Genomic DNA, 57,671 nt, shown 5'->3' on the forward strand with positions numbered 1-57,671 from the left:
TAATTATTAAACAGCAGTTTTATTCTTCTTATTTAAATACCAATATACCGGCAGTCCCGTAAAGACAATTCCAATTGATAAGAAACAACTTAGTGGATCGTTAATAATCGCACTACCGATTACAAAGAGTGAGCCCAAAATCGCAACGATTGGGACGATTGGGAATAACGGTACACTGTATGCACGCTCTTTATTTTTATTACGTTTTCTTAAAATGAAGACACCGATAAACGTCATTACGTAGAAAATATAAATAATGAATACGGAAATCTCAGATAGCTTATTTGGATCACTAATAATCATTAAAATAATTCCTAAAATGATTTCAACAGTAATCGCATTTGCTGGTGTTTTAAATCTCGGACTTTCCTTTGCAATAAACTTAGAAAATGGAAGTTGTCCACGCTCTGCCATAGACATTGGGATACGTGGAAACGTTAAAATCTTTCCATTTAAACAGCCGAAAATAGAAACGATAATACCAATACTAATAATTTTTCCGCCATATTCTCCAAGTAACATGCCTGCAGCTGTCGCTGTTGCATTTTCTCCAAGGTCTACAATTTTTGCTGCTGGTAATACATTTAATAACGCCAAGTTAATTAATACGTAAGCAGCCGTTACGATTAAAATCCCTACTGTCATTGCTTTCGGTAATAACTTTGTTGGATTCTTCATTTCTCCACCAATCGAAGCAAGTAAAATCCAGCCGTCATAAGCAAATAACGTTGCTAAAATTGCCATACCGATACTTTGATTTTCTGATATCGGCACAACTACGTTAAAAATATCGCTATTCCCCTTCCAAAAACCTAGCACAACAATTAACACAATCGGAATCATCTTCCCAATTGTCGTAACCGTTTGGACGATACCTCCATATTTTGTTCCCATACTATTTACAACGCCAAGGAACACAACCGTTCCAATTGCGATTGGTAAATTCCACACTTTATCTAAATAGAAAAAATTAATCATTAAAGAACTAAAGTATAAACCTAATGTTCCGATAATAGCAGGTCCATAAACAATTGTTTGCATCCAACCTGATAAATATCCCCAAAAACTTCCGTAAATCTCCTCTAAATACGTATACAACCCACCATTTTTCGGGATTTGCGCTCCAATTTCAGCTACTGTTAAACCACTTGCTAGCGTCAACAGACCACCAATTATCCAAGCAAGAATGGCCATATTAGAACTCCCCGAGTAATCTAATACGCTCCCTGGTTTCATAAACACACCAGATCCAATAATCGTTCCTACTACGATAGAAAGTGCTACTGTTAAACCAATTTTGTTCTTCTCATCATGATGCATGCTGCGTATCCTGGTTTAAAAATCTTATAAAAATCAATAAATTGTTGGCGAACCAAGTCAAATGCCAACTACCGAAAAGGAATCTCACCTTTTTCCTGTCCGTAAGGGTTGTGACCTTTTCATCCACCTATTGTGAAAGAATGACGGCAGGTTCCTGTTAGGAACGATCTGTCCTTGCATACTACCATTCATCCACGTCAGTAGTATGCAAGAGGTTATAAGAAATAAACCAGTACCCCCCTTCTCATTTAAATTTTAAATACGAATTGTTGATTGCTCATATAAATAGTTTTGTGAAGAATGCTCCACAATTTCCAATTGTGATATTCTTTCCACGTTTGAATTGTTTGTAACCATTTTTTATATACTTTTTGCGTATTCTTTTTACTTTCTTCCATGGAAGCAACAAGAATACGCAGTTTTGTTGTAATTTGGTTTTTTAATAATAATATAATCTCTTTTGGTACTTGTTCTTGCAATTCTAATCCACGTCTTGCGATCGCGAATGCGGCTGCTTCATGAACGCTAATACCGAAATTTTTACTGTATTTTAATTTTCCAATCACACTTGTATAAGCGGGGTTTACTGTTTTAACAGAAAATCCGTTACGAAGAGACATACGAATTAAACTGTTCAACATCTTTTTATACGTAAATTGATGGAAATTACGATTACTGTATGTATCAGTATCATGAGATTGTTGAAACTTTAAATCTTCTAAAACAATTCCACCTACATTGTTTTCCAATAACCATGTTTTAATTTGTTGTACGATTTGTCCAATTATCGTTGCGCGTTTGTTTGTTGAAAACGTATTAAGATTGTGTAGATAAAAAATTTTTGAACCTTTAAAATTACCTTGTTTTGTACATAAACTAACTGCAATGCGGTCCGGATTTACATCAATTCCTGCAATTACATCTGATTGTGGTGTTTCCTTGAAATCTAATACACGACCTATTTCTGTTTCATCAAACGTAATATTCACATAAAATTCATTTTGTTTACGAATGATTTCTACACTATATTTTTGATGCTCTATAATCGGTTTTCCTTTTGGATTTACACCGATTTGCTTTCCCATAACGACATTTGTAATTTGATGATAAAAATGATATGGAATGATAATCGGAACTTTGATTCGTGGGCTTTTTGTTTTTCCATTTGTTCGTCCTAATGGATTTGCAATTTCTAACCATCCTTGCCCACAGTCATCAACTGTAATGCGCATGTTCAAATTCCCTTTTTTGCTTTTATCTCCACGAGAATATAATTGTCGTGTCCGCAAATCTTTCCATTCTTGATTGGATATCTTGTTTTTCATTCTTTCATAGAAATTTTTCCGCCCACCAAAAATAATAGGAGGTAATGTTTTATTTTTAATATGTTTTGCATACGTTTCAATTCTTTGTTCTAATTTTTGTTTTCGTTTTCTTAAGCCAATTAAACAAGTTTCTAATGCAACTTGTTTAGGTCTTTTTTTGCCGCGTTCATAATCATCTATTTTTTGTAACGTCTTTTCTAACTTTTTTTGATTGTTTTCTAGGTAAACAGGAAGAAGTTCTTTTTGAGAGAAAAGGATCGTTTGCGCTTGTAAAATTGCATCTTCACAAAAACGTTTATTTAACAAATATTTAGGTTGTAGTTTTTTATCAATTCTTTCTCGTTTTCGCCCTCAATCAAACGATTAAAACTATATCGTTTTGCACTTTCGAACGTACGGATTAAAGTAATTAAATCTTCCGTTTGTTCTTTTGTAATAGAATTGATTTTACAAGTACGTGTTGTTTTCATCCTTCCCCCCTTTTCATCACCTGAAAATATTATAGGTTGAATTCTGTAAACTATAAAACCTGTAATTGTAAATTTTTATAGTTTTTTATAGATTCTTATTTACTGTTATTACCTCCTTCCAATCCTAGTGTGATGCAAAAATGAAATAAAAAAACACTCCTCCCTAAAAAAGGGACGAGTGTTGTATTCGTGGTTCCACCCTTGTTTCAATTAGCAAAGTGACACACTTCACCAATTTCTCAAGTCTAAATAACGGTTTTTGCCGGCAAGCAATTACTAGGTATCCGTTCACTGCTGCAGTTCAGAGGTGGTAATCCATTTTTTCGTATTAGGAAGCTCACAGCCAAAGGCTTCCCTCTCTGAGAATCGTAAAAAATTGATCATGTCCTCATCATCACTTCTTGATGTCGAATTTTGTAGTTATTGTTCATTATATTGAATTGTTAGAAAAAATCAATATATTTTTTTATATAACATACGAAATGTTTCTCTTCTTATATTATAACAGAATTTACGACACTTCTCTAATTTCCTAAAAATGGTATAATCCATATAGGAGGTGCAACAATAATGATTGCTGTTTTTTGTATCATTGCTACGTTTCTTTCTGTTCTATTCGCTATCATGTACAGGCACAAATATCCTGGTTATAGCATTTTAGCAGTAGCTATGATACCAGCTGCTTCCTTCTACGTATTAGGTACATACCAATATACAGAAGTATTTATCGGTTTTGCAATCTTCTACTGCGTCTTTGGATACATACTAACAATGAAAAAAATTTTATTGAATCATTAAAAGGGACCGATTTCTGCTAACAGAAATCGGTCCTCTCACGTATCTTTCGGTTGCCCACACGAAAGATACATAATTCGATTATTTATCTTCTTTTTTCATAAAAAACTTGTGATGCGGAAGATCCACATTTAATTCCTCTAATTGTTTCTTTTCATTGTCTAAAATCGCTTTTGCTTTTGTTTTTGTTGCCTCATCTAATCCTGCAAAGATGTCTTCATGCTTCTCTTTCTCTGGAAGTTTCACACCTAGTTTCGTTAATTCTTCTTTTGCTTGTTCATGCGTTAACTTTCCGGACTTTTCTTGTTCAAAAATTGACTTCACTTTTTCCTTCGTTGCTTCATCTAAGTCAGCAAGTATGTCTTTATGCTTACCCTTCTCTGGCATTTTCACGCCTAACTTCGTTAATTCCTCTTTTGCTTGTTCACGTGTTAATTTGCCAGATTTCTCTTGCTCTAAAATTGATTTTGCTTTTTCTTTTGTTGCTTCGTCTAAGTTAGCAAACATGTCTCCACGCTTACCCTTTTCTGGGAACTTCACACCTAACTTTGTTAATTCTTCTTTTGCTTGTTCACGTGTTAATTTTCCGGACTTTTCTTGCTCTAAAATTGATTTCGCTTTTTCTTTTGTTGCTTCATCTAATCCCGCAAACATGTCTCCATGCTTACCCTTTTCCGGGAACTTCACACCTAACTTTGTTAATTCTTCTTTTGCTTGTTCTCGTGTTAATTTTCCAGACTTTTCTTGCTCTAAAATCGACTTCGCTTTTTCTTTCGCCTGTTCATCTAATCCCGCAAATATTTCTTTACGTTTTTCTTTTTCTGGAAGCTTTACACCTAGTTCCTGTAACTGTTTCTTTGTATCGTCCATAATCGTTTTTACTTTTTGTTTTGTAGCGGCATCTAAATCTTTTTTCGCTGTTTTTGTCGCTTGCTCAGCTGTTGGAGTATTTGTTGCCGCGAATGCCGGAACACCGACTCCTCCAATGATTCCGAATGATAAAGCACCTGCAATCGCTAAATAACCAACTGTTTTCTTCTTCATAGGAAATTTCCTCCTTCATATTTCTAAAGCATGTACACTTTCGTATACAACGCCAATAGTAATATTGGTTTCTTAAAATTTCCTTAACGATTCAAATAAAAAACACCGCTCGTAATGAGCGGTGTTTCTCTATGCTTTTTGTAATTGTAACTCTTCACGTTCCATTATTTTTCTTAATACAATTGTTTGTGTCATTGTAAATAAGTTACCTGTTATCCAGTACAACACAAGTCCTGATGGCGCCGCAAACCCCATAAATAGAATCATTGCTGGCATCATAATTTGCTGCATCTTTAGCATCTGTACTTGTTCTCCAGGTGTAATATTCGATTGGAAAACTTTCATCTGAATAAATGTCGTTAACGCTGCAATAATCGGTAATATATGATATGGATCTGCATGTCCTAGGTTCACCCATAAAAACGAAGATGTGCGAATCTCTTCCGTTCTACTAATCGCATAATACAAAGCAGAGAAAATCGGCATTTGTATAAAAATTGGCCAGCAACCAGCAAGTGGATTCCAACCGCCTGATTTCATTAGTTCTGACATTTCTTTTTGATACTGCTTTTGTTTTTCAAGGTCTTTGCTTACATCACCGTATTTTTTCTTTAGCTTCTGCAATTCAGGTTGCATTTTCTTCATTTTCGCTTGGCTGCGATATTGCGAAACAGCTAATGGAATCATGGCTGAACGAATAACGAGCGTCATAATAATGATAGCAACCCCGAAGCTAGCTCCCGGTATATGATGAGCAACAAATTGAATCATATACGAGATTGGATATACGAAATAATGGTTCCATATTCCCGTACTATGTGAATCAATTGTGCCTGCATTACTGCAGCCAGATAAAACAAAAACAAGTACTACTGATAAACTAATGAGCGCAGCTCGGTATGATTTTAACATGTTCATTCCTCCAATGTTTCGTAATTATTTAGCGAAACATTGGTGTATACGGACCAACCTCATCATTCTCTTCACTTGATTCTTGTCTGCGTACGGAACGAATCATTCCATATTTATAAAAAATTGAAAATAGCGGTACATTTCCCGCACTATCTTCACATGTATCAACTAACGCAAAAGCTCTTTGTCTACCGCTTGATGCTTGTTGACGCACAAAGCGAGAAACATTAGCAAGGAAGAAAACTTCTAATAAGCAAAGTGCTGTCGTTACAAACGATATATATAGAATTGCATCCTGCAATAAAAATTCCATCGCTTCACATCCTTAATAAGGTCATTTTAGCACATCGGGCAAATATTCTCTATTTCCTTTTATTTTCAAAAAAAGTATTTTGCATATTTTCTCAAGAAAACAATAATTAAGAAACGTTGTATTCGCTTTCTTTAGCATATTCACACACATCAATGAATAGGCTTGATTTATTAGAAATTTATAAAATTTTTGCATTATAATAAAACTATTGCCAGTTTTTGAAAAAACCTTTATTCTCTTCTTGTAATCAAAAATGAATATGGAGATGAAACATACTATGGGTCAACTAGGAGACGCCGATTACGTTCCCGACACCGCCTTTTTATCCTTCCCAGCAGCTAAAACATTTCACTTAGAATTTATGATACAGTTGGTTGTTATTTTTATAGCTTCTATTTTGTATGCAATTTCTATGAATATGTTTTTTATCCCGCATAATATGATTAGCGGTGGATTCGCTGGTGTAGGGATGATTATCGGTTATTTAATGCACTACAATATCGGTGCACTTATCTTTTTACTAAACATTCCTCTTCTTATTTTAAGTCACTTTTACTTAGGCAAGAAGACAACCTTTTTAACAGCTTACTTTGTAGCTGTGTCATCGTTAGCGATGAACATTATCCCGGTACACCAAGTTTCAGACGATATTTTACTTTCTTCTGTATTCGGTGGTGTTATCTGCGGAGCAGCTTCAGGAATTATATTCCGATTTGCTTCTTCAACAGGTGGTTTTGATGTTGTTGGATTGATTGTAGCGAAATATCGAGATGTTTCAATTGGAGCAATCATATTTGTATTCAACTTAATCTTACTTGTAGCAGCAGGTTTTATTTTCGGATGGGATATTACACTTTATACGTTAATTAGTCGATTTGTAGTCAGCAAAGTTATCGACGCTGTGCATACGAAACATATTAAATTAACGATAATGACTATTACAGAAAAAGGCGAGGAAATAAAAAGCGCACTACTACATCACGGCATACGCGGGGTGACAATGGTAGACGCTGTCGGCGGCTATACAAACCATAAGAAAAAAATGATTTACACTGTCGTGACTCGCTATGAGTTAGGCGAAATGAAACGTATTATCCGTCAAGTGGATAACAAAGCATTTATGAACATTACTGAAACAGTTGAAATTGTCGGCCGTTTCAAACGCATATAAAACAGGTTAATAAATTAAAGGGCATAACATATTAGTCATATATAATATGTTATGCCCTTTGTTATTCAACTAACGTACCTTTTAGCATAATAAAATCACTAAGTTTATTACTACAAATCGGAGGATAGCATTCCATATACAATACTATCTGTCCATTCCTCTTTATTCCAAAAATCTTGTATGAAATGGGCTTCCTTTCTCATGCCTATTCGTTCACACAATTTTTGTGAAGCTGTATTACGTGCATCAAGATTAGCCTGTATACGATGTACATTACATTCATTAAATAATTTCAATACCAAACTACTTACTGCTTCTGTTGCCAAACCTCTCCCAGCTACTTCCTTTGCAAAACTATAACCAATCTCAACAGTGTCTTTCATATTTGTGTACCATACGGATAAATCACCAACTACTTTAGTTTTGTATATAACTGCCAAACTTAATATTGTTTCTTTAGTAAGTACATTATTTGCTAGCTTCTTATTAAATCTTTTCTGCATGTCTTCATGGGTCCACTTATTATGTAATAGGAACTTACATGTATCATCACTATTATAAATAGCAAATACATCCTGTAAATCAGTACTCTTAAAAGGTCTAATTATTAATCTTTCTGTTGTGAACTCCAAGTTAGCTCTCCTCCCTTACATTCATGCTATAAAACATTTTTTATAGTATTTAAGCCTCATTCTTAGATCTCACCTTGATTACATATTTCATCATAATAAATTAAAATCCTTCTTCCACTAAACTGCACCGTTAATGGTATTTCCTTACGCTTTTTATTTTTTACACTTATTACAAAATCAGATAATTCTATTATTATGTCCCTAAATGTGTTATAATGAAAGCAGACTCACAAAAAAAAGAGTATATAGACTTGGAAGTTTCTCTTATTTTACAAGCAAAAAGAAACGAGCAGTCGGGTATATTTCAGACACCATACACGTAACGGTTTAAACAACCGATCATCTTAGTTACTCTTCAATGATCTTTTTATAAAAAGATACGTACAATTAAAACTCACTTCAATATACTATACCTACCTTTTTGACTTCCAAATCATCTTATTACATAGGGAGATGAACATATGAATCAATATATACGATATACAATAGCTGTCCTGTTTGCTATTATCGGCGGAACAATCTGCTTCTGGACAAACACTCAGCTTGGAGAGAATATCATCTTTAATGGAATAGAAACGATTGTAAGCGCTTCAATTTTAGGCGGATACATTTACTTCCTCTTCAATCCAGAAGAAAATGCTCAAAAAACAATGTTATTAACAATGATCGGAATCGTTGGTGGATGTATTTCCTACTCAATGACAAACTATACATTACCACTTCAATTAAGCTCAGCTTTCTTCCACGGTCTATGGACTTGGTTCATTGCATTCTGCCTAGCAGACGTATTCAACCTATTACAAGACACTGAAGAAGATAGCGGTCGTCAAATTGAAAGTAACTCTTAAGCTGGAAGATACTCTTCCAGCTTTTTATATTGTTTTGCATATCCCCGCATCACGATAAAAAGAAGTTACCCTCACGGCAACTTCTTTCTCACATACCCCATCCAGTACCAACTGGATTATATCAGCGATTCTCCATATATATCGGCGATTTCTCCACTTATATCAGCGATTTTTTCATTATATCGACCGTTCGACACAGGATATTGACTTACCGGCAATTTTCGGCAACCTATTTATGCTCTATACCCTGCCACTACAATAAAAAGAAGCTACCCAACGGCAACTTCTTTTCCACATACCCCACTTCGTATTCACTAAAATATATCAACGATTTTTCAAATATATCGATCATTTCTCCACTTATATCAACGATTTTTTCATTATATCAACGGTTCAACACAAGATATCGATTTAACGACAACCTTCGACACTCGAAACGCACAATATACCCTATCCCCCAAGCAACTTACTGCCGAACTCTACGATTAAAAAGATAATTAATAGGATCGCGAGTATCTTTAATGCTACATATGCCACTTTAAAAACAACATAAATGAGCAAGACTATCAAAATAATTGATAAAATTTCCATATTTACTTCCTCCAAGCTTTGCTCTTCTTATCTCATTTTACTCGCCCCGGGCTATTTATGGAACGGCATAAGATGACATAGAAAAAAGAGGATACCTCACCCATCGTAAGATACCCTCACCTTCAACTGCTCAAACCATTCTCTTTCTAATTGTAAATATCCCATCTCACTCTTCTCGGCGCTCTTTAATTCTTTATCAGCTTTCTTCATATAAGTATGGGAAGCTTCTAGATCATTCTCTAAATATTTGATAATTCCTTGTGTACGATAATATCCGTTTAAGTCCATTTTTGTAATAGCCTTTGCATGTTCCTTTGCTTCTTGCAAAGAAAGACTATCCACCTGATAAAGGGCTTTATATAAAAGATACCAACTATGAAAACTACTAACGAAAAACTTATTTTCTTTCGTTACAGGTAGTTGAACAATTCTTTCTATATACGGTATCGCTCTTTCCATTCCCTCTTGATCTGCACGAGCAAAAAAGACAAGCATAAGTCTACTCATTATCTCTCTTATCCCTTTATTCTCTTTTATTTTCTCCTCACTCAATTCTACTAATCTTTCATCCCAATCTTTCGGTCTTTTATAACTAAATAACTCACTCGATATTTGAATCTCATATAAATGATTTCTAGCTCTTTCATCATCTTTAATTAAAATAAGAAATTGCATCCCATCACTCATAAGCGTTCCTTTTATCGGCACAATTGTAACCGCAAAGATTGCAAAATGGAAAAAGGAAAAATATAAAAGATATTGATAATAACTCACCATGTATATGTAACCGGAAGTAATACCAAACAGTAAACTCGTAATTGGTCCACCTAAAGTGAGCCACGCCCATTTTTTCGAAAGATTCGGTGTCTCTATAGAAGGTGGTACTAGTGTTGCAACGCCTCCAAAGTAAGCCCATAATTTATTTGCTCGAATGCGTAATTTTCCCTTTTCTTTTTGAATAGTAATGGGTCCTACTGTCATAAATTTAAATGTTAAACCACCTATTACACCAAATACTACATGTCCTAGCTCATGAATGGCTAACACTAATAATGAAATTCCAACTATTGCCCATAGGTTCAAAATTACTTCTAATTTCCCAGTTCGGATTACTCCGTATAAAATGGACAGAATTAACGCCACTGTCATTGAGCCAGCTGGCCTTCTTAAAATATCCACCTTTTTCTCCCCTTAATAAATCATTTTCCTCTGCATTTCGTACATGAACTTCCCAAGATGCAATATCCAAATAAATGAGATTAAGCCAATTAATACAAAATCGATATTACTAGCAGCTGTATATATAACAGCAGCCCACCATACATATGCCAATATTGTATTCGTAAATTCATATGCTTTATATCCAGCCTCATGCACAATGTGCTTTAATCCTTCATCTGCGTTTTTCGTCCACATTTTCATAGATTCCATATACGTTACACCTTGTTCAGGATATAGCTTATTATAACGATTTTTTGTTATGAGTCCGATAATTACTACTGTAGTTAAACAAGCAATAGAAGCTACTAAATTCCACACCGCAAATGAAACATTTGTATCCTGCAACAGTGCACGTCTACATGTAATAACTGCATATACAAACCATGCCTGCGTCACTATATCACCTACACGTAAATATATACTTATAATGCCTAATTTTCTGCCTTGTACGCTCTCTTCTTCATCGCGTGCCTCTGCTAACATACGTGTATTCTTCCAAGTATAGTACATCATTAAAATTCCAAAAATAGTACATATACCTATAAATGTATTGGATGATAATTTTCTCGGTTCATCCGAGAGTAAATTTAAAGCTATATAAGACGTTAAAAATCCTCCTATCATACTTAATGCTATTTTCCCCACAGAATCAAATTGTTTTTTTCTCTTACTCTTCATCGTCCTCTTCCCCCTCTACTAACGTAAATATTTCCTCCACCGGTACATTGAAAATTTGTGCGATTTTTAACGACAATACGATAGATGGTGCATAATCCCCACGCTCAATTAAACTAATCGTTTGCCGTGATGATCCAATCGCTTTCCCTAAATCCCCTTGTGATAAACGATGCTTTGCTCGCAATTCCCTCACTCGATTTTGAAGCTTCATGTCTTCCCTCTTTTTCATTTATTTAATTAAAATTGTAAATAATATCCTTATATTTGTCAATTATAATTGTCATTACGACTATAATAATTGACAAAATACTTATTTCTTATCCTGTATCAAATTCCTATAAAGAATGTAAAATGTGCATTAAACATAGTCTTAAAAATAAAATAAAAAAGGCAGTGCTTTTGCACTGCCTTCCTAAATTCTGACATAGAATGGATTTCATATTAGCTTGCGTTTTGTAGTAATACTCGTTTTAACTGCTTACGGAAACGAATACCTAACGTAACCGCTACAATCACAATAACTCCAAAAATGATTTTACCGATATGACCTTCTAGCACTCCAAAGATATCATGTAAGTTTCCACCTAACCAGTAACCACCGATTAAGAAGAATGATACCCAAAATAGAGCGCCTGAATAAATTGTAATGGCAAAACGACGGAATGGTAAATTAATAATTCCTGCAAAGTATCCTGTGAAATGACGTACACCAGGAATAAAGAAACCAATAAAAATTAGGAAGTACCCATACTTATCAAACCACATTCTCGTCAAGTCAATTTTTCTTTGTGTTAAAAATACGTATTTCCCATACTTTTGAATGAAAGGCATACCTAATTTATTTCCTAAAAAGTATTGAATCGTCATTCCTACACTTGTCCCAATAAAGGATAGAATAATTAAAATCGGTAAACTTAAATCACCCTTATGTGCTAAAAATCCCGCATATGCTAATGTTGGCTCTCCCGGAAACGGAAGTGCAATATATTCTAACAGCAAGCCGACAAGTACAACATAATACCCGTATTGCTGAAATAATTCATGAATCCATTCCATGTCATCTCTCCTTTCAATCACGTACAACTTCTTACTATTATTGTATAAAAAAATTGTCGAAATAACTATCACAATAGCTTACATTTTTATTACATTTTTGTAAGGGTCACACTAATGATTTTCGTTCTTTATTAAATAGTAAAAATTATTTTCCAAGTCGAAATAGCGAAAAGACGCATTAATAACATGCAGATTTTATCCATTTTTTAGCACTAAAAAAGCTCTCTTATTTTGTTCTCAATAAAAAACCATCACAAACTCATGCTAACTTCATATTAGCTTCATATACGTATTGTAAGATTATATCGGAATTTGTTGAAAAATTTAACCAATATATGACTAAGCATTAATTTGAATAAATATAAGTCGTTTTTCGAAATTGAAAAAAGGGTGAATACGAAATGGAAGCATATAAAATGCACGATTTTATTAATACAAATGTTGAATCTCATCAAAATGAAACCGTTTTTAATTTACAAATATGTGAAACAAGTGAATTTGACGTAAGTTTAACAAAATCTACAACACTATCTTTTATCGTTTCAAAAAAGAATATTAAAATTGTCACGAAAAAATGGATTAATTCAAATCAAGAAAGCATGATTGGCAAAAGCTACATCATTCCAACAAAAGCTTTTCACTATTTCTTACCAATCATTTCTGAAAATGAAGATGAGCTAAATATTCAAGTTCAAAGTTTTGGACTACGTGGTGAGCTTTTATTAAATGAAAGATTACTTATTGATAACAACAAACACAACAGCAAAATCACTACATTCTTTGAAACATTAGATGAAAATGTAAATAAAGCATTACGAGGATTACAACTTCATTGTATGTAAGACTATTACGATAGTAAAAGGAGAATAACAATGAAAAAATTATTATTAAGCGCACTATTATCATTAGGATTTTTAACTCTTCCATTCGCTAGTGCAGAGGCAGCTACAACGAAAGATCAATTAATCGTAGACACTCAGTTAAATAAAATGGATTATTATCAGGATGGAAAATTTATAAAAAGTTTTACTGTCGCTACTGGAAAAGCTGCAACACCTACACCTAAAGGCACTTTTCAAATCGTAAATAAAATTAAAAACCGCCCTTATTATACAGGAAAAATTAAAGGCGGCGATCCACGTAATCCACTTGGTGACCGTTGGCTCGGATTAAATATGGCAGGAACTTACGGAACAACTTATGCGATTCACGGAACTAACAATAATCAAGCAATCGGCAAATGGACAACACTTGGTTGTATTCGTATGTATAACAATGATATACACTGGTTATTTGAGCGCGTTCAGCAGCAAGCTACTGTCACTGTAAAATAGCCTAAAAACAAGATTTATGTGTAGCCAAGAATTTTATGTCTTGGCTTATTTTATTTATTCATTTACAGTAGCAAAACAACTGTATTTACATATATAATAGGAATAGATTTGATTAGCTGATATTTAAACATTGATAAACGTAGATATTAAAATTATACAGTTATAATGTTTTATAAATTTTATAATACATACTATAATAGAACTACTGTAATTCTGAACTATTCAGTAACACTAAACTATTCCCCTTGCTACCTTCATGATTATTTTATAGCGGGGGCTTATTATATGTATAAACAATCTGAGTCACTCGAAAAATGATGAATTCGAATATTGCAGTAAAAAGCGTTATTTAGGAGGTGTTACTATGACGCATATACTGGTGATTGAAGACAACCCAGATATACAAGAACTTATTCGTGAATTTCTAATGGCACAAAACTTTACAGTTGATGTAGTTGGTGCTGGAACAGAAGGTATTCTTCTTTTCCAAAAAAATTCATACGATCTTGTCCTCCTCGATGTAATGTTACCAGATATAGATGGCTATAGTATTTGTAAAATTATGCGAGGACAATCTGATGTACCAATCATTATGTTAACAGGCTTACATAATGAAGAAAGTGAAATTAAAGGATTTGAATTAGGTATTGATGACTATATTACGAAACCGTTCCATTACACTGTATTTATTAAGCGTGTAGAGGCTGTATTAAGAAGGGCAGCAACGAAGGAAGCAGAAGCTGCAACTATACTACAATTCCATGAATTGATGTTAAACTCTACAGCATATGCAGCTTATGTTCATGGTAATCAAATTGAATTGACAACAAAAGAATTTGAAATTATTTATACTTTACTGCAAAATCGAGGAAAAGTATTATCAAGAAGTGATTTGTTGAATAAGGTATGGGGCTATGAACATTATGGTGATGTAAGAGTTATAGATACACATATTAAAAACTTAAGAAAAAAATTAGGAATTCCTTATATTAAAACGGTGAAAGGCATTGGCTACAAAATCGAATCGTAGCAAAGACAACATCACCAAAAGTATTTTCATCAAAACCTTATTATTTTGTATTCTTTTATCACTTTGCCTTTATCAAATTATTTACTTTCTAGCTTCAAACTACGATAAAGAACGTTTTGCGAAAGAAAATGGAACGCCGACTACAGAACAGGCCGATTCAGATAAGCAAAACGACGGAAGTAAAACGAAGCAAAATAAAGCTGTGTCAGAGGGGAGCATTTCTAATTTTCAATCTTCTATTATAGATTATAAATCTCTTTCTACAGCTATCAATCACCTTTTGCAGCCTAGCCAAACTGTAAAGGCAAAAGAACATACACAAAATCTTTCGGGGAAAAATAGCACTTCTAATCCGCCTACAGAAGCAGAAAAGAAAGCTGCTAATAATGATGCCTTACATACACAAAATGCAGCAAGTAAAACAAATGATACAAAGGATAATCCAAAGTTAGCAGATGCGTTGCAGCAATTAGCTCCACATATTGGCGCGACAATGCTTGCATTATCACTACTCGGATCTTTAATTTATACAAAACTAATTGCCAAACCTTTTCAATATATGAGCGATGCTTTAAAAGATATTATGAATCTTGATTTCTCAGATAAAAAGCTACTTAACAAAAATACAGATCAAACAGATTTTAATTTGCAAGTAGCTGCTTCACAAGTACCAAATATTGTGAAGAATTTACATGCAAGCAATCAAGATTTAAGAAACGAGCTCAAGAAGGAACAACAATTAGAACAATCTCGTAAAGAATTTATGTCTATGGTGTCCCATGAATTAAAAACACCAATCGCAGCCGTTATGGGACAACTAGATGGCATGATTCACGGAATTGGAGCTTATAAAGATAGAGATAAGTATTTGAAACGTTCCTACGAGATGATGCAAGACATTAACATATTAACGGAAAAAATGTCGGAATTATCCAAAATACAAAACCCTCAATTTAAACCGAATTTAGAAGTCATTTCTTTATCTAATATTATTGAGGATGTTATGAAGAAAGTAGATTACTTTGTATCTGTAAAACAATTAAATGTACAATCTAATATTAAACACGACGTACAAATTTTAGCTGATCCTAAATTTATTCAAACTGCTATTTTTAACATTATTTCAAATGCAATTCATTATACAATTGACCATCAACACGTATATATAAAGCTTTATGAAAAACCAAATGGTTACGCATTAGAAGTATTAAATACAGGTTCACAAATTGATGAAGATAAACTTGCTCATTTATTTGAGCCTTTCTATCGCGCAAATCCTGATAAACACGGGTTAGTACAAGGTAGTGGTCTTGGATTATATATCGTGAAACAAATATTAGATAAACATCAGTTTCCTTACGGGATACAAAACACAGCTCAAGGTGTAAAATGCTCCATTGTATTCCCAAAAGCAATGTAACATTTACTATAATTACATATCCCAAACTCATACTTCATGTGTGAGTGGCGGAATTTTGTAGAGTGTCTTACTCTGTTTCGTTCGCCCGTTATCCTTATTTGGATAGCGGGCGTTTTTTATTACTTAAAAGGAGGATTTTTTTATGGAAAAGTTTAAATATTCATTGCTCGTTTTATTCGGTGCTTGCAGCTACGGCATACTTTCAACTATTTTCAAACTCGGATTCATAAATGGATTTTCAGCACATCAACTACTAGGGGGACAATATGTCTTCGGATGGATTGGACTATTTCTACTCGTTCTTTTCTTTTCACGTCATAAAGTAACAAAAAAACAATTTTTTTCATTACTAACCGTCGGAACAACAATGAGTATGACTGGGATTTTTTATGCTATTTCTGTAGAAGAACTACCCGCATCTATCGCTGTCGTCCTACTCTTTCAGTTCACTTGGATTGGTGTCATTATCGAAGCCATTGCAAATCGAACATTTCCAAGTCGCGATAAGATCATATCTATCCTTATTTTATTTGCTGGTACATTGTTTGCAGGTGGTGTATTTGAAGGCCTCGGACAAAGTTTTTCTACGAAAGGGATTATCTTTGGGCTATTAGCTGCTGTCTCTTTTTCATTCTATGTTTTTGCAAGCGGACGCGTCGCTACAGATGTTCCGCCTTATACAAAAAGCTTTCTTATGACAACAAGTGCTACTATTATCGTATGCCTATTCTTTCCGCCAACCTTTTTAACAGACGGTGCTTTGCAAGCCGGTCTATGGAAATATGCTTTCTTCCTCGGATTATTCGGCGTTGTTGTACCTGTCATTTGTTTTTCAATCGGTGTACCAAAGGTTGGAACAGGACTCGGTACAATATTAGGTGCAGCTGAATTACCAACTGCTATTATCGCTTCTATTACACTTGTACATGAAGTCGTAACGTTCATGCAGTGGATTGGTATTATTTTTATATTGGTTGGGATTTTCACTCCTCAGCTGCTTACGGCTAGGAAAGAAAGGAAACAAAATCGCGTGCATAGCGCTTGAAAAAATACAGAATTTATATAAAAGATATAACTGCAATTAAAATAAGTAAATTTATCTGGAGGTATAAATGACTATTTTAAGCATCGTATTTTTTGCTATTATGTGTATCTTCTTCCTAATAAGATATATGAAAGAAAAGAAATTTTACGATTTACTTCTCGTTCCCGTTTGTATATATGCAGGAGCAGTGAAAACTCCTTTCGTAGAGTACTTAAACTTTAATACTACATTTAAAATAACGTATGATATTGCAGCTATTATTCTTGTAATCCTTGCTGTACTTTTCTTTTTGAAAGATAAGAAAGAGAACCATACTGCATAACAAAAGACCTTTCATTTACTTGAAAGGTCTTTTTCTCTATCTCATTTTACCGCTCCATACAGCTTCTCTATCTCATGCTCAATTTGTTTTACATCGATTCGCTCAAATAATGGCTGTACGCTATCAATTCTACTTGGCAAAGTATTTTGCGGTTCCCAATTTCGTTTCACAATCGACAATGTGTTTCGAACTCTTTCACTTGAAAATGGTAAAAATGGCTCAAGGAGATGGGCAAAATTAGCGATAAGATACACACAGTTATAAATCGTTTCTTCACATGAAACTGGATCATCTTCTCTTTGTTTCCAAGGCTGCTTTTCATCAAAATATTTATTTGCAAAACGTACTGTATCAAATACTGTCTCTAGCGCCACCTTAAATTTAGTTTGCTCAATCGCCTCTCCTACACGCTTATATAATCCTTCTACTTTATCTTTCAGCTCTACTTCAATACTTCCTTTCGGCACGATACCACCATAATATTTTTCAATAAACTTTAATGTCCGGTTCACAAAGTTCCCGTATGCACCTAATAATTCACTATTATGACTGTAAATAAATTCCCGCCATGAAAAATCAGTATCGCGATTTTCTGGTGCGTTGACGGTTAAAAAGTAACGAATAGAATCTGGATCATAGCGTTCTAATATGTCAGGCACCCATACTGCCCAGTTTTTACTTGTAGATAATTTTCTTTTTTCAACTGTTAAATATTCATTCGAAACGATATGACGCGGGATTGCTTCCTCCCCTATTCCAAGTAATACCGCTGGCCAAATGACGGAATGAAACGGAATATTATCCTTTCCGTGCACATAATATGTTTTCGCTTCGCTATCCCAAAACTCTTGATCATCTTTCCCTGTTTCTTCAGCCCAATGTTTACTCGCTGAATAATAGCCTGTCACTGCTTCAATCCATACGTAAATTTTCTTATCTTCATACCCTTCTACTGGAATTGGTACCCCAATTGGCAAATCACGTGATACGGCCCTATCTAGTAATCCTTCCTTTACATATCTCTCTGTTAGTTGAATCGCATTGTCGCGCCATGTCCCTGTTTGTTTGGCAATTTCTACAGTCCTTTTAATTTGCTGCTGAAATGTATGCAATGCAAAATAGAAATGCTCTGTTTCCTCTACAGATGGCGTACTACCACATAACTTACATTTCTTTTCTAACAAATCGAGAGGATCTAAAATAGCAGAACAAGCATCGCATTGATCTCCTCTTGCTGCTTCATGGCAATGTGGACATATTCCTTCTACATAACGATCCGGTAAAAACTGCGTACACGTTTCACAATACGCTTGTTCCACTGTTTTTTTATAAATATGTCCTTCTTCTAATAAACGTAAAAAAACATTTTGAACTGTTTCATGATGGTGCTCACTATCTGTACGTGTATAGCAATCATAAGTAAAACCAAGGCTACGAAAACATCGCTGGAACTCTTCATGATACTTATCAGCAATTTCTTTCGCTGTCACACCTTCTTGCTTTGCTCTAATTGCAATCGGTGTTCCATTACAATCACTCCCTGAAACATACAGCACATTCTCACCTTTTGCCCTGTAATAACGCGCTAAAATATCTCCAGGTAACAAACTCGCAATATGGCCAAGGTGTAACGAACCATTTGCATACGGCCAAGCGCCTCCAATAAAAATACTCATCTTACATTCCTCCTTTTAAATATAAAAAGCCCCGCCCTTATCTTAAAAAAGATAAGGGCGGGGCTGTATAAACAGTCGCGGTACCACCTTATTTCGCTAATTACTCACATAATTAGCCTTAACAAGTACGGAGCAATATGCTCTTATACTGTGGTTTTGATAACGAGTACCAACTCTCGTCGCCGCCTACTATTATCATTTGATAAGTTCAGGACGAAGCTCAAAGGCCATTGTTCAAATGAATATTCTTGCTTCTTCTCAGCTACCGAAGCTCTCTGGAAAGAATGTGTTCATCCTACTTTTCCTTTTCAACGCTTTTACGTATAAAAAGTATTGTACGACTTAATCACGGAAAAATCAAACTTTTATCCAGAAAGAAAAGGAAATCCCATCCCCCTGCCGAATAACTATACGTTCACAAAAGGAGTGATAACATTGAATCAAAAACAACTAAGCACTATAAATGAAAAAAGCTGGAATGCAGCTGCTTATGAAGCTTGGACGAATCGCCACGGGGCACCAGCTGATTATGCGAAAAAAATCATGAAAGATCCCACGCGCGAAGTAGCACATTATTTACCTTACATAAAATCCCCAAAAGGAAAATGTATTATTAATTTACTCGGCTCAAAAGGAAATAAAGCTGTCGCACTCGCCCTTTTAGGCTCTGACGTAACAGTTGTTGATATTTCAGCAAGTAATGCAAAATATGCAAATGAACTTGCTGATGCCGCAGGCGTCTCTATTCATTACATCGTTTCTGATGTACTAGATGTAAATCTCTCCAAATCATTTGATATCGTATTACTGGAACTTGGTGTACTTCATTACTTTCTAGATTTAAAACCACTTTTCACAACAATCTCTCAACTACTAAAGCCCGGTGGAATACTTATCCTTCGCGATTACCATCCAATATACACAAAGCTATTAGGAGTAGACCATCCATCATTTCGAGCAAGTGGAAATTATTTCGATGAAGAATTAATTGAAGATGATGTTGCTTATAGCATCCTTCTTACAGAAGCACAGAAAGAATCGCTACCTAAAACAACCATCCGTCGCTGGACGTTAGGAGAAATCATTACAACACTCGCGGAAGAACATTTTAAAATTGAAAAACTAGTTGAAGAACACGGACCTCATCAAAGATGGCTCTTCCCTTCTACTGCACCGGAAAGAATCGAAGAACGTATCCCTGGTCTATATACAATAATTGCGACAGCATGCAAAAAAGGATCCCTTCACGGATAGGATCCTTTTTGCATGCTCACGCATATAAGTTGAGGTTGGAGATTACCATAATTCTGTAGAATAGGACACAAGATATTTCAACATTTCGTCTCTGACTTACGTCGTCAAAAAGGGGTATGACCAACATAACGAAGAGTAATGTTTTAGTTGATACTGATAATCGTTATCAACTAATTAGAAGTATACATGATGTCATTTCAAATTTCAATAGCATTTCTAATATTTATTTATGAATTTTATGATATGCAAATGTATACATTTTAAGAACTTTTTCTAATATCAATCTGACTCCTTCCATTATCTGCTATAATTTTCATTGAACAGATTAATAACTTCATAATAATGTTTTTATTAATTTCGTTTTAAATATCTATAAATCATAATAAACAGTTTAAACAAGGGTAGGGGTAACGATGAAATATGTTAGTATTCGAAAAAAACTACTGTTCACACTCTTAAGCATTTCTTCTTTATTTAGCATTGCTCTTATTGTTATTCTTTCATTCGCCATGAATCAAGCAAGTGAAATCGAAACGTTAAAAAATGATGTATCAAAAAGAGCGACGATTTTAAAAGAACGTGGCGATTGGTTCCAAGCACAAGTTGCTGGTTTACAAGAATATTTACTATCACATGATCAAAAAGGATTAGATAAGTTCAACCGAGAAGGGAAAAAATTAGCTGATACTAGAGAGAAAGTAACAAGTGACAAGAAGCTCCCAGAAGGAATGAAAGAAGCTATTTTAATGGGGGGAAAATGGCGTAGCGTCATAGATAATGAGGTACTACCTCTTGCTCGTGAAGGAAAATGGGACGAAGCATCCAAAATTGCTTTAGCACAAACAGATTATGTAAATGATCTTTTAGGTCGTTTTAATAAATATACAAATGAAGAGAATGAGAAACGTGACGCATTAATTGCTGACGTCGAGTCTTCTTCATCACTTATTCAATATATTATTTTCTTCTCACTCATTACATGTACATTAACGTCTATTTTATTAGCATGGTGGTTCTCTGGTAAACTCGTTAAACCAATTCGACAAATTGATGAGAAGTTAAAAGAATTAGCTTCTCAAGATGGAGATTTAACGGCTAGATTACACGTAACAAGTAAAGATGAAATAGGTGACATTGCAAATTCCTTTAATCAAATGCTCACTAACTTACAGCTTATAATAAAACAAGTTCAACAAACATCAACAAGTGTAAAAGAAGCTTCCGAAAATGTATTTATCGAAACGACTGCTTCTATGGAAAATACCGCAAGGACCCAAGAAACTATGAATGCTCTTGAACACAATATTCGTTCACAAGTTTCTAGCATTGAAGAAAGTTCAACTGCAATGGATGACATGGCAACGAGTGTTCAGCGTATCGCTGAGTCCGCCTCTTCTGTTACTAGTTTAGCTGTTACAACTTCAGAAAAAGCAGATGATGGGAATAAAGTCATTGAGAAATCTATTACACAAATGCACACAATTAACGAAGCTGTTAACGCTACATCACAAGTAGTTGAGCGACTCATTACACATACAAATCATATCGATACTGCACTTCAATCTATTTCGAATATCGCCGAGCAAACAAATTTACTCGCTTTAAATGCTTCTATTGAAGCAGCTCGTGCTGGTGAACATGGCAAAGGATTCGCTGTTGTTGCTGATGAAGTTCGAAAACTTGCTGAACAATCTCAACTAGCCGCAACTGACATTAACCATTTACTGCATCAAATTCAAGCCGATACTAAAATAGCAAATGACATGATGACACAAGGTCAAGCAGAAGCTTCTGAAGGAATTACTGTTATTCGTACTGCCGGATCTTCATTCTCAGAAATTGTTAACCACATTAACAAAGTCTCTACGCAAATGCAAGAAATGTCTGCAACTGCTGAAGAGATGGCTGCAAGCTCTGAAGAAATGAACGCAGCTTTAAATAATATCGCCTCTATTTCAAATGAAGTTGCTGCAGAAACATTACAAACAGCACATTCAGCTGGTGATCAAGTAAACAAAATGAGTATCGTGGCTAACAAATCATCTGAAATGAAAACAATCGTACAAGAACTTGAAGTTCTCGTCTCTCATTTCAAAACAAACGCTTAAAGTGAACCTTTCGCTTGTAATGACACAAGCCCAAAGGTATAGGAAAGAAAATTTTACAGTCTCTCTTTTTTCAATTTAAAATATCTCTTTCTATCTCTCATTCCGTCTGCTATAATTCCTAAAGGAAATAAGAAAGCTTTATTCCAACTGGAGTAAAGCTTTCTTTCAATTTTTTACATTTATTAATTCTAATACTAAGATTTCACAAAGGAGGCTTTTAATTATATGAATTTTGTAAGTATCAGAAAAAAACTTATGTTCATGATGGGAACGATTTGCGCTTTATTTGGCATCGCCTTAGCTTTTATTTTATTTTTTGCTATTGACCAATCTCGTAAAGCTGAAACATTACAAAAAGAAATTTCTCCACTGGCAACAGAATTGAAAGAACGTGGAGACGCTTATCAAGTACAGCTATCTGCTTTAAGGGGTTATTTACTACAACATGATCAAGTCGAATTAGACAAGTTTAATGAGATGAGTAAACGTCTTGAGGATTCAAAAGATAAACTTCTTTCTAATCCAAATCTTCCTTCGTCCGTAAAAAGTACAATGGAGTTAGGGTCTACTTGGAGAAAGTTCGTTGAAGAAAAAGTATTCACTCTTGCAAAAGAACAAAAATGGGAAGAAGCTTTACAAGTAGCTTCTTCAGAAAACGGAACGGTCTATAAAGTAATTGGTGACTTCACAAATTACAGTAATGAACAAGCTAAATTACGTGAACAATCTATTGAACAAATTGATCAATCTTCACTAGGAATTGAATATGCAGTCTTTCTATCACTTGTTATTTGTATTGTCGTTGCAATTATTCTTGCATGGTGGTTCTCTGGTAAACTTGTGAAACCAATTCAACAAATTGATACAAAACTAAAAGAATTAGCCTCTCAAGAAGGTGACTTAACGGCACGTCTACAAGTAAATAGCAACGATGAAATCGGTGCTATCGCAACATCATTTAATAAAATGTTAGAAAACCTACAACATATCATTAATCGCGTTCAAAAAACATCAGTGGAAGTACAAACCGCTTCTGAAAATATGCTAGAAAAAACGAATACATCACGTGAGGCGACATTAAGAGTCCAAAGCTCGATGTCCAACTTAAATGCAAGTATTCAATCACAAACTTCTAGTATGGAAGAAAGTTCAACTGCAATGGACGATATGGCAGTAAGTGTTCAGCGTATTGCTGAATCTGCTTCATCTGTAGCGGAACTTGCTGTTGCCACATCTGAACATGCTAGCGATGGAAGTACCGTTATCCAAAAATCTGTTTCACAAATGACAACAATACACGAAGCTGTAAATGCTACGTCAGAAGTGGTTGAACGTCTAATCACTCATACGAAATATATTGATACTGCTGTACAATCTATTTCTAATATTGCTGAGCAAACAAACTTACTTGCTTTAAATGCTTCTATTGAGGCTGCTCGTGCTGGCGAGCAAGGAAAAGGATTTGCTGTCGTAGCTGACGAAGTTCGAAAACTTGCTGAACAATCTAAAACAGCTGCAACAGACATTAATCAATTACTACATCAAATTCAAAATGATACAGAAACTGCTAGCTCTATGATGTCTCAAGGCCGTTCTGAAGCATTTGAAGGTATCAATGTTATTCGTGAAGCTGGTACTTCTTTCACAACAATTGTGGAACAAGTAAATAAAGTATCTACTCAAATGCAAGATATATCAGCAACTGCTGAAGAAATGGCTGCAAGTGCTGAAGAAATGAATGCTTCACTTAATAACATCGCTTCTATCTCTACTGAAGTATCCAGCGAAACTGCCGCAACGGCACAATCTGCTGAACAGAAAGTTATCGTTATGAATGAAATGACAGTAACTGCTAGAAAAATGAAACAAACAGTTGAAGAGTTAGATCAGCTCGTATCTCATTTTAAAACAGAATAGATGTTCAAAAAATATCCCTCTTGCGAAGAGGGATATTTTTTTGAGCTCATTTCCTGCACATTATGCTCATTTCCGTTATAATGAGAATCGATATCATTAAAGTGTAGGAGGGGCTGCTTATGTCACAAGAAGCATTTGAAAATAAATTACTTGCCAATTTAGAAGCTGTTATTGACCCTGAACTAGGTGTTGATATCGTTAATCTTGGATTAGTTTATGATGTTACAGCAGATGAAAATAATAATGCTGTCATTACGATGACTATGACTTCTATCGGTTGTCCAATGGCTGGGCAAATCGTATCAGACGTTAAAAAAGTATTATCAACAAACGTACCTGAAGTTAATGAAATAGAAGTAAATGTCGTTTGGAATCCGCCCTGGTCGAAAGAACGTATGTCACGTATGGCGAAAATCGCATTAGGTATTCGCGACTAAATAAAGTGGAAATTTCATCATTTGCGGATAGCGGGATAAAGAAAAGACCTGACTAGGATGTCAGGTCTTTTCTCTTATTATTTTACACCTACTGCATCATAAGCTTTCGTTACAGCTTGTACAGCTTTAGAGTTTTTACCGTATAAATCTTCAGCTGACTGAAGTGCCGCTTGACGCATCATTTTGAAGTCAGAGTTTGCAGTTAAATATTTCGTAAGAGCACGGTAGTAAATTTTTTCTGTCGCTTCACGGCCCACTCCAGTTACTTTCACGCCGTAATGATCCCCGCCTTCAGAAACTAAATAAGCAGCTTTATTATTAATACTACTGTTAATATGAACGCCGCCATTATCAGCTGTTCCAGTGTAACGTTTACTATAGTGATCTGGGTAACCTTCACTTGGTTTTAATGGGTTTGGAATAGACGCTGGGTCTTTAAGAGAGCGAAGCGCATCACCAGGTTTATCAGGTGTATAAATATCAGCACCTAAATCCCAGCTCTTCTTCTCAACCATAACACCCATAATATCAGATAACGATTCATTTAACGCCCCTGACTCATTTTTGTAAACAAGGTTTGCTGTATGTTCAGTTACAGCATGCGTTAATTCGTGACCGATAACATCAAGTCCAGCAGATAATGGAATGAAAGTTTTTCCATCTCCATCACCATACATCATTTGCACACCATTCCAAGCTGCGTTATTCCAAGCTGTACCTACGTGAACAGTTGAAATAAGCTTCGCACCTTTATCATCGAAAGAGTTACGATTAAATGTCTTTTTGTAGTAATCATATACTTTCCCTGCATTTACATGCGCATCAACTGCAGCTTTATCTTCGAAGAACTTAGATTTACTTTCAACTTCTTCTCCTGTATATCCAAGCCATTGTGAGAATAAATTAAACCAGTTCTCGTCCATATTTTCTGCATCAAATGTATGAATGCCTTGTCCTCGTTTACCATCAAACAAGTTGAATTGTCCTGTTTTCGTATCTTGAGCAATTTCAAATGATTGTCTAGCACCTAATACTCCGTAACCAAATCCAGTAATGTTATCTACAGCGTTATATTTCTCAATAACATTTCCATTCGTTGCATCAACAAAATAATGCCAATATCCTGGAGCTGGTTTTGAAATCGATGCCTTAACTAAGTATGCAAGGTAGTAATTACCGTCCTTTTCATATACAAACAAATCTTTTTTCACACCGTCATAACTCTTTACTTTACCAATTTCTTTCTCAATATCTGCCTTTGCAATCGTTTCTGCTTGTTCCGCAGTAATGCTTGCAGCTGCAGGAATATTTTTATCATCTAAATTCGGAATAACTTGTCCGAAGAATGCTTTTACATTATTCTCTTTATCAAGTGTAACAGTTTGATCAGAACCGTACACAGGAATGTTATTATGTTTCTCAACTAGCTTCACATGTGTCGTATCAGATTCAGCGTCTTTTTCTTCTCCAACGATATTAAAATGCTTTTCAATATTTCCTGCTAATTTAAACATATCTTTCTTACTCTCTAAGTATTGAAAGACTGTCTCTTTTTTATCTAGTCCTTCCGGTGCTTTCCATTCTTCACCTATGTATGCAGGTGTTTTAAATTCTTGATGATATTGAATTTTTTGTTCTTCCGCTTTCGTTGTCGTTGCCCCAAACGCTCCAAATCCCCCGGCGATAACAGTTAACGCTAATGCTGATGAAATGACTTGCTTTTTCACTATAACATTCCCCATTCCCATAAAGATTTTTGACACTTTTATACAATTCTTATTTTCCCAGCCGATACCTCTACCGAAAATTTGAGAAACATTTTTCAGATAATTCCAATCAAAAAAAGAGGACATCTATTGGATGTCCTCTTTTCTATAAACCTTTTATTGTTTTTTCAATTCAATTGCTAAATAGTGTGATTGCTCTTTCGCTTGAATGTGAATATCTTCTTCTACAGATTCTGCTGCATCCCGCATAACAAACGTTTCACCATTTATTACACTGCTTCCTTCAATTTGTACAAGGTACAATTGACGGCCTTCTTTCACTGGAAAATGAATTTCTTTTCCAGCCTCTAATGATAAAGAATATAAATTCGCATCTTGGTGAATTTGAATTGGTGCATTTCCTTCTACTGAAGATACCATATGGAACCATTCATCTTCACGCTTGCTCCAATCAAATTTAAACTCACCATAGTTTGGTTTATGATCTGCGCGGTCTGGTAAAATCCAAATTTGTAATAAACGCAGCGTTTCATCGCCTAAATTATGCTCGCTATGAAATACACCCGTGCCAGCACTCATATATTGAACATGTCCACGCTCAACCGTTCCGCGATTTCCCATGCTGTCTTCATGTGTTAAAGCACCATCTACAACGTAAGAAATAATCTCCATATCACGGTGCGGATGCATATCAAAACCAGTTTGCGCCGCTACTAGATCATCATTAATAACACGTAACGCTCCGAAGTTCATTTTATTTGGATTGTAGTAATTGGCAAAAGAAAAATGAAAATGTGTATTTAACCAACCATGATTTGCTCTGCCCATATTTTTATGATCAACTTTTCTAAACATATCCTTCACCTCATACTATCTCGAATTCGAGATTTATTTTAAAATTTTTTCTTACTGTAACTTTTTTAATAGTGTTAATAACTGCTTTTGTTCCTCTATATTTAAATTATGAAACTTCTCTGCTTGGAACGTTTCTTGAGGTGGGACGATTTCCTCATATAAAGCTCTTCCCTTTTCTGTTAAAGAAATATATTTCGTAGTACCCTCTTGTTCACGCAAAATCCACTCAAGCTGCTCCATTTTATTTAAAAGCTGCGTTACATTTCCTTTCGTAACAAATAGCTTATTTCCAAGTTCTTGCTGCGTTAAACGATCATGTCCTCCAACTTGAGCTAACACATCAAACTGGGCGGCAGATATATTCCATTTTTTCAAATGCTGATTCGTCTCACGAATACTCTTATTATAAAAGCGTGACAAACGAAACCATAATAGTAGCCCTAGTCTATCTTCTGTTTTCATTTCATCACCTCGCTCGTTTCATATCATTAGTTTAGAACTAAACTTAATAAAAGTCAAATACTTATTTTTAATAAGCATAAAAAGCACAGCGCTATTTCTCCACTATGCTTTACATTAACTTTCTACTCTTATATTCATCCAATTTCCTCTCCGCGAACTTCCTCGCATCTTTTTCAATCCACCGCTCTTCGTACCGTTCACTTCCCACATACAATATATCTCTCTTATGCTGCATCGCATGGCGGAATTCATGCAGTAGCGTTTTGAGAACTTGATCATACTCTTCCCACATACAAACGAAAATTAATTGCTTTTCTTTATGATAAAAACCACCTACTGGGAATAGGAACTCTTCTTCCTCTTCCCCTAATGATAGAAGCACATCATTTGCATCACACGTATCACAAAAAATAACGGGCGTTTTACATACTTCAATAAGAGAAAACAAATCCTCTCTCAACTTTTTGACATCCCAAGGAAGCTCCGAATCCAACACATACCAATTCTCTACCTGTTGATATACATTTTGAAACTGGAGTTCCATTTCTCTTTATTCCCCTTTCCAAGCACCCTTTTTCTATATGTATGCCACAATATGGTAAATATTAAACGTATTCTTTCATCCTTGAAAAAATGCCAATAAAAAAGGAATCTACGTCGACATAGATTCCTTTTCTGTAATCACTTTTTTTTCATCATTTTTTTTAATACAAAATAACCAATTGCACAAACAATAGCAGCAAGTGCAAAGTATTTCACATATGGCCCCGCAACTTTATTAATACTTTCCCACTCTGTTCCTAATTTAAAACCTAAATATACAAACACAATTGACCACGGAATAACAGCTAATGTAGTTAGCGTAATAAACTTAGCATGTGACATTTTCGCAATACCCGCTGGTATCGAAATAGCATGACGCACAACCGGAATAAAACGTGCGGTAAAGATAACGCCAGTTCCATAACGATTAAACCAATCTTCAGCATAATCAATATGTTTCTTCTGAATTAAAATATATTTTCCATATCGCTCAAGAACAGGTCTTCCTCCATATCGACCAATCCAATAAATGAATAGTTGTGCAATTACACCACCAATTGTACCGAACGCGACAGCGCCCCAAAATGTAATGCTTCCTGTTGATACTAAATAGCCTGCATAAGACAATACGATTTCACTTGGAATAACCTCTAGCATTAATCCAAGCATAATTCCCCAATAACCAAGTCCTTCTAAAAAAACTAAAACCGAATGAATCAACTCTCCTAACATCATGTACCTCTCTTTACTGTTTTCATCACCAAAATAAAAGTACAAGCAGGAAATATCTTGTACTTTTATTTTTTTAATTTAGTTAGTCTTCGTATCCCACTTAAAGATTTTATTTAAGAATTTATATACATTCTTCGACTCTTTTGTCAGAAGTGGGCCTAAAATGGATAGTATAAGCACGTATAGTGCTGAGAATGGTTTCAGTACTGACATTAAACCACCGGCGATACCGATATTAGCCATAATGATGGAGAACTCTCCTCTTGAAACGATTGTTAATCCGATATTTGTTGATGCTTTATGAGATAATCCTGCTTGTCTTCCTGCAATCATTCCTGCTACAAAGTTTCCGATTATTGTAAGAAGGACAGCACCTAACGTTAACCATATCGCTCCGCCTAATGAGAACGGATCAATACTTAACCCGAAGCTGAAGAAGAAAATAGCTCCGAAAAAGTCTCTAAATGGAACAACAAGATGTTCAATTCGGTCACTATGCTCTGTCTCAGAGAAAACTAATCCTAGAAGAAGTGCTCCAATTGCTTCTGCAACGTGAATTGTTTCTGAAAAACCAGCAATGAAGAATAAAGAAGCAAATACTACAATAATAAAGATTTCATCTGAGCTAATATTGAGCAATTTATTTAATAACGGCGTAGCCTTTCTAGCTACTATAAAGAATAGAAGCATATATCCTAAAGCAATTCCAATTGAAGTAAGGGCACCTAAGAAGGAAGCGTGATCCCCAAGTACTAAACCAGAAACAACTGATAAATATACAGCAAGGAATATATCTTCAAACATAATAATTCCTAAAATTAATTCGGTTTCATTATTACCAGTTCTTCTTAAGTCCACTAACACTTTAGCAACGATAGCGCTAGAAGAAATCGTAATAATACCCGCAATAATTAAGATTTCTAGTAATGGGAATCCCATTATAAATCCGTATAACAAACCAAGTGAAAAGTTAATTAAAATATAAATCGTTCCGCCAATCGCAATAGAGCGTCCAGATTTAATTAGTTTTTTCATTGAAAATTCTAATCCTAGATAGAATAGAAGGAATAGAACCCCAATCCGTCCAAGGAAAGAAATTACACTTGCACTTTCAATAAATTTGAGATCGATAACACCTATTGTCGGTGCATGCGGTCCTACTAACATTCCAAGAACGATTAGAAAAGGAATTACTGAGAATTTAAATTTTCCAGCAATTACTGCTGCAATTGCCACTAAAACTAAAGCTGTACCAACTTCAAAAATTAACGTATCCATCTAATCAGTCCCCCCTATTTGAAAGTAATTCATTAATGATTTTTTTAATTTCTTCTCTCTCACCTGAAACTACAAGCATATCTCCTTCTTCAATTACTGTTTCTGGTCCTGGATTAAATAGCTTCTTCATGTTCTTCTTCATAACCGCGATTATTGTTACGCTATATGTTTTTCTTATTTCAAGATCGCCAATTGTTTTTCCGATTGCTGGAGCTGTATTCTCCACCTTGAACCACTCAATCGCTAAACCTTCAAAAACCATCTCAACATTTTCTAACGCCCTAGGCTTATATACCATTCCACCTAATATTGCAGCGATTTGTCTTGCCTCTGAGTCACGTAGTGAAATACTTGAGATGCTTTCTTCATGGTCTGAATCAAAATGATACATTTCTCTACGACCATCATCATGAATGACAATTACCATCTTTTCATTACCTTTCGTAACGATTTGAAACTTATAACCAATACCCGGAAGTTCACTTTCTCTAATATTCATTTTTAGCTCCTCCATAACTTGTTTATTTTAATTTTCTGTTTTTCTGTCTTTTATTCATCCAATCAACTTTAGAAATTCTAACCACTCAGGATATTTGTGATTTGGAAATCTTTTATTGTAATAATAAGTGGACCCTAAAAAGATACTTAAAGATGTAATGATAAAAAATATATTACTTCTCATTTTCAAACTCTCAAGGCTTACTTTCCATAAAGAATCTTCTTTCAAATTATCCCCACCTTCTCGCTTTAAATTTAGTTTTTTAAAATGTAAATAATTCTAAAAATATTACGATGTAACATAATCATAACACAAAAATGTTTTAAGTAACATAATTTTTTAGAAAAATTGATTCTCGTATATTTTTTGCATATAATTTTCTTATTACGAAAAAAAGGAAGTGTATTATATGGTTGATATCTTTAGCAGATTCCTTGAGGTAACGAATAATATTTTATGGTCATATATTCTTATTGCAATGCTAATCGGCTTCGGTCTTTACTTCTCTTTTAAATTAAAATTTGTCCAAATTACTCATTTCAGTGAGATGGTCAGCTTAATTAGTAAAGGGTTTAATCGAAAAGAAAAAAAGAAAGATAGCATCTCACCATTCCAAGCATTTTGCTTAAGTGCAGCAGCACGTATCGGTATCGGAAACTTAGCTGGTGTAGCATTAGCAATTTCAATGGGTGGACCTGGCGCAATATTTTGGATGTGGTTTATCGCAATTATCGGAGCAGCTACTAGTTTTGTAGAATGTACACTTGCGCAAATTTATAAAGTAAAAGATGGAAGTAGGTTCCGTGGTGGACCAGCATATTACATGGAAAAAGGGTTAAACAAACGCTGGATGGGCGTCTGGTTTTCACTTCTTATTACAGTTGCGTATGGATTAATTTTCAATTCAGTGCAAGCAAATACAGTAACAATAGCGTTTGAAAATGCTTTTGGACTAGAGCGAACAATCGTAGGAGCTCTATTAGCCTTATTAGTTGCAGTTATTATTTTTGGTGGCATTAAGAGCATTTCACGTATTACAGAAATGATTGTTCCGCCAATGGCAATCGTTTATATCGGCGTGGCTATTTTTGTCGTTATTAACAACTTCAGTATGTTACCAAGCATTTTCATGGAAATCTTTAACGGTGCATTCGGTTTAGACCAAGCCATCGCTGGTGGTATTGGAGCAGCAATCAAGTTCGGAATTCAGCGCGGTTTATTCGCTACAGAAGCGGGAATGGGTAGTTCTCCTAATGCAGCCGCAACATCTGATGTATCTCACCCTGTAAAACAAGGGCTTGTTCAAGCGTTAGGCGTTTTCGTAGATACATTCTTAGTATGTACATCAACAGCATTTATCGTATTATGTTCTGGACTTTACAAAGGATCAAATTTAGAAGGTATCGAATTAACACAAAACGCATTAAGTTCACAAATTGGACCGTGGGCAAGCACTTTCTTAGCGATTATTATTTTCCTATTCGCTTTCAGTTCACTTCTAGGAAACTACTATTATGGTGAAACAAATATCGCATTCATTAAAGAAAGTAAAACATGGTTAATGATTTATCGTGTTGCAGTTGTCGGAATGGTATTCTTCGGATCAATCGCTGCTCTTAAAACAGTTTGGAGTTTAGCTGATTTATTCATGGGACTAATGGTATTCACAAACTTAATTGCCATCTCATTCCTTAGCAAATTTGCTTACGCTGCATTAGTAGACTATTTGAAGCAAAAGAAACAAGGAAAAGATCCTGTCTTCGTTGCAAACTCTATCCCTGGCTTACAGAATACAGAGTGTTGGGATGGGCAAGATGTAGAAGAAAAACAAAAGGCTGTTTAACAAACAAAGGCCCTATTACTTCACCGTAATAGGGCCTTTTATTTACAACAGTTCATAATTTGTTCAAATTAATTCCAGCAAAAGGGTTGATTTATAGAGATTACTAGATTATAATGATTATAAATTAGTAATTGATATCACATAACAACTCAAAAGGAGATTGATCATAATGAACAAACAAGTAATCGAAGTATTAAACAAACAAGTAGCAGACTGGAGCGTTTTATTCACAAAACTTCACAACTTCCATTGGTACGTAAAAGGACCTCAATTCTTCACATTACACGAGAAATTCGAAGAACTTTACACAGAATCAGCTACTCACATCGATGAAATTGCAGAACGTATTTTAGCAATTGGCGGCAAACCAGTAGCAACAATGAAAGAATACTTAGAACTATCTTCTATTCAAGAAGCAGCATACGGAGAAACTGCAGAAGGGATGGTCGAAGCAATCATGAAAGACTACGAAATGATGCTAGTCGAACTGAAAAAAGGCATGGAAATCGCTCAAGACTCTGACGATGAAATGACATCTGACCTACTACTAGGCATCTACACAGAACTAGAAAAACACGCTTGGATGCTACGTGCGTTCTTGAATCAATAATAATTAAAAGCGGAAGCGGCTTGCTCAGAATCGCAGGGCATTGGAGCTCTCGACCTTGAAGCGCTTTTTGCTTCGAGCGAGAGAGTGAAATGACCGGAGATTCTAGCCGCTGGAGCTGGATATCACCTAAAAGCGGAGGTAGCTTGCTCAGAATGTGAGGGGGATGGAGCTTTCGACGTAGAGGCGCTCTTTGCCTCGCAGGAAAAAGCGAAGCCACCGAACATTCTAGCTACCGGAGCTAGATATTACTTTAAAGCGGAAGCGGCTCGTTCAGAGTCGCTTTTTTATGTAATGGTCGCACTTAACGGTACACGAAATTATATCAACGATTTTTCAAATATATCGATCATAACTCGCAATATATCAACGATTTTTTCATTATATCGATCATTACCCGCAATATATCAACGATTTGACAAAGGATATCAATTTACCGACAAATCACGACAATATCAGCGCCCCTCTCCCCTACTTTTATCAATATATTACAATCTCATCTATGTTAAAATATAGGCAACACCCTTTAGCTTTTCCAAATTCATCATTTACTACTTAAATGACGGGAGTGGTTCAGTTGAAAGACTACTTAATTAGAGCATTTTTTGCGTTAATAACAGTTGGGATTCTCTTACTTATAGCTAATATTTTCAATATACGTGTCGAGGTTAAGGACTATGCTTTCCTCGTTGTCGTAGCAATTAGTGGCGGCTGGGGTGGCTGGTACCTGTATAAAAAACAAAGCAATCAAAATAATAAAGGCATTCCAAAGTAATACGGAATGCCTCTTTTTATTGCCTTCTGTAATAAATAATGAAATTCAGACCACTAATACAACCAATCGCAATAAACATACAAAACGATTGTGGATCTCCACCTAGATTATACTCATCAACGATAAACCCAGACATAAACAACGTTATCGCGGAAACACCGATACACAATACCGAGATAAACCAAAGCGAAAATTCATTAATCAACTCTTTCTTCTGTCTCAAAACAATTAGCATAACAAGAATAGATGCTGCTAAAATACTTTTAAAGACCGGTCTTAAATACACAAACTCCTCCATCTCTTTCTCCTTTTCCAAAAACATTACATCTAAAATTAACATATTTAACCAAATTAAAAACACATGCCATCTTAAATTAAAACGACATGTGTTTCCGTATTTGCTATGATAGTTGCTTCCACTTCGTTCCCAAAACAGGACGCTCATAATTTTGGATTGCATGAATCAGTTTATCTGCTGTCTCTGCTGAAACGATCAATTCTTTATTTGATGGATTCATAAATCCTTCTTCCGCTGCACGTTCAACCATTTGCAAAATTGGTCCGTAAAAACCTTTTATGTTTAATAAACCAACCGGCTTATTATGTATACCAATTTGTGACCAACATACAACTTCAAATAGTTCTTCAAACGTTCCGTATCCGCCTGGAAGCGCAATAAAAGCATCTGCAAGCTCTGCCATTTTAGCTTTACGTTCGTGCATCGTCTCTACTTCAATTAATTCTGTTAATCCTGTATGCACAATTTCTCCTCGGAATAGACCGCGCGGCATAACACCTGTTACACGTCCACCTAAACGAAGAACTTCGTTTGCTACTTCTCCCATTAATCCGACACATGAACCACCGTATACGAGCTCATAGTCGTTCTCAACAAACATTTTACCTAACTGAATTGCCTGCTCTTTAAATTCTGGTCTCTCCCCTAAATTAGAACCTGCAAACACACAAATCTTTCTCATCCCTACACCCCGAAACTATATATTGTTATGATACAATGAACATTGTACAACATATTGAGGAGATGAGGAAGAAATGGATATCGTTGCATTTCAAAGATGGGTTGAGGAATTTTACGAAAAACGAAGCTGGTCACAGTATAATGCCTTTATTCGCTTAAATTTCTTAACCGAGGAAGTTGGGGAAGTTTCACGAGTCGTTCGTGCTATTGAAATTGGCCGCGATCGCCCTGATGAAGATGCGAAAACAGAAGAAGAGCTAAAACAAGAACTAAAAGAAGAACTTGGCGATGTACTATCTAACCTTATTATTCTTTCGCAAAAATATGATTTAGACTTACAAGACATTATGGATGCACACGTCACAAAGCTTTCGAAAAGGTTCGAAGCATCTAAATGAGAATATTATCAATTATGTTATAATATTCTTGTCACAATACTAAGGGGGATTTTATGTTATCAAAAAAATTGCACGACGCATTAAATGAACAAATGAACTTTGAATTTTACTCTGCCCATGCTTATATGGCAATGGCTGCTTACTGTACAGCTGAGAGCTATGATGGATTCGCTAACTTTTTCCTTGTACAAGCTGAAGAAGAACGTTTCCACGCAATGAAGCTTTACAACTATATTAATGACCGCGGAGAGCGCGCTATTATTACTGGATTTGATAATCCGAATAACGAATACGAATCTGTATTAAACGCTTTTGAAGTCGCACTTGAGCACGAGCGTGAAGTAACGAAACGTATTTACAACTTATCTGATATCGCTTGGGACGAGCGTGAACATGCAACAATTACATTCTTAAAATGGTTCGTTGACGAACAAGTTGAAGAAGAAGCTTCATTCGATAGCATCATTCAAAAATTAAAACGTATTACAAGCGATTCAAACGCACTGTTTATGCTAGATGCTGAATTAGAGAAACGTACATTTACGCCTCCAGCTGAATAATATTTCAATCACCTTAATACATGTATTAAGGTGATTTTTTTGTTTGCTCTCTATCTTAAAATCACCTTAAATTTCCTCATATTTGACATAGTGCCAGCTATAAAATGGTATTATTTTCAATATAAAAACGAATATACGAGGAGAGGAAAAATGAATCAACGTGTAGAAGCTGTTGATGCAATTCGTGGTTTCGCTTTGTTTGGCATTTTACTAGTCAATATGACATTAATTCAATTCGGGTTCTTCACCAGTGAAAAACCAACTTATCTATTCGGCGATCTTGATAAAGGCGCTAATTGGTTTATTCAATTCTTCGGCACACATAACTTTATATCCCTATTTTCTTTTCTATTTGGACTTAGCATTATTTTATTACAAAAAAGTATTATCGCAAAAGGAAAAAAATTCTTCCCCACATACATAAGACGTATTATCATTCTTTTACTACTCGGCTACATTCACGGCACTTTTGTTTGGGAGGGAGATATTTTATTTGCATACGGAATAATTGGGATTTTCTTAATGATGTTCATCAATCGAAAACCGAAAACTTTGCTCATTTGGGCGATTATTCTACTCGCACTTATTACACTTATGTCTTATCAAACTGATCCATCTACAAATATAAATGATTTTGCACCTTATACTGAAAAAGAACATAAAGTCCATCAAACTGGAAGCTATATGGATCACGTCAACTTTAGATTGACTGAAAATCCTTTTGATTACATGGGAATTGACGGTGCATTCGGATTATTTTTCATATCAGTTTTCGCAATAATTTTTATGTCTCCACTGTTTCTACTCGGAATGTATGTAGGGAAAAAAGGCTGGCTATTTGAGGTCAATAAACATATACCTGCTGTCAAAAAAATATGGTTTGCCACCGGTCTCTTCTCTTTTACAATTAAAATCTTAGCTATGTTCGTAAAGCACCCGCTTTTAATTATGTTACAAGATGGCCTTACACCAGTAACTATGACCTTCTTTTACGGAAGCACAATCATTTTATTATTCCATTACAAAAAAGCAACCCGTCTACTAACATACATGGCGAACATGGGGAAAATGTCCGTTAGTAATTACTTAGCGCAATCTATTATCGCAACAACTATTTTTTACGCATATGGATTTGGCTTATACGGGAAAATCGGCTATTTCTTCGGTATTCTTTTAACCATCGGAATTTATACGATTCAATTATTCGTTAGCACCTATTGGCTCCAGAAATACCGAATGGGGCCAGTGGAATATGTGTGGAGACTGGGAACTTATTTAGAGAAACCACGTTTTAAAAGAGACTTGGATAAAGCAAGTTAAACAAAAAAAGCAATGAGCCTACGCTCATTGCTTTTCTTAATTTATTAAAGCATAACCCCAACGATAATCGCTGATAATATACTTACTAATGTTGCACCGTATACAAGTTTTAAACCGAATGATGATACAACGTTTGCTTGTTTGCCATCGATACTCTTCGTTGCACCTGCGATAATTCCGATAGATGAGAAGTTCGCAAATGATACAAGGAAGATAGATAAAATACCTACTGTACGAGCTGATAAATCACCAGCTACTTTACCAAGGTCAAGCATTGCAACGAATTCGTTCGTTACTAATTTTGTTGCCATAATTTGTCCTGCTTGTAGCATCTCTGATGTTGGAATACCCATTACGAATGCTAATGGTGAGAAGATATATCCTAAAATGCTTTGGAATGTGATTCCGAAAATTGAATCGAATACACCGTTAATTGCTGTAATTAATGCTACGAAACCGATTAACATCGCCGCTACTGTTACAGCGATAGAGAAACCAAGCATAATATATTCGCCTAACATTTCAAAGAATGTTTGTTTCTTGTCTTCTTGTAATTCTAAAATATCGTCTTCTTCTTTTACTTCATATGGATTAATGATATGAACGATAATGAATCCACTGAATAAGTTTAATACAAGTGCTGTTACTACATATTTTGGATCAATCATTTTCATATAAGAACCGACGATTGACATCGATACTGTAGACATTGAAGATGCACAAAGTGTGTATAAGCGATTTTTCGGTAATTTGCTTAGTTGATCTTTTACTGTAATGAATACTTCCCCTTGACCAACGATTGCAGCTGCTACCGCATTATATGATTCTAGTTTTCCTAAACCGTTAACTTTACTTAATAGGAAACCGACTGCACGAATGATAATCGGTAAAACTTTAATATGTTGCAGAATCCCGATTAATACTGCTAAGAAAATAATCGGTAATAATACTGTTAAGAAGAATGGTGCTTGTCCATCGTTTGCTAGACCACCAAATACGAAATTAACCCCAGCTTCCGCAAATTTTAAAATGGCGCCAAATCCATCTGCAATCCCTTTTACTAATACGAATCCGACCTTTGTATTTAGTAAGAAATACGCAAGTACCAATTGAATGACAAGCATAAGTGCAATTGGTTTATATTTAATTTTCTTACGATCTGAACTGATAAGGAAACCTAGTACAAACACTACAAGTAAACCGACTAGAAACATTACGAACTTCATATGTGAATCCTCCACTTCTCCCACGAGTTATTGGTCGTATAACGTATAACGAATGACGTCTGACCATTGTTGTTAAAAAATTTAAAACCCCTAAAACTATTCAACTGTCATCTAAAATCAGTAAGCGTTTACATAAATTGCAATTTATAAAAGGTAGCTTCTTCTCTCCTACCATAATTGAAAGTCTGAAATTGATACCACCTACAAATCAAATTGTAAGCGTTATCTAGACGAAATGCAATATAAATTTTAAAAGATTTTTATATGTTAATATATTCCTAATTAATTGGTTTTTTCATGCAAATTTACCATAAAAATAGCCCTAGCTATGAGCTAGGACCATCTTTTTTTATAACATAACACCAACGATAATCGCTGATAGAATACTTACTAATGTCGCACCGTACACAAGGCGTAGACCAAATGATGATACAACATTTGATTGATTTTCATCGATACCTTTCGTTGCACCTGCGATAATTCCGATAGATGAGAAGTTCGCAAATGATACAAGGAATACAGAAAGGATACCAACTGTACGAGCCGATAAATCACCAGCTACTTTTCCAAGATCAAGCATCGCAACAAACTCGTTTGATACTAATTTTGTTGCCATAATTTGTCCCGCTGTTACCATCTCAGCTTGCGGGATACCCATTACGAATGCTAATGGTGAGAAAATATATCCTAAAATAGCTTGGAATGTAATACCGAACATTGAATCAAACAAGCTATTAATTGCTGTAATTAATGCTACGAAACCAAGTAACATAGCCGCTACTGTAATCGCAATCGTGAAACCAAGCATAATGTACTCGCTTAGCATTTCAAAGAATGATTGTTTTTTCTTATTTTCTAATTTCAGTGTATCTTCTTCTTCTGTAATATCGTACGGGTTAATAATATGAATGATAATGAAACCACTAAATAAATTTAATACAAGTGCTGTTACTACATATTTCGGTTCGATCATTTTCATATAAGAACCAACGATTGACATCGACACTGTCGACATAGAAGATGCACATAATGTATATAAACGATGTTTTGGGATTTTACTTAATTGATCTTTTACTGTAATAAATACTTCTGCTTGTCCAACAATGGCAGCTGCTACTGCATTATATGATTCTAGTTTTCCTAGACCATTTACTTTACTTAACAACGTACCAATAGCACGAATAAATATCGGTAAAATTTTAAAGTGTTGCAGAATTCCGATTAAAACCGCAAAGAATACGATTGGTAATAGCGCTGTTAAGAAGAATGAAACCTCTCCTTTATTAACAAGACCACCAAATACGAAAACGATTCCAGCTTCCGCATATCCAAGAAGTGCGCCAAATCCATCTGAAATTCCTTTTACTAAAATATAACCAACTTGCGTATTTAATAAGAAATAAGATAATGCTAGCTGAATAATAAGCATAATTGCGATTGGTTTATACTTAATCTTCTTTCGATCGGCACTTATAAGAAAACCGAGTACAAATACAACGAGTAATCCTACAAGGAACATAACAAACTTCATTAATAAAATCCTCCATTTAACTCTTCATTAACGTTGAACGTCTGACCATTCAAAACAAGAAATAATCCGAACTTTCCATTTCTCCTCCGTAACCTTCGATTGGATAGGAAATGTCATAAAAACTCTTGTTTCAAAGGCATTTTCCATTCTAACATAAATCACAACTCATATCCGCACTTTTCTTTAAAAAATTACATTTAATTATGAAATGCTCATAAATGTTCGTCTTTTACCATCTATAAACAACTGGATAAAACAAAAAATGAGCATCAAGTTTCACTTGATGCTCACCTCATTATACTGCTTTGTCTTTATCAGCTACTGCTGACTTATCCCAGCACTCTGTATTTTTCAAACCTGGAATAGAATCCGCATAGAATACCGGATCTTTCCCTTGTTTCTTTTGCTTTACGTAATCTGATAATGCCGCAAAAGCATACTTAGAGAGGAATACAATCGCCACTAAGTTAATAACAGCCATAATACCCATGAATAAATCTGCTACATCCCAAACGATTTGAATTGTCGCTACAGATCCTAACATAACCATACCAAGTACAGCAATGCGGTACGCTGTTAATAGCACTTTACTTCCATTTAAGAATTCAATATTTGTTTCACCATAGTAGTAGTTACCTACTAATGAACTAAATGCAAACAAGAAGATTGCAACTGCTACAAATATAGAAGCCCATGGACCGATATGTTGACTTAACGCCTGCTGCGTTAATTGAATTCCATTTAAATCAGCTGCATTATGCACATCTGATAAAAGAATAATAAATGCTGTACAACTACAAATTAATAATGTATCTGTAAATACCCCTAAAGTTTGAATGAAACCTTGTTTAACTGGGTGCGTTACGTTCGCAGTCGCTGCTGCGTTCGGCGCACTCCCCATACCTGCTTCATTTGAGAATAATCCGCGTTTTACCCCTAGTAAAATCGCGGCTCCTAATCCTCCACCTACTACTTCTTTAATTCCGAAAGCATGTAAGAAAATCTCTTTAAATACATACGGAATTGCCGTAATGTTTGTTACAACAACGAATAATGCCACTGCTACATAAATAATTGCCATTACTGGAACAATCATTTCAACCGCGCGAGCAATTCGTTTTACTCCGCCGAAAATGATAACGGCAAGTAAACCAGCCATAACAAGACCTACTAATCTACTATCTGTTTTGAATGCCCCATCAAAAGCTGCCGCTACAGTATTAGACTGTACAGCATTAAAAATCAATCCGAAACTTACTGTTATTAGAACAGAGAACACAACACCTAACCAGCGTTTATTTAAACCCTTTTCCATATAATACGCTGGGCCCCCACGGAATGCATTCCCATCTTTCACTTTATAAATTTGCGCTAATGTGCTCTCTACAAATGCAGAAGCACCCCCAATTACCGCGATTAACCACATCCAAAATACTGCTCCTGGACCACCCGCTGAAATTGCGATAGCTACACCAGCTAAGTTACCAGTACCTACACGAGAAGCTGTACTCATACAAAATGCTTGGAATGATGATACGCCGCTCTTCTCTTTTTGTGCTTTCCTCGTTTTCGAGCTTGCTCCATCCCCAAGTAATCGAATCATTTCACCGAAGTAACGAACTTGGACAAATTTCACACGAAATGAAAAATAGAGCCCTAACCCAATTAACATCGCAATAATGACATATGACCAAAGGATATTATTTACATCCCCAATTACCCTAGCTAAAAAATCCATATTTGCATTGCCCCCTCTTCCTAACAATAAGAAAATTATATTCTAAAAACTTTTAGTAATCAAGAACTTTATGTTAGGTTTTATGACATGAATACGTTAACTATCTTAACATACGTGTTTTTTTCATAAAAATATAGCTATTACATGCATTTATCCAATACTCAATCTCTTATCCTCTTCGACCAGCCATACTTTTAAAACAGTACGTTCCCCACAAATAACGAGAGGAACAAACAAAAAAGTTATATTAATAATTACCCCTCACCCTTTTCATCATTTACTACAACAAAAAAGGCGAGCATCAAATTTACCTCGATGCTCGCCTTTTCAATTACACTGCTTTTTCTTTATCTGTTACCACTGGCTTATCCCAGCACTCTGTATTCGTTAAACCAGGAATAGAATCTGCACTGAAGACTGGATCTTTCCCTTGTTTCTTTTGCCTTACATAGTCTGTTAATGCCGCGTACGCAAATCGGCCAAGAAGTGTAATCGCAATTAAGTTCGTTATTACCATTAGACCCATAAATAAGTCTGCCATATTCCATACAACTTGAAGCGTCGCAACAGAACCGAATAATACCATTCCAACTACCGCAACACGGTAAATTGTTAACCACGTTTTACTTTGCTTAATAAATTCAATATTTGTTTCACCATAGTAGTAGTTTCCTAGAAGTGAACTGAAAGCGAATAAGAAAATAATAATCGCTAAGAAACTGCTCGCCCACGGGCCAATTTGTGAACTTAATGCATTTTGTGTTAGTTCAATACCTTCTAAATTCGTTGCTTTATATGCACCAGAACATAGTACGATAAATGCTGTTGATGTACATACTAAGAATGTATCTACTAAAACCCCGATTGTTTGAATAAAACCTTGTTTGGCTGGATGCGTTACATCAGCTGTTGCTGCCGCGTTCGGCGCACTACCCATACCTGCTTCGTTCGCAAATAATCCGCGCTGAATACCATATTTCATCGCAGCACCGATACCACCGCCTACAGCTGAATCTAAACCAAATGCACCTTTAAAGATTTCTGTAAACACATCTGGTAGTAAATAGAAGTTTTTAATAACAACGAAAATCGCTACCGCAATATAAAGAATTGCCATTGGCGGAACAATCATTTCCGACATACGTGCAATACTTTTTACACCACCAAAAATAATAACCGCAACTAATACTGCTAATACAATCCCAACAACGTAACGCTCAATACCAAATGCATTTTTAAACGCTAATGTAACTGTGTTTGCTTGTACTGAGTTGAAAATTAAACCGTAACTAATTGTAATCAGAATAGAGAACCAAATCCCCATCCAACGTTTATTTAAACCTTTTTCCATATAATAAGCAGGACCACCACGGAAGCCACTGCCATCTTTTATTTTATACATTTGTGCAAGCGTACTTTCTACGAAACTTGAAGAAGCCCCGATAATCGCAATAACCCACATCCAAAATACAGCTCCAGGTCCTCCCATAGAAATAGCTAACGCTACACCAGCTAAGTTACCGATACCAATACGAGCTGCAGAACTCATACAAAATGCTTGGAACGATGATACGCTGCCCTTTTTACGTGTCTTTCCAGTTAGTCCATCACTCATTAAACGAACCATTTCCCCTAAATGAGTAATTTGTACGAATTTCAATTTAATAGAAAAATAAAGCCCTAAACCAATTAACATTGCAATAAGAATATATGACCAAAGAATTGTATTTGTTGATGAAATAAATTGCTCTAAAATATTCATACAATTAACCCCTCCTTTTCTCCATAAAACGAATTATATTTAAAAAACATTCAAAAATCAACATTTTTCGACAATTTGCAATTTCCAAATATTAGCCAGGTTCACAGTAACAATATCTTTATGACTGACTACCCTCCCTCTAACTGTGCATACTAAAACAAAAAATAAATTCACAAACAACCCTATTGACAAAAATACCAACCTGTAACTATAATGATTACAACAGGTTGTAACAAACCTAATTACAACAAATTCATTTACTTTCAGATATACACTTTAACAAAACACTTTGGAGGGATTTATTATGAAAATCGGAATTATCGGAGCAACTGGTAAAGCAGGAAGTCGTATTTTAAAAGAAGCATTGGATCGCGGACATGAAGTAACTGCAATCGTAAGAAACGCTGCAAAAATTACAGAAGAAAACGTAAAAGTTTTAGAGAAAGATGTATTCTCTCTTACATCTAACGACCTGCAGGCATTTGACGTAGTTGTAAATGCATTCGGTGCTCCAGCAGGCGAAGAACACCTTCACGTAGATGCAGGAAACGTACTTATTGAAGCTATGAAAGGCGCACCAAATACAAAATTACTTGTAGTTGGAGGCGCTGGAAGCTTATTTGTAGACGAAGAGAAAACAACACGTGTATTTGAGACACCAGGTTTCCCGAAAGAATATCTTGCAACAGCTCAAAACCAAGGTAAAAACTTAGAAATTTTACAACAAACAAATGATATCACTTGGACATTCATCAGCCCTTCTGCACTATTCGCATTAGGAAAACGCACTGGTTCTTACAAAGCTGGCAAAGACAATCTTCTTGTTAACTCAAAAGGTGATAGCTACGTAAGTTACGAAGACTTCGCAGTTGCAGCACTTGATGAGATTGAAAACCCAAAACATGTAAACGAACGCTTCACAGTAGTTTCTGAAGCTGAATAATAGAAAAAGCTCGTAAAACATAATGTTTTACGAGCTTTTTCTATTATTACACTTGTTCTAAACCATTTGGAGTAACCTTAAAGGAAATTTCTTTAAACTTTTTCTTATCTCCTTTTCCAACTAACTCACTCTTTTTATACCAACTTAAACGATCTGACTCGGCATGATACACTTTCCATACGTCACCATACTCGAACGCCATACCATTTACTTGTTCTGCAAAATTCTGCGAAGTTTCTTGTCCTTCTGCGGTTACATGCTTTTTCTCAGTTCCATTTTGATCATAAATCGTAAGGCCTATATACTGTTCATTTACAAAGCGATAATGAATCTCATCATTTGTAAATGTTGCATGTAATTTCTTTTCAGCGTGGTTTAACGTAATAATTGAACGTGTAACATCGGACACACCTTGATAGACTAGACTATCCCCATATGTCACTTCTACAGGAACTTCCGTCACTTTCTTATTTCCAAATCGATCTTTCGTTTCTACTTTCACTTTTTGCTGACCAATTTTTGTCGTATCTATTTCCCCTACAAAACCTACTACTTCTCCACCCTGTACTTCAACAAAGTTCTTCGCGTCTAGCGTTTCGCTATTTGTTCCGATTACTACTTGCTGCGGATTTGCTTTTACTGTTTGCTCACCGTCTAATCTTTCAAATCCATTTTCAGTTATTTTGAAGACTAATTCCTTTATCTCTTTACTTTTTCCTTCGCCCACATATACATCTTTTTGATACCAATGTAAACGAGAAGATTCCGCATGATATACTTTCACTACATCTCCATACTCAAATGCAATTCCATTTACTTCCTTAGCAAATTCTTGCGTATTCTCTAAACCTTTTACTGCTATATTTTTCTTCACTCTTCCTTCTTTATCGTACAATGTAAATTCAAAATACTTTTCATCTTTAAAGTAATCATGAATTAGGTTCTTTGTATCTGTCGCACTCAGTTTTTTCGTATCATGATGCAAAGTTACAATTGATTTTAAGTCACCATCTCTATAGCTTAGCCCATATACAAGTAGGCTATCTCCATATGTTACTATTAGAGGAACTTCTGTCACTTTCTTATTTCCAAATCGATCTTTCGTTTCTACTTTTACTTTTTGTTCTCCGATTTTTGATGTATTTGGTTTTTCTGCAAAACCAACCACTTCTCCATCTTTTACTTGTACAAATTCTTTCGGATCTAGTTTGTCTACATCCATTCCGACTACTACTTTTTGCGGTTTCGCCGTCACTTCTTGTAAACTATCTTTTAATTCGAACCCTTGCTCAGTGATTTGGAATAATTTCTCTTTTTTATTTTTAGCCTTCCCTTGATCTACAAGTGTATTATTTTGGTACCACTTCAGACGATCCGGTTCTGCATGGAATACTTTTACTACATCACCATATTCAAAATCCAATTCATTTAGTTCCATCGCAAATCTTTTTCCCGTTTCTTGTCCTTCTGCAGATACACGTTTCTTTTCAATCCCATTTCGATCATATAGCGTTAAGCCCATATATTCTTCTTTTTCAAAACGGTAATGTATTTCATTATTAGTAAAGTTTACATTTAATTTCTTCTTATTGTGGTGAAGTGTCACTGTCGACATTACATCATCTGAAAGTCCTTGAAAAACTATACTGTCATCATAAAATCCGTTAACTTGGACAGGAATTGAATTTTTATTTCCTTTCTCATCCCCAATTTCTACTAACACTTCCTGTTTACCATTCTCTAGTTTAGGCCATACAATCTTTCCTGTTACTTTTACATTCTCACCTAAATTCCGAACAAGTTTACTTGCCTCATTCTCGTCAGAATCTGTACCAACTAAAAGATTTTGTACTTCATTAGCAGGTTCACCATATGGAACCTTATACGGTTCAACTTGCTTCTCACGAATATCATTACTATCTGTAGCTTTCCAGATTTCCTTTTCTAATTTAGGTAACTTTGATTTTTCTATTTTCTCTCTAATATCATCATTTGATGTTAATCCCCATTCCTCAAAGAAAGGAATTAAATTTTGCCCTGCCACTTGCGATGTCATATAAATAAATAGCTGCTTTTTCTCTTCATCAGAATGAGGCATTTCACTCTGAGGTAACAAACGATAAGCTTGATGTAACCTAGGATAAAAATGTTCTCCATACACTACATTTAATTGCCAAAACATTGTAAGAGGATTAATGTCATCAATGAATCTTTCTGCTTTAGGCTTCTCTAAATACTCAAATGAGTTTTTATAGTGCTCATCCATTTCTAATTGATTCCCTAACGCCTTTTGAACAGCTAATGAGTAAATATTTACTGTTACTTCCCTTACTTTAGACCACTTCCACGGTTCTTGCTGATGTAAATGACCAACTTCATGCCACGGTCCCCATCCATCCTTCTCAAGTACCTCTATATCTAAAACTCTATTCATTGCAGTTGGAATATATCCTGTATGATAATGTTTTGCAAACATAAAGTCCCCTTTAGCAGGCTTCCGTTTTTCAACAAACTGAACATAATGAGTTGGAGATTTTGCAAACCCAACACTGTCCTCAGATAACCCTGCCACCGCGTTTTCTAAACGGATAATCTTATCATGCAATTTCATTAAATCTGTTGGATCCGTATTCTTCATATATTTCTGCACAGAATCGTAAGTAGTAGTAATTAAGCTTCTCTCACCTTTTAATTCAACTGCATAAGGATCCTTATATTTTTTTAACATTTCATCCCAATCTTTTTTTGTATGCTTACCTAAAATAAATAAAGGAAAGTGACTACCACCATTTGTAACGGAAGCTGTTACTTCTCCTTCGTTATTCATATTATAAAAATATAAAATACCGCCTCTTGAAGATGAAATAACATTTTTCCCTGGTTTTAAATCAAACTCCTCTGGGTCCTTTTCATCATAAGATCTCGTTCCAATAAAAGCTTGGATAGACTGCGTTCCTTTTATGTCAATTGTAATCTCTTCATTTGGCTCTGCATAAATTCCAGTCGGTTCATTAGCGGAAAGTTTCCAAGTAACTCTTAAACGATTATTTTCTTCTTCTACGCTACCTTTCCCCGGCAACTGAAATACTCTCTGCTCAAAATTATTCTCTTTTACCTCTTCTAATTTCCCACCTTTATTTTCTTCCAAAGGTGCTGCATATCCTTTCGATGCTTCGAAAGCTACTGGCGATAATAATGTAGATATACATATTCCAGCTACTAATACCCTACTCGTCTTTTTCTTCGACATAATCTGTGTCCCCTGTTCCTTTATTTAGATAAACTACCCTATATATTCATCTAATAAGTAATCCTACTATTTCTATAAAAAAATTTAATGAATGGACTAACACCTCGCGCACCTGTATCTATTACTACCGCATTTCTCTCCATGCATTCGCTTTCTTACATTGTAAAATTTATATGTAATATGCCCTCCTCACTTCTCTCTATTTGTGATGAGTTCTCTTGCTACATAAAAAAGAGAATAGTAAAAGATATTTTTCAGTATTGTCATCTATACATCTAAAAATAAAAATAAAAATAACAATAAAAACTTACATTTTCTTCATATATGACCATCTATAGGTAGTTTTTCCAAATGAATTTTACACGCTTTACACTTTGTTTGATAGCCTCTCTAATTAGAATAATGTTACAATTTCGTGAATAAAATCTATTTATTGTAACGTTTAGATTTTGTCACATTTTATTATTTTTAAATACTTTTTAAAACGTTAAAATAGTGTTTAACTCGATTAATTATTATCTTGATATACCTTTAAAGAATTCATATGAAAAAGCATTGGCATACGCCAATGCTTTTTCATTATCTCTTTTGATTCGGTTTATGCGGTTCATTTGGAGTATATGGCTTATTTGGTTTATTTGGAGCCTCAGCCTTTTTCCAACTTACCGCTAACTCTGGACTTGTTTTTTCTTCACTACGCTCAAGTAATACTACTGCATTTTGAATAGTCGATGTACCTTTATGCGCAATCCCTTGTAATTTCGTTAAATTTCCTGATACTTTAAAGCTAAATCCACCAGCTGGTGTTTGTTTCGGAATTAAAATGCGGAACTTTTCTCCTACATTAAATTCTGTTTTTGTTTCGCCTTTTTCATTTGCAAATTTCACGCCCGCTGGTGCACCTGTTGCTTGCACTTTATACGTTCCGCTTTTTGCATTTGTTTCTACTGTATATAAACCTGTTTCAAAGAAATCATTTTTTAATACTGCTTCTTGTTCTTCTGTAGGAGTTACACTCATCGTAATTTCTTGTAACTCTTCACTAGCGCTTGCTTTTGCAACGATGTCTTTCGTTACTTTCTCTACATTTTTATTGCGGAAATCTAAATCATTAATATCGATTTGTTTTAACGCATTCCACACTGCAAGCTGCGTTGCGTAATGTGCTTCTCTCCAATCAGAAACACCTAATTCTTGTGGACTCTTTTGTGGATATCCATTCAATAGTACACGGTATACGTTAATATCCACTTTCCCCATTTCCGGTAAATCTTGACCGCTTGGAGATTTCAAATCTACATTTAAGCAAAAAGCAATTTTGCCATCTGCCGTTTTAATAAGCTCTGTTCGAATTGGTTTCTTCTTTGACTTACTATAACTCCAATTCATTTCATACTTTGTATGGTCCATAACTTCTGCAAATGCTTTTTGAAGCGGGAATAACACAAATAAAACACTTAAAAACATAGCTAAAATCTTGAACGATTGCTTTATATTCATGTTTACAGCCCCTTATCACAAACTTAATACTAAGTAGTATTTATTTAGAAACTATTTTTATGCACAAAAAAAGAGTGCTTTTACGCACTCTTCTTTCTTACTTTAATCTTAGAAATCGAAGTTATCAGGATCCGGACCAACGCGGTGATTTTGATTTAACGCATCGATTTTTTCCATATCTTCTTTCGTTAATTCGAAATTAAATATATCGGCATTTGCAATAATGCGGTGTTCTTTCGTTGATTTTGGAATAGTGATTACTCCATTTTGAAGATCCCAACGTAAAATAACTTGCGCTGTTGTTTTACCGTGTTTCTCAGCAATTTCTTGTAATGTTTCATTATCTAATAATTGACCTTGCATAAGTGGTGACCATGCTTCCATTTGAATACCTTGTTCTTTACAGAAAGCTTGTAATTCTTTTTGTGTTAAACGAGGGTGGTATTCTACTTGGTTAATCATTGGTTTAATTTCTGCATCTTTCATTACATCTTGTAAGTGATGAATTTGGAAATTACTTACCCCAATTGCACGTACGCGTTTTTCTTTATAAAGTGTTTCTAACGCTCTCCACGTATCTTTATATTTCCCTTCTACAGGCCAATGAACAAGGTATAAATCTAAATAATCCAGCTCTAATTTTTTTAAGCTTTCTTCATATGCAGCAAGTGTCGTTTCATATCCTTGATCCGAATTCCACACTTTTGAAGTAATGAATAAATCTTCACGAGAAATGCCTGCTTCTTTTATACCCGCGCGAATTCCTTCACCTACAGCTTTTTCATTTCCGTAAATTGCAGCTGTATCAATGCTGCGGTATCCTGCTTTAATCGCCGATTTCACTGCTTCTACAAGTTCTGGTCCATCCTCTACTTTAAATACACCTAAACCGAACCAAGGCATTTCTACACCATTATTTAATACTGTTTTACTTTGTAAGTTTTTCATTTTATTTTCTCTCCTTTTATTTTACTTGATCTCTTTTTTCTAATGTCATACTCCACGCAGTTAAAACAACAGCACCTACTACCATAATTCCACCTACCCAAGCCGTATGAATTAATCCTAACGAGTTCGTTACAATACCGCCCAAGTAAGCACCAAGAGCAATTCCTGCGTTAAATGCTGCAATGTTAATCGCCGATGCTACATCAACAGCGCTAGGTACAAACCTCTCAGCTAATATAACAACATACACTTGTAGCCCTGGAACATTCATAAATGCGAATAGTCCCATGAAAATAATTGTGATGAATCCAGCGACTTTAAATGGCGCTGTAAATGTTAAAACAAATAATACAATCGCTTGAATAAAGAACATGTAAAATAACGCTCGAATCGGATTATGATTTGATAATTTTCCCCCGACCATATTCCCAATCGCAATTGCAATTCCGTATACTAACAAAATAATTGTAACGGTACTTGCTTTAAATCCTGTTACTTCTTGTAATAACGGAGATAAATACGTAAATGTTACGAACGTTCCCCCGTATCCTAATGCAGTAATAATAAATACAAGTAACAGTCTTCCATTCGTAATCAGCTTAAATTGATCGCGAAATGATACAGACGTACCCTTTTTTAAATTAGAAGGAATTAGCATACTATTGGCGATTAAAGCAACGATTCCAATGGCCACAATAACAATAAACGAGGCCCTCCAGCCAAATTGTTGACCGATAAATGTTCCAATTGGTACACCTGTAATAGTCGCAACAGTTAAACCAGTAAACATAAATGCTATTGCACTTGCACGTTTATTCTCAGGTACAAGCGCAGCCGCAATTGTAGATCCAATTGACATAAAAACACCATGCGCAAATGCAGATACAACCCTCGCAATAAGTAACACAGTAAAACTTGTTGCTACCGCCGCAATTCCATTACCAATAATGAAAATAATCATAATCCACATTAATAACGTCTTTCGCGACATACTAGCTGTTAATGACGTTAATACTGGAGCACCAAACGCTACTCCTAATGCATATAAAGAAACAGTTAACCCCGCTGTTGTAACAGAAACATGTAAATCCTCTGAGATAGATGGTAATAAGCCGACACTAATAAATTCAGTTGTACCAATTCCAAACGCACTAATTGCTAGTGCTAATAAAGCAAACATACTTCTCCGATTCGTCTGCATAACCGAAGAAGATACTGTATATGAATTCAATTGAACTCCTCCTTAATACGAGAAATCCAATCATAATAGTATGATAAAAAGGCCTTTTTATCTTCTACAAAAATAACTTTACTGTTGATATATGCTATTATGAATGGCTTTACTCTTTTTTTGAAGAACGCACTTAAAAGTACGATAGGTACCCAAAAGTAACATAGGCACTTTTTAGTACCGTACTACTCATTTCTCTCTTACGTATGCTATTATGGAACATATTCAACATGATAAAAAGTACGTACTTTAAAGTGCTATAGGCACTTTTTAGTAACATTTAATTGTTTAGCTTCTTTTGTTGGAGAACTTAAATCTACATTCATCAAAGGAGATTTTTATATGAAGAAATACAATATTCCCGTTGAAGCGACTTTAGAGGTTATCGGTGGAAAATGGAAGGTTGTTATCCTTTGTCATCTAACGAAAGGCACAAAAAGAACGAGTGAACTAAAACGTTTAATGCCTGGGATTACACAAAAAATGTTAACTCAGCAATTACGTGAATTAGAAGACGATGGGGTTATTCAAAGAAAGGTATACAATCAAGTACCACCAAAAGTAGAATATTCACTTACAGAATACGGTTGGTCTTTAGAGTCCATTCTTGATTCTCTTTGTACTTGGGGCGAATGCCATCTTGAAAAAAGCGGTAACACATCGATGCTAATTGTAGAAGGTGAATAATAGGAAAAAGGAAAAAACGAACATGAATTTGTTCATTTTTTCCTTTTTTTCTTTATATGTATATACATTTCTAACTGGAACAAAATATTTTATACGCTTTCATACCTTGTCAGCACTACGTTATACACTTAATATCAAATAATTAGGAATCATTTTTATGTTAACATAGGTGTATATAGTATATAATATAGGATATATATTATATACACTTTCCGGTAACGGAGCTTTTCCATTATGCGGACAAGCCATGTATCGGACAGTTCATAAATAATAAGTAAGACGTTATGGTTTTAGATTTATGTTTGCAGCTTACTTGCTGTCATAAATTTAAAGGCATTTTATTGTGTTTTGTGAAACTTTGTATAAAGTTTCGTAAACGTTTACTATCTTACTTATAAAAAATAAGAGTATTGCTATCGTAAAGGAGAATTGGAGATGCCAGAAACTATGACTCAAACAAAGCCAGAACAAGAAACTGTACAAATTTCTGCTAGCCAAGGACAACTTGATGTACTTGATCAGTTGTTAAAACCTGAGGTACAAGAATCATTAACAACACTAGTAGAACAGCTTCCAAAATTAACTGAGCTTGTTAACATTTTAACTAAGTCTTATGACTTCGCTCAAACTGTTGCTACTGATGAAGTATTAAAAAGCGACACTGTTGGTGCAATTACAGAGCTTGTAGAACCTGTAAAAGATACAGTGAAAAGCATGGCTGCAACTGCAATCGAAGCGAAAGATCGTGCTGAAGAAAGCAACGAAGTTATCGGCCTATTCGGCCTGTTAAAATTACTAAAAGATCCACAAGCACAAAAAATGTTCCGCTTTGTGAACGCATATCTTCAAATTAGTGCAGAACGTAACAATAAATAATTTAACTTATAACAACAATTAGTAAAGACGGGGGATATCATACTATGTCAAAACAAATTGTCATCTTAGGCGCTGGTTATGGCGGTCTTCTTGCCGCTTTAAACGTACGTAAATATTACAGCAAATCAGAAGCACAAGTTACAGTGATTAACCAATACCCAACACACCAAATCATCACTGAACTACACCGCCTTGCAGCTGGTAACGTGTCTGAGCAAGCAGTTGCAATGCCACTTACAAAGCTTTTCAAAGGGAAAGACATCGATCTTAAAATCGCAACAGTTGAGTCATTCTCAGTTGATAGCAAAGAAATCAAACTAGCTGGTGGCACTACTTTATCTTACGATGCACTTGTAGTTGCTTTAGGAAGTAAAACTGCTTACTTCGGTATTCCAGGACTAGAAGAAAACAGCATGGTATTAAAATCTGCTGCTGATGCAAACAAAATCTACAAACACGTTGAAGACCGTATTCGTGAATACGCGAAAACGAAAAACGAAGCTGATGCTACAATCGTAATCGGTGGTGGCGGATTAACTGGCGTTGAGCTAGTTGGTGAGCTTGCTGACATTATGCCTAAACTTGCAAAAAGCCACGGCGTAAATCCAAAAGAAGTGAAACTTCTTCTTGTTGAAGCAGGTCCAAAAATCCTTCCAGTATTACCAGACCACTTAATCGAACGTGCAACTACTAGCCTAGAAGCACGCGGTGTTACATTCTTAACTGGTCTTCCTGTAACAAACGTTGCTGGCAATGAAATCGACTTAAAAGACGGTCAAAAACTTGTTGCTAACACATTCGTTTGGACAGGTGGCGTACAAGGTAACCCATTAATCGGTGAATCAGGTCTTGAAGTTAACCGTGGACGTGCAACAGTTGATGCATACCTACAATCTACTTCTCACAAAGACGTATTCGTTGCTGGAGACAGCGCTGTTGTCTTCGCTCCAGACGGACGTCCATACCCACCAACTGCACAAATCGCTTGGCAAATGGGTGAGTTAATTGGATACAACTTATACGCAGCACTAGAAGGCAAAGCATTAGAAGAGTTCGCACCTGTAAACTCTGGAACACTTGCTAGTCTAGGACGTAAAGATGCGGTTGCTACAATTGGAGCAAGCAATACTCCACTTAAAGGCTTACCAGCATCATTAATGAAAGAAGCAAGTAACGTTCGTTACTTATCACACATTAAAGGTCTATTCAGCTTAGCTTACTAATCTGAATATAAGCCCGAATCATGCCCTGCATGGTTCGGGCTATTTTTTATCCGTAATTTTCTCTAACTTATTTATTCGTCAAAAAAATTATATACCCTTTAAATTTATCTAAATATACTGACTTTTTATAATGAAAGCTGTCCCGTTCGGAACAGCTCTTATTGTCGCTTTTTGTCGGTAAATCGATATATTGGGAAAATCGCTGATATATTCGGATTTGCGCTGATATATTTCGAAAATCGCCGATATAATTCGAGTTACGGTCGATATATTCGAAAAATCGCCGATATATTTTCCAGCCTTACTTATTATCCTAATTTCACAAGGCTGTAGTTCTTCTTCCCTTTACGAATAATAATAAATCTTCCATCAAATGAATTTTCTACAGTAACATCTGTACCCACATCTGTTACTTTCTCACCATTCATAGAAATCGCACCATTATTAATGTCCTCGCGTGCTTGTCGTCTAGATGGTTCAATCCCTAAATCGACTAGCCACTCTACGATGTTTTTCGTCTCTTTTGAAGCCTGGAATGTTGGCATTTCTTTAAAGCCTTGTTCAATTTCATCAGCTGTTAACGATTTAATATCTCCGCTAAATAACGCTGCTGTAATTTTCTCAGCTTGCAGGAACGCCTCTTCTCCATGAACAAATTTCGTCATTTCTTCCGCTAACACTTTTTGCGCTTCACGTTTATGAGGCTCTGTTTCTACCTTCGCTGCTAATTCATCAATACGCTCTTTCGTTAAGAACGTAAAGTATTTCAAGTATTTAATTACATCACGGTCATCTGTATTTACCCAGAACTGGTAAAATTCAAACGGTGTCGTTTTTTCAGGATCAAGCCAAACCGCACCACCCGCTGATTTACCAAACTTCGTACCGTCCGATTTTAATAATAACGGAATCGTTAATCCGAATACTTTCGCCTCATGACCTTCTAACTTACGAATTAAATCTAAACCACTCGTAATATTTCCCCATTGGTCACTACCACCAATTTGAAGTTGAACATCCTCTTTCGTGTATAAATGATGGAAGTCCATCGCTTGCAAAATTTGGTACGTGAATTCTGTGAAAGAAATACCTGTATCTAAACGGCTTGCTACAATATCCTTCGCTAACATGCTATTGATGCTAAAGTTTTTCCCGTAATCACGTAAAAACTCAATAATATTTATTTCATGTGTCCAATCATAGTTATTTACCATCTTCACTTCGCTATTTCCACCAAAATCAAATAGCTTTTTCATTTGTGCTATTAACGCATCTACATTATGCTGAACCACTTCTAACGTTTGGAGCTGACGCTCTGATTGTCGTCCACTCGGATCACCAATTGTTCCTGTTGCCCCGCCAATTAAAATAACAGGATGATGGCCAGCTAATTGGAATCTCTTCATCATCATAAACGGAATCAAATGTCCGATATGCATACTATCACCAGTTGGATCAACTCCGCAGTATAGTGAAATCTTTTTCTCTTCTACTAGCTTACGTAAGCCTTCTTCGTCAGTCTGCTGATTAACGGCGCCGCGCCATTCTAATTCATCAATAATATTCATCTTTTGTCATCCCCTTTATTTTTTAAAAACAAAAAAGCCCCTATGTCTACAATAGACATAGGGACGATTATTCACCGTGTTACCACCCAGTTTGCATAAATAGCATAGCTACTCATACCACTCTTAGCAATAATATCGATTGCTAGTCCGCTTAGCATTACCTAAGATACTCCAGAGTGTAATTCGCAAGTTTGTTTGTGCTAGGTTCCAGCAACCCCTAGCTCTCTCGTTAACAGTGACAAACTGCTACTGGGCTCTTTCAACGTATGTTATTTGTTAAATTATTAGCCATTATATTGAATTGAAAACAAATTGTCAACAATACCCAAATGTTATTTTAAAATAATTCATATCTTCATACGTATTTCGTTATTCTTTATCTTCTCCAATAATCCTTACTTCTCGCTCCAACTTCACGCCAAATTTCTCTTCAACTGTCTTTTGTACGAAGTGAATTAAATCGATGTAATCTTGTGCTGTTCCGTTATCAACATTCACCATAAATCCAGCGTGTTTTAAAGAAACTTCTACTCCACCAATTCGCTTACCTTGTAGTCCTGAGTCTTGAATTAACTTACCAGCAAAGTTATTTGGTGGGCGCTTAAATACGCTACCACATGAAGGATATTCTAGAGGCTGTTTTGACTCACGTTTAAACGTTAAATCATCCATTTTGGCTTTAATTTCTTCATGTACACCTTCTTCAAGTTCAAATCTCGCTTCAAGAATAATGTAATGGTTGTTCGCAAATACACTCTTACGATATCCAAATTCAAATGCTTCTTTCGTCAAAGTACGTAGCTCTCCATCACCTGTCATTACGACAGCTTCTGTTAATACAAACGAAATTTCACCGCCGTATGCACCAGCATTCATATATAATGCTCCGCCAACTGAACCTGGAATACCACAAGCAAACTCAAGACCCGTTAAGTTATGTTCTAGTGCAATACGTGATACATCAATAATTGCCGCACCGCACTGTGCTACAATCGTCGTTCCTGTTACAGTAACACCTGTAATATGAATTAAACTTACTGTAATTCCGCGAATTCCACCATCTTTAATAATGACATTCGATCCATTTCCTAAAAACGTAACTGGAATATTATATTCGTTCGCATATTTGATAACTTCTTGAATTTCATCATAATTTGTAGGCGCAACGAAAACATCTGCTTTTCCGCCAACCTTAATATGCGTATGATTCTTTAACATTTCATCTTGTTTAACATGTCCTTCAGGCAATACCGTACTTAAATATTTATAAACCTCTTGCATATTCATTTTACGATTCCTCTATTTCTATATTCATTTTATCCCGTTATACGGGCCCATAATATCCCCACGTACATGAAAGAACCTAAAGTGGTGGATACAGTGTACCCAAAATCAATTCGAGACACCTATAAACCTCTTAATTTATAAGAGGTGCCACTCATATTAAAATATATATTGCATAATAAAGCAACCCAAATGGACTACTAAACTTGACATGTCATCAGAAAGACAACAATTTGTAAAATATATGACTTTTTCAAAACACTATCCCTCAGTATCTTACTATACCACACAAAAAGAAAGTGGTATTTTTTTGTACTTTTTACTTTATTTACATCAATAAAAAAGAGCACATCCCACAGAATGTGCTCTTTCTATACTCTTTATATTACTTTTCGTTCTCTTCTTTT

54 protein-coding genes, 1 pseudogene and 3 other annotated features (1 of these 58 cut by a window edge) are annotated in these 57,671 nt (G+C 35.3%); of the genes and pseudogenes, 23 read left to right on the forward strand and 32 right to left on the reverse strand.

Annotated elements, in window-relative coordinates; translation table 11 throughout:
- Positions 1-6: 6 nt before the first annotated feature.
- Positions 7-1,320, reverse strand: a complete 1,314-nt coding sequence (locus BHV55_RS25060) for an APC family permease (RefSeq protein WP_048568478.1) — start codon at positions 1,318-1,320, stop codon at positions 7-9.
- Between the two features lie 248 nt (positions 1,321-1,568).
- Positions 1,569-3,115, reverse strand: a pseudogene (locus BHV55_RS25065) (IS200/IS605 family accessory protein TnpB-related protein).
- Positions 3,116-3,282: 167 nt separating this feature from the next.
- Positions 3,283-3,519 (reverse strand) — a binding site (T-box leader).
- 166 nt (positions 3,520-3,685) lie between these two features.
- Between BHV55_RS25065 and BHV55_RS25075 the strand changes: the two are divergent.
- The gene (locus BHV55_RS25075; protein ID WP_070757753.1) at positions 3,686-3,913 is read left to right on the forward strand and encodes a hypothetical protein; all 228 of its coding nucleotides are present in this window, start codon (positions 3,686-3,688) and stop codon (positions 3,911-3,913) included.
- Positions 3,914-3,991: 78 nt separating this feature from the next.
- On the opposite strand, the gene BHV55_RS25080 is transcribed toward BHV55_RS25075, so the two are convergent.
- The 3 genes from BHV55_RS25080 to BHV55_RS25090 form a co-directional block, all read right to left on the reverse strand.
- Positions 3,992-4,954: a hypothetical protein gene (locus BHV55_RS25080; protein ID WP_070757751.1), complete on the reverse strand. Its 963-nt coding sequence runs from the start codon at positions 4,952-4,954 to the stop codon at positions 3,992-3,994.
- A 129-nt stretch (positions 4,955-5,083) separates the two neighbouring features.
- The gene (locus BHV55_RS25085) at positions 5,084-5,866 is read right to left on the reverse strand and encodes a membrane protein insertase YidC (protein WP_000920519.1); all 783 of its coding nucleotides are present in this window, start codon (positions 5,864-5,866) and stop codon (positions 5,084-5,086) included.
- 28 nt (positions 5,867-5,894) lie between these two features.
- Positions 5,895-6,179 (reverse strand): hypothetical protein, encoded by a 285-nt coding sequence (locus BHV55_RS25090; RefSeq protein ID WP_000394930.1) that lies wholly within the window; start codon positions 6,177-6,179, stop codon positions 5,895-5,897.
- Between the two features lie 277 nt (positions 6,180-6,456).
- Here BHV55_RS25090 and BHV55_RS25095 point away from each other — a divergent pair, with 277 nt between their 5' ends.
- Positions 6,457-7,350, forward strand: coding sequence for a YitT family protein (locus BHV55_RS25095; protein WP_000530044.1), 894 nt, complete (start codon positions 6,457-6,459; stop codon positions 7,348-7,350).
- A 110-nt stretch (positions 7,351-7,460) separates the two neighbouring features.
- Here BHV55_RS25095 and BHV55_RS25100 read toward each other — a convergent pair whose 3' ends face one another.
- Complete coding sequence (locus BHV55_RS25100; RefSeq protein WP_000397306.1) at positions 7,461-7,982, reverse strand: GNAT family N-acetyltransferase; 522 nt, start codon at positions 7,980-7,982, stop codon at positions 7,461-7,463.
- 461 nt (positions 7,983-8,443) lie between these two features.
- Between BHV55_RS25100 and BHV55_RS25105 the strand changes: the two genes are divergently transcribed.
- The gene (locus BHV55_RS25105) at positions 8,444-8,830 is read left to right on the forward strand and encodes a DUF3938 domain-containing protein (protein WP_070757749.1); all 387 of its coding nucleotides are present in this window, start codon (positions 8,444-8,446) and stop codon (positions 8,828-8,830) included.
- Between the two features lie 450 nt (positions 8,831-9,280).
- Here the strand turns inward: BHV55_RS25105 and BHV55_RS25110 are convergent, their stop codons facing one another.
- From BHV55_RS25110 to BHV55_RS25130, 5 genes are all read right to left on the reverse strand, one after another.
- Entirely contained in the window at positions 9,281-9,421 is a 141-nt protein-coding gene (locus BHV55_RS25110) for a DUF3985 family protein (RefSeq protein ID WP_000404758.1), read from the reverse strand.
- A gap of 96 nt (positions 9,422-9,517) precedes the next feature.
- Positions 9,518-10,570: a site-2 protease family protein gene (locus BHV55_RS25115; protein WP_070757794.1), complete on the reverse strand. Its 1,053-nt coding sequence runs from the start codon at positions 10,568-10,570 to the stop codon at positions 9,518-9,520.
- A gap of 42 nt (positions 10,571-10,612) precedes the next feature.
- Positions 10,613-11,320 (reverse strand): DUF3169 family protein, encoded by a 708-nt coding sequence (locus tag BHV55_RS25120; RefSeq protein WP_000837712.1) that lies wholly within the window; start codon positions 11,318-11,320, stop codon positions 10,613-10,615.
- Entirely contained in the window at positions 11,310-11,531 is a 222-nt protein-coding gene (locus tag BHV55_RS25125) for a helix-turn-helix transcriptional regulator (RefSeq protein WP_000776168.1), read from the reverse strand. Before BHV55_RS25125 ends, BHV55_RS25120 begins: the two co-directional genes overlap by 11 nt.
- Before the next feature lie 230 nt (positions 11,532-11,761).
- Positions 11,762-12,376 carry a DedA family protein gene (locus tag BHV55_RS25130; RefSeq protein ID WP_000454754.1) on the reverse strand — a complete coding sequence of 205 codons (615 nt, stop codon included), beginning with the start codon at positions 12,374-12,376 and terminating at the stop codon, positions 11,762-11,764.
- Between the two features lie 401 nt (positions 12,377-12,777).
- On the opposite strand from BHV55_RS25130, the gene BHV55_RS25135 reads away from it, so the two are divergent.
- The 6 genes from BHV55_RS25135 to BHV55_RS25160 all read left to right on the forward strand — a co-directional run bounded on the left by BHV55_RS25135 (position 12,778) and on the right by BHV55_RS25160 (position 17,527).
- On the forward strand, positions 12,778-13,218 hold the full coding sequence (locus tag BHV55_RS25135) for a DUF3978 family protein (protein ID WP_000388768.1): 441 nt from the start codon (positions 12,778-12,780) through the stop codon (positions 13,216-13,218).
- 30 nt (positions 13,219-13,248) lie between these two features.
- Positions 13,249-13,710 (forward strand): L,D-transpeptidase, encoded by a 462-nt coding sequence (locus tag BHV55_RS25140; RefSeq protein WP_000735058.1) that lies wholly within the window; start codon positions 13,249-13,251, stop codon positions 13,708-13,710.
- A 364-nt stretch (positions 13,711-14,074) separates the two neighbouring features.
- Positions 14,075-14,740, forward strand: coding sequence for a response regulator transcription factor (locus BHV55_RS25145; protein WP_000148833.1), 666 nt, complete (start codon positions 14,075-14,077; stop codon positions 14,738-14,740).
- The gene (locus BHV55_RS25150; protein ID WP_000201976.1) at positions 14,718-16,160 is read left to right on the forward strand and encodes a sensor histidine kinase; all 1,443 of its coding nucleotides are present in this window, start codon (positions 14,718-14,720) and stop codon (positions 16,158-16,160) included. Before BHV55_RS25145 ends, BHV55_RS25150 begins: the two co-directional genes overlap by 23 nt.
- 142 nt (positions 16,161-16,302) lie before the next feature.
- The gene (locus BHV55_RS25155) at positions 16,303-17,205 is read left to right on the forward strand and encodes an EamA family transporter (RefSeq protein WP_070757747.1); all 903 of its coding nucleotides are present in this window, start codon (positions 16,303-16,305) and stop codon (positions 17,203-17,205) included.
- A gap of 67 nt (positions 17,206-17,272) precedes the next feature.
- The gene (locus BHV55_RS25160; RefSeq protein WP_000154132.1) at positions 17,273-17,527 is read left to right on the forward strand and encodes a hypothetical protein; all 255 of its coding nucleotides are present in this window, start codon (positions 17,273-17,275) and stop codon (positions 17,525-17,527) included.
- A 41-nt stretch (positions 17,528-17,568) separates the two neighbouring features.
- Here the strand turns inward: BHV55_RS25160 and metG are convergent, their stop codons facing one another.
- Positions 17,569-19,203, reverse strand: coding sequence for a methionine--tRNA ligase (gene metG, locus BHV55_RS25165; RefSeq protein WP_070757744.1), 1,635 nt, complete (start codon positions 19,201-19,203; stop codon positions 17,569-17,571).
- Positions 19,204-19,253: 50 nt separating this feature from the next.
- Positions 19,254-19,524, reverse strand: a binding site (T-box leader).
- 114 nt (positions 19,525-19,638) lie between these two features.
- Between metG and BHV55_RS25170 the strand changes: the two genes are divergently transcribed.
- The 4 genes from BHV55_RS25170 (at position 19,639) to BHV55_RS25185 (ending at position 24,919) form a co-directional block, all read left to right on the forward strand.
- Positions 19,639-20,457 carry a class I SAM-dependent methyltransferase gene (locus tag BHV55_RS25170; RefSeq protein ID WP_001072233.1) on the forward strand — a complete coding sequence of 273 codons (819 nt, stop codon included), beginning with the start codon at positions 19,639-19,641 and terminating at the stop codon, positions 20,455-20,457.
- A gap of 413 nt (positions 20,458-20,870) precedes the next feature.
- Complete coding sequence (locus BHV55_RS25175; protein ID WP_000878441.1) at positions 20,871-22,565, forward strand: methyl-accepting chemotaxis protein; 1,695 nt, start codon at positions 20,871-20,873, stop codon at positions 22,563-22,565.
- Between the two features lie 225 nt (positions 22,566-22,790).
- Complete coding sequence (locus BHV55_RS25180) at positions 22,791-24,482, forward strand: methyl-accepting chemotaxis protein (protein ID WP_001012195.1); 1,692 nt, start codon at positions 22,791-22,793, stop codon at positions 24,480-24,482.
- Positions 24,483-24,601: 119 nt separating this feature from the next.
- The gene (locus tag BHV55_RS25185) at positions 24,602-24,919 is read left to right on the forward strand and encodes a metal-sulfur cluster assembly factor (RefSeq protein ID WP_000076422.1); all 318 of its coding nucleotides are present in this window, start codon (positions 24,602-24,604) and stop codon (positions 24,917-24,919) included.
- Positions 24,920-24,996: 77 nt separating this feature from the next.
- On the opposite strand, the gene BHV55_RS25190 is transcribed toward BHV55_RS25185, so the two are convergent.
- The 7 genes from BHV55_RS25190 to BHV55_RS25220 form a co-directional block, all read right to left on the reverse strand.
- Positions 24,997-26,646, reverse strand: a complete 1,650-nt coding sequence (locus BHV55_RS25190; protein ID WP_000745121.1) for a M4 family metallopeptidase — start codon at positions 26,644-26,646, stop codon at positions 24,997-24,999.
- 156 nt (positions 26,647-26,802) lie between these two features.
- On the reverse strand, positions 26,803-27,501 hold the full coding sequence (locus BHV55_RS25195) for a pirin family protein (protein ID WP_070757742.1): 699 nt from the start codon (positions 27,499-27,501) through the stop codon (positions 26,803-26,805).
- A 51-nt stretch (positions 27,502-27,552) separates the two neighbouring features.
- Positions 27,553-27,963 carry a MarR family winged helix-turn-helix transcriptional regulator gene (locus tag BHV55_RS25200; RefSeq protein WP_000845465.1) on the reverse strand — a complete coding sequence of 137 codons (411 nt, stop codon included), beginning with the start codon at positions 27,961-27,963 and terminating at the stop codon, positions 27,553-27,555.
- 109 nt (positions 27,964-28,072) lie between these two features.
- The gene (locus BHV55_RS25205; RefSeq protein ID WP_000422800.1) at positions 28,073-28,507 is read right to left on the reverse strand and encodes a DUF3920 family protein; all 435 of its coding nucleotides are present in this window, start codon (positions 28,505-28,507) and stop codon (positions 28,073-28,075) included.
- 137 nt (positions 28,508-28,644) lie between these two features.
- Positions 28,645-29,238, reverse strand: a complete 594-nt coding sequence (gene uptA / locus BHV55_RS25210) for an undecaprenyl phosphate transporter UptA (protein ID WP_000900214.1) — start codon at positions 29,236-29,238, stop codon at positions 28,645-28,647.
- 78 nt (positions 29,239-29,316) lie between these two features.
- A complete protein-coding gene (locus BHV55_RS25215; RefSeq protein WP_000380223.1) occupies positions 29,317-30,516 on the reverse strand; it encodes a cation:proton antiporter in 1,200 nt (399 codons plus the stop codon).
- A gap of 4 nt (positions 30,517-30,520) precedes the next feature.
- Positions 30,521-31,015: a cation:proton antiporter regulatory subunit gene (locus BHV55_RS25220; protein WP_001026075.1), complete on the reverse strand. Its 495-nt coding sequence runs from the start codon at positions 31,013-31,015 to the stop codon at positions 30,521-30,523.
- A gap of 409 nt (positions 31,016-31,424) precedes the next feature.
- Here BHV55_RS25220 and BHV55_RS25230 point away from each other — a divergent pair, with 409 nt between their 5' ends.
- The 3 genes from BHV55_RS25230 to BHV55_RS25240 all read left to right on the forward strand — a co-directional run bounded on the left by BHV55_RS25230 (position 31,425) and on the right by BHV55_RS25240 (position 34,240).
- Positions 31,425-32,858, forward strand: coding sequence for an alanine/glycine:cation symporter family protein (locus BHV55_RS25230; RefSeq protein ID WP_048568701.1), 1,434 nt, complete (start codon positions 31,425-31,427; stop codon positions 32,856-32,858).
- A 169-nt stretch (positions 32,859-33,027) separates the two neighbouring features.
- Positions 33,028-33,468, forward strand: a complete 441-nt coding sequence (locus BHV55_RS25235) for a Dps family protein (protein WP_001041895.1) — start codon at positions 33,028-33,030, stop codon at positions 33,466-33,468.
- Positions 33,469-34,042: 574 nt separating this feature from the next.
- Positions 34,043-34,240: a hypothetical protein gene (locus BHV55_RS25240; protein ID WP_000656315.1), complete on the forward strand. Its 198-nt coding sequence runs from the start codon at positions 34,043-34,045 to the stop codon at positions 34,238-34,240.
- Between the two features lie 16 nt (positions 34,241-34,256).
- Here BHV55_RS25240 and BHV55_RS25245 read toward each other — a convergent pair whose 3' ends face one another.
- Together BHV55_RS25245 and BHV55_RS25250 are read right to left on the reverse strand one after the other, a co-directional pair.
- The gene (locus tag BHV55_RS25245) at positions 34,257-34,538 is read right to left on the reverse strand and encodes a hypothetical protein (RefSeq protein WP_000390910.1); all 282 of its coding nucleotides are present in this window, start codon (positions 34,536-34,538) and stop codon (positions 34,257-34,259) included.
- 103 nt (positions 34,539-34,641) lie between these two features.
- The gene (locus BHV55_RS25250; protein WP_001225751.1) at positions 34,642-35,220 is read right to left on the reverse strand and encodes an LOG family protein; all 579 of its coding nucleotides are present in this window, start codon (positions 35,218-35,220) and stop codon (positions 34,642-34,644) included.
- 73 nt (positions 35,221-35,293) lie between these two features.
- Between BHV55_RS25250 and BHV55_RS25255 the strand changes: the two genes are divergently transcribed.
- The 3 genes from BHV55_RS25255 to BHV55_RS25265 all read left to right on the forward strand — a co-directional run bounded on the left by BHV55_RS25255 (position 35,294) and on the right by BHV55_RS25265 (position 37,497).
- Positions 35,294-35,617, forward strand: a complete 324-nt coding sequence (locus BHV55_RS25255; protein ID WP_000355746.1) for a MazG nucleotide pyrophosphohydrolase domain-containing protein — start codon at positions 35,294-35,296, stop codon at positions 35,615-35,617.
- A gap of 53 nt (positions 35,618-35,670) precedes the next feature.
- The gene (locus tag BHV55_RS25260) at positions 35,671-36,177 is read left to right on the forward strand and encodes a ferritin (protein ID WP_000949403.1); all 507 of its coding nucleotides are present in this window, start codon (positions 35,671-35,673) and stop codon (positions 36,175-36,177) included.
- 150 nt (positions 36,178-36,327) lie between these two features.
- Positions 36,328-37,497 (forward strand): DUF418 domain-containing protein, encoded by a 1,170-nt coding sequence (locus tag BHV55_RS25265; protein WP_016110912.1) that lies wholly within the window; start codon positions 36,328-36,330, stop codon positions 37,495-37,497.
- Between the two features lie 44 nt (positions 37,498-37,541).
- Here BHV55_RS25265 and BHV55_RS25270 read toward each other — a convergent pair whose 3' ends face one another.
- The 4 genes from BHV55_RS25270 to BHV55_RS25285 form a co-directional block, all read right to left on the reverse strand.
- Positions 37,542-38,723: a NupC/NupG family nucleoside CNT transporter gene (locus BHV55_RS25270; RefSeq protein ID WP_000673874.1), complete on the reverse strand. Its 1,182-nt coding sequence runs from the start codon at positions 38,721-38,723 to the stop codon at positions 37,542-37,544.
- Positions 38,724-39,072: 349 nt separating this feature from the next.
- Positions 39,073-40,254 (reverse strand): NupC/NupG family nucleoside CNT transporter, encoded by a 1,182-nt coding sequence (locus BHV55_RS25275; protein ID WP_000673839.1) that lies wholly within the window; start codon positions 40,252-40,254, stop codon positions 39,073-39,075.
- Positions 40,255-40,549: 295 nt separating this feature from the next.
- The gene (locus BHV55_RS25280) at positions 40,550-41,992 is read right to left on the reverse strand and encodes an alanine/glycine:cation symporter family protein (protein ID WP_000346414.1); all 1,443 of its coding nucleotides are present in this window, start codon (positions 41,990-41,992) and stop codon (positions 40,550-40,552) included.
- A 331-nt stretch (positions 41,993-42,323) separates the two neighbouring features.
- Positions 42,324-43,754 carry an alanine/glycine:cation symporter family protein gene (locus BHV55_RS25285; protein WP_070757740.1) on the reverse strand — a complete coding sequence of 477 codons (1,431 nt, stop codon included), beginning with the start codon at positions 43,752-43,754 and terminating at the stop codon, positions 42,324-42,326.
- 304 nt (positions 43,755-44,058) lie between these two features.
- Here BHV55_RS25285 and BHV55_RS25290 point away from each other — a divergent pair, with 304 nt between their 5' ends.
- Positions 44,059-44,697 carry an NAD(P)-dependent oxidoreductase gene (locus BHV55_RS25290; protein ID WP_000689896.1) on the forward strand — a complete coding sequence of 213 codons (639 nt, stop codon included), beginning with the start codon at positions 44,059-44,061 and terminating at the stop codon, positions 44,695-44,697.
- A gap of 46 nt (positions 44,698-44,743) precedes the next feature.
- Here BHV55_RS25290 and BHV55_RS25295 read toward each other — a convergent pair whose 3' ends face one another.
- The 4 genes from BHV55_RS25295 to BHV55_RS25310 form a co-directional block, all read right to left on the reverse strand.
- Positions 44,744-47,947 (reverse strand): putative mucin/carbohydrate-binding domain-containing protein, encoded by a 3,204-nt coding sequence (locus BHV55_RS25295; protein WP_070757739.1) that lies wholly within the window; start codon positions 47,945-47,947, stop codon positions 44,744-44,746.
- Between the two features lie 579 nt (positions 47,948-48,526).
- Positions 48,527-49,447 (reverse strand): thioester domain-containing protein, encoded by a 921-nt coding sequence (locus BHV55_RS25300; protein ID WP_001022515.1) that lies wholly within the window; start codon positions 49,445-49,447, stop codon positions 48,527-48,529.
- A gap of 108 nt (positions 49,448-49,555) precedes the next feature.
- On the reverse strand, positions 49,556-50,395 hold the full coding sequence (locus BHV55_RS25305; protein WP_000793550.1) for an aldo/keto reductase: 840 nt from the start codon (positions 50,393-50,395) through the stop codon (positions 49,556-49,558).
- A gap of 16 nt (positions 50,396-50,411) precedes the next feature.
- The gene (locus BHV55_RS25310) at positions 50,412-51,596 is read right to left on the reverse strand and encodes an MFS transporter (protein ID WP_162840098.1); all 1,185 of its coding nucleotides are present in this window, start codon (positions 51,594-51,596) and stop codon (positions 50,412-50,414) included.
- 372 nt (positions 51,597-51,968) lie between these two features.
- Between BHV55_RS25310 and BHV55_RS25315 the strand changes: the two genes are divergently transcribed.
- The 3 genes from BHV55_RS25315 to BHV55_RS25325 all read left to right on the forward strand — a co-directional run bounded on the left by BHV55_RS25315 (position 51,969) and on the right by BHV55_RS25325 (position 54,412).
- On the forward strand, positions 51,969-52,313 hold the full coding sequence (locus tag BHV55_RS25315; protein ID WP_000760475.1) for a winged helix-turn-helix transcriptional regulator: 345 nt from the start codon (positions 51,969-51,971) through the stop codon (positions 52,311-52,313).
- 435 nt (positions 52,314-52,748) lie between these two features.
- The gene (locus tag BHV55_RS25320) at positions 52,749-53,189 is read left to right on the forward strand and encodes a DUF1641 domain-containing protein (protein ID WP_001115311.1); all 441 of its coding nucleotides are present in this window, start codon (positions 52,749-52,751) and stop codon (positions 53,187-53,189) included.
- Positions 53,190-53,233: 44 nt separating this feature from the next.
- Complete coding sequence (locus BHV55_RS25325; RefSeq protein WP_000043203.1) at positions 53,234-54,412, forward strand: NAD(P)/FAD-dependent oxidoreductase; 1,179 nt, start codon at positions 53,234-53,236, stop codon at positions 54,410-54,412.
- Positions 54,413-54,720: 308 nt separating this feature from the next.
- Here BHV55_RS25325 and tyrS read toward each other — a convergent pair whose 3' ends face one another.
- The 3 genes from tyrS to BHV55_RS25340 all read right to left on the reverse strand — a co-directional run.
- Positions 54,721-55,980, reverse strand: a complete 1,260-nt coding sequence (gene tyrS, locus BHV55_RS25330; RefSeq protein ID WP_070757736.1) for a tyrosine--tRNA ligase — start codon at positions 55,978-55,980, stop codon at positions 54,721-54,723.
- 56 nt (positions 55,981-56,036) lie between these two features.
- Positions 56,037-56,252 (reverse strand) — a binding site (T-box leader).
- A gap of 97 nt (positions 56,253-56,349) precedes the next feature.
- Positions 56,350-57,267 carry a UDP-N-acetylmuramate dehydrogenase gene (murB, locus tag BHV55_RS25335; protein WP_001057107.1) on the reverse strand — a complete coding sequence of 306 codons (918 nt, stop codon included), beginning with the start codon at positions 57,265-57,267 and terminating at the stop codon, positions 56,350-56,352.
- Between the two features lie 382 nt (positions 57,268-57,649).
- A protein-coding gene (locus BHV55_RS25340) for an SET domain-containing protein (RefSeq protein WP_000573649.1) crosses the window boundary here: on the reverse strand, positions 57,650-57,671 show its end. It continues 374 nt past the right edge of the window; only the last 22 of its 396 coding nucleotides appear in the window; its start codon lies beyond the right edge, outside the window — the gene reads right to left on this strand; its stop codon occupies positions 57,650-57,652.

This window comes from Bacillus sp. RZ2MS9 (assembly GCF_001816185.2).
GTDB lineage: Bacteria > Bacillota > Bacilli > Bacillales > Bacillaceae_G > Bacillus_A > Bacillus_A cereus.

Coding starts and splice junctions, on each gene's coding strand:
- BHV55_RS25200 (WP_000845465.1), bottom strand. CDS start 27,963: ATGAAAACAGAAGATAGACTAGGGCTACTATTATGGTTTCGTTTGTCA.
- BHV55_RS25130 (WP_000454754.1), bottom strand. CDS start 12,376: ATGGAATGGATTCATGAATTATTTCAGCAATACGGGTATTATGTTGTA.
- BHV55_RS25255 (WP_000355746.1), top strand. CDS start 35,294: ATGGATATCGTTGCATTTCAAAGATGGGTTGAGGAATTTTACGAAAAA.
- BHV55_RS25120 (WP_000837712.1), bottom strand. CDS start 11,320: ATGAAGAGTAAGAGAAAAAAACAATTTGATTCTGTGGGGAAAATAGCA.
- BHV55_RS25315 (WP_000760475.1), top strand. CDS start 51,969: ATGAAGAAATACAATATTCCCGTTGAAGCGACTTTAGAGGTTATCGGT.
- BHV55_RS25250 (WP_001225751.1), bottom strand. CDS start 35,220: ATGAGAAAGATTTGTGTGTTTGCAGGTTCTAATTTAGGGGAGAGACCA.
- BHV55_RS25310 (WP_162840098.1), bottom strand. CDS start 51,596: ATGCAGACGAATCGGAGAAGTATGTTTGCTTTATTAGCACTAGCAATT.
- BHV55_RS25290 (WP_000689896.1), top strand. CDS start 44,059: ATGAAAATCGGAATTATCGGAGCAACTGGTAAAGCAGGAAGTCGTATT.
- BHV55_RS25220 (WP_001026075.1), bottom strand. CDS start 31,015: ATGAATATTAGAGAAAGTGAACTTCCGGGTATTGGTTATAAGTTTCAA.
- BHV55_RS25155 (WP_070757747.1), top strand. CDS start 16,303: ATGGAAAAGTTTAAATATTCATTGCTCGTTTTATTCGGTGCTTGCAGC.
- BHV55_RS25145 (WP_000148833.1), top strand. CDS start 14,075: ATGACGCATATACTGGTGATTGAAGACAACCCAGATATACAAGAACTT.
- tyrS (WP_070757736.1), bottom strand. CDS start 55,980: ATGAATATTATTGATGAATTAGAATGGCGCGGCGCCGTTAATCAGCAG.
- BHV55_RS25105 (WP_070757749.1), top strand. CDS start 8,444: ATGAATCAATATATACGATATACAATAGCTGTCCTGTTTGCTATTATC.
- murB (WP_001057107.1), bottom strand. CDS start 57,267: ATGAATATGCAAGAGGTTTATAAATATTTAAGTACGGTATTGCCTGAA.
- uptA (WP_000900214.1), bottom strand. CDS start 29,238: ATGTTAGGAGAGTTGATTCATTCGGTTTTAGTTTTTTTAGAAGGACTT.
- BHV55_RS25265 (WP_016110912.1), top strand. CDS start 36,328: ATGAATCAACGTGTAGAAGCTGTTGATGCAATTCGTGGTTTCGCTTTG.
- BHV55_RS25095 (WP_000530044.1), top strand. CDS start 6,457: ATGGGTCAACTAGGAGACGCCGATTACGTTCCCGACACCGCCTTTTTA.
- BHV55_RS25280 (WP_000346414.1), bottom strand. CDS start 41,992: ATGGATTTTTTAGCTAGGGTAATTGGGGATGTAAATAATATCCTTTGG.
- BHV55_RS25115 (WP_070757794.1), bottom strand. CDS start 10,570: ATGACAGTGGCGTTAATTCTGTCCATTTTATACGGAGTAATCCGAACT.
- BHV55_RS25080 (WP_070757751.1), bottom strand. CDS start 4,954: ATGAAGAAGAAAACAGTTGGTTATTTAGCGATTGCAGGTGCTTTATCA.
- BHV55_RS25195 (WP_070757742.1), bottom strand. CDS start 27,501: ATGTTTAGAAAAGTTGATCATAAAAATATGGGCAGAGCAAATCATGGT.
- BHV55_RS25260 (WP_000949403.1), top strand. CDS start 35,671: ATGTTATCAAAAAAATTGCACGACGCATTAAATGAACAAATGAACTTT.
- BHV55_RS25160 (WP_000154132.1), top strand. CDS start 17,273: ATGACTATTTTAAGCATCGTATTTTTTGCTATTATGTGTATCTTCTTC.
- BHV55_RS25205 (WP_000422800.1), bottom strand. CDS start 28,507: ATGGAACTCCAGTTTCAAAATGTATATCAACAGGTAGAGAATTGGTAT.
- BHV55_RS25300 (WP_001022515.1), bottom strand. CDS start 49,447: ATGAATATAAAGCAATCGTTCAAGATTTTAGCTATGTTTTTAAGTGTT.
- BHV55_RS25110 (WP_000404758.1), bottom strand. CDS start 9,421: ATGGAAATTTTATCAATTATTTTGATAGTCTTGCTCATTTATGTTGTT.
- BHV55_RS25325 (WP_000043203.1), top strand. CDS start 53,234: ATGTCAAAACAAATTGTCATCTTAGGCGCTGGTTATGGCGGTCTTCTT.
- BHV55_RS25090 (WP_000394930.1), bottom strand. CDS start 6,179: ATGGAATTTTTATTGCAGGATGCAATTCTATATATATCGTTTGTAACG.
- BHV55_RS25245 (WP_000390910.1), bottom strand. CDS start 34,538: ATGGAGGAGTTTGTGTATTTAAGACCGGTCTTTAAAAGTATTTTAGCA.
- BHV55_RS25125 (WP_000776168.1), bottom strand. CDS start 11,531: ATGAAGCTTCAAAATCGAGTGAGGGAATTGCGAGCAAAGCATCGTTTA.
- BHV55_RS25085 (WP_000920519.1), bottom strand. CDS start 5,866: ATGTTAAAATCATACCGAGCTGCGCTCATTAGTTTATCAGTAGTACTT.
- BHV55_RS25185 (WP_000076422.1), top strand. CDS start 24,602: ATGTCACAAGAAGCATTTGAAAATAAATTACTTGCCAATTTAGAAGCT.
- BHV55_RS25230 (WP_048568701.1), top strand. CDS start 31,425: ATGGTTGATATCTTTAGCAGATTCCTTGAGGTAACGAATAATATTTTA.
- BHV55_RS25285 (WP_070757740.1), bottom strand. CDS start 43,754: ATGAATATTTTAGAGCAATTTATTTCATCAACAAATACAATTCTTTGG.
- BHV55_RS25135 (WP_000388768.1), top strand. CDS start 12,778: ATGGAAGCATATAAAATGCACGATTTTATTAATACAAATGTTGAATCT.
- BHV55_RS25075 (WP_070757753.1), top strand. CDS start 3,686: ATGATTGCTGTTTTTTGTATCATTGCTACGTTTCTTTCTGTTCTATTC.
- BHV55_RS25175 (WP_000878441.1), top strand. CDS start 20,871: ATGAAATATGTTAGTATTCGAAAAAAACTACTGTTCACACTCTTAAGC.
- BHV55_RS25215 (WP_000380223.1), bottom strand. CDS start 30,516: ATGGATACGTTAATTTTTGAAGTTGGTACAGCTTTAGTTTTAGTGGCA.
- BHV55_RS25275 (WP_000673839.1), bottom strand. CDS start 40,254: ATGAAGTTTGTTATGTTCCTTGTAGGATTACTCGTTGTATTTGTACTC.
- BHV55_RS25060 (WP_048568478.1), bottom strand. CDS start 1,320: ATGCATCATGATGAGAAGAACAAAATTGGTTTAACAGTAGCACTTTCT.
- BHV55_RS25305 (WP_000793550.1), bottom strand. CDS start 50,395: ATGAAAAACTTACAAAGTAAAACAGTATTAAATAATGGTGTAGAAATG.
- BHV55_RS25140 (WP_000735058.1), top strand. CDS start 13,249: ATGAAAAAATTATTATTAAGCGCACTATTATCATTAGGATTTTTAACT.
- BHV55_RS25295 (WP_070757739.1), bottom strand. CDS start 47,947: ATGTCGAAGAAAAAGACGAGTAGGGTATTAGTAGCTGGAATATGTATA.
- metG (WP_070757744.1), bottom strand. CDS start 19,203: ATGAGTATTTTTATTGGAGGCGCTTGGCCGTATGCAAATGGTTCGTTA.
- BHV55_RS25270 (WP_000673874.1), bottom strand. CDS start 38,723: ATGAAGTTCGTAATGTTTCTAGTCGGTTTACTTGTAGTGTTTGTACTA.
- BHV55_RS25180 (WP_001012195.1), top strand. CDS start 22,791: ATGAATTTTGTAAGTATCAGAAAAAAACTTATGTTCATGATGGGAACG.
- BHV55_RS25320 (WP_001115311.1), top strand. CDS start 52,749: ATGCCAGAAACTATGACTCAAACAAAGCCAGAACAAGAAACTGTACAA.
- BHV55_RS25235 (WP_001041895.1), top strand. CDS start 33,028: ATGAACAAACAAGTAATCGAAGTATTAAACAAACAAGTAGCAGACTGG.